Here is a 57,671-nt window from a genome sequence, read left to right on the forward strand (position 1 = left end):
CGTTCGTCCTGAGCCAGGATCAAACTCTCCGTTAAAGTTAGTTTGACTTGCTCATGTATTGCTGACGAGGTTGTTAACCTCTATTACACAAACGTTTCACTCGTTGTTCAGTTTTCAAAGAACAATCATCTTAAGTTTACATAATCAAGACTCAAAAGTCTTAATTCTGACTCGCTTTATTTCGCCGCCGCGTTCAGCAGCGACCTTTATAATATATCACAGCGTCATCTTCAGTGTCAAGCACTTTTTAAAACTTTTTTCATTGTCTTTCGACAACTTTTTGTTTCATTTTGTGTCTTTCGCTAGAAGCGACGTTTATTAATTTATCACATCTATAGGCATGCGTCAACCATTAAATTAATACCATTTTCAAGAAAATGATCGAGGCCAAGCCAGGGACCCCAAGAAACCCAACAGCAGCCAGTGTCAGCGGGTTAGTTGGCACATGAACTCCGGCAATCCACCCCGTCGAATTAGCGATATAGAGTAGAACAAAAGCAGCAGTTCCATGAAGCAAAAAGATGAAAATCCCCTTCCACGCAAACCTTTGCCGTAATAAGACAATAAGCAATGCCACCATCGAAATAACTAGCAATCCCATCATTAACAGCTTCATACGCTACAACACCTCTCCTAGGCGAAGCGCATGGATATTGGCTTTCTTCGCCTTTTTTAATAACATGCCAACCCGCTTCTCTGCTGCTTCTAACGAAAAGATGGCATAGTCCACCTCATCTTCACCAAGTGCGTGCTCAAAACGAAACCAAGCCCGCTCCAACTCCTTGTATGCATAACGAATATCCTCCATCATCTGTTCCTGCTCGGATTGTATATGTCTATACCGCTGCTTGTCCTGCCGGCCTGCCAACCACTGCTTTATTATTTTCAGCAAGGTGTCATCCCTCCCGTAGAGATTCCTCATTAATACTTATGGAGGAGCGGACAAGGGTAGAACAGGTAATAAGCAACCTAATAGATGTTGTTCAAAAACCCCCTTTTGGCCAATATGGCTTCTCGGTGCTGTAAAGCAACCTTTTTTTTTGACCACGCACTTATAGATGCTCTTTCCAAAACACAGATCAAAAAAGCCTCTGATTTCTCAGAGACTTTTCTCAACAGCCTAGCGGCATAACCCCTTAATGGCTATCGCGTTATGCTTTATATAATTATTGAATTTCACGTCGTCCTTCCAACGCCTTGGACAGCGTCACTTCATCCGCGTACTCCAAATCACCGCCAACAGGCAAGCCATGCGCAATTCTCGTCACCCGGATCCCAAAAGGCTTCACCAAACGCGAAATATACATCGCCGTTGCCTCACCTTCAATATTGGGATTCGTAGCGAGTATCATTTCCTTGACCCGCTCGTCGCTAAGACGCTTCAACAGTTCCGCGAGACGTATATCCTCAGGTCCTATGCCTTCCATTGGAGAAATCGCACCTTGCAGTACATGATAGTAGCCCATGAATTCCTTCGTCCGCTCCATAGCGACCAAATCCTTCGTCTCCTGAACCACACACATAATAGACGCGTCACGCGATTTGTCCTGACAGATACGGCAAGGATCGACATCAGTTATGTTGCAGCAGACGGAACAATAATGCAAATTCCGCTTTACGTTAACAAGCGCCTTGGCGAAGTCTATCACGTCGTCCTCAGGCATACGGGTCACATGGAACGCAAGACGAGCCGCTGTCTTTGGCCCGATACCCGGCAAATGGGTAAACGCATCGATCAGCTTCGCAATCGGTTCTGGATAATACAATGCGGGCTCCCCTTTACGATGACATTATGATGATGACATAACCGGAAAACGGCCGGCCCCCATAAGGGGCAGCGCCGTTTCCATAAAGATTAGAACGGCATATACCGCAGTGGTATATGCCTTTCATTTGCTAGATTTAGAACAAGCCAGGAATTTTCATTCCGCCTGTGAATTTAGCCATGTCGTCGTTCGCCAAATCTTCCGCTTTGGTAAGAGCATCGTTAACTGCAGTAATAACGAGATCCTGCAGCATTTCGATGTCTTCCACATCAACAACTTCAGGTTTGATGGCAATGCTCAGAACTTTTTTGTGGCCGTTAACCTCTACCGTTACTGCGCCGCCGCCGGAAGTACCAACCATCTTCTTTTCAGCCAATTCTTCCTGAGCTTTCAGCATTTGTTCTTGCATCTTCTTAACTTGTTTCATCATTTGATTCATATTGTTCATCGCCGTGAATTCTCCTTTTTTCTACTTAGAATAAATGAATTAATCTTTTATGACAACAAGGTCTTCTCCAAACATCTGGATAGCCTCGTCAATCCATGGTTCCCGGGACGGTTCTTGACCTTCGGGCTCCAACTGAAAATCAGGTTCCTGCCTGTCCTCTGTTCGAGCTTCCGCAGCCTCCCAGTCCTTCAACATCATCGTATCAAGTTGATACGGCTTGCCGAATGTGTCAGACAGAACACGTTCAATGACCTGTTTGTTATTCGGCTTCTCGGTCGTATCCCGATGAATCGTGTTTTTAAAAGCAACCAGAATTCGATCTTCAAGCGCCGATACTGGTTCTCCGTTCACAAGCCATGCGTGAATCGTCACCCCGGCTTCTTTTACACGCTGCAGCACCTGCCCCCAATTTCCACGAATACGGCCGAACTCAGAACTGTCTTTGTCAGCGATATATCGTTCGAACTGAGGCGGCTTATTCGCAAGTCGCGACACACGGCCGGAAGACCGGGTAGCTGCTTGCGTACGCTCAGCAGCAGGTTCTTGCTGGCTGCTGACCGCTGCGCCTGACTTCAGAAGTTGATCAAGCTTCGCTTCTAAAGACGCAACTTGACGCTGCAAATGTTGCACAGAGGAAGATTGTTCCGCCGTTCCCTGTGGCGCCGAGACTGTATCCTGCAATCCCGCAGCGCCCGTGTGACCGGATGAGAACGACTGGCCTTGCGCCGCTAGCTGAAGCAGTGCGACTTCAAACAAGGTCTGCGGCTGCACCGCAAACTTCATATCGGTCTGATATCGGTTCAACGTGTCAATGATCTGGAACAGCCGTTCGGCCGTAAACGTCTCGGCCAAGTCACGAAAGACTTCGACCCTCGTTAGGCGATCCGTCAATGCGTCCCCGCTCGGCACCATCTTCATCATAAGCAAGTCCCGGAAAAAGTAGAGCAAGCTTTCCATGCACTTGTCCGCACTCTTCCCTTCCTGCATCAGTCGCTCGATTACCATTAGAATCGTTCCCACGTCCCCGGCTTGAACCGCCTGGGCCAATTCGGCGAATTGCTCTTCTGGCATCCCGCCTGTTATATCCAGCACTTGCTGATAGGTAACTTGTCCGTCGGTAAACGAGGCGGCTTGATCCAGCAAGCTGATTGCGTCGCGCATTCCGCCGTCAGACAGCTTCGCGATATACGTCAAGCTCTCCTGATCGGCTTGAATGCTCTCGTCCGCACAGACTCGCTCCAAGCGAGCGACCTGCTCATCAAGCGATACCCTTCTGAAATCGAAACGCTGACAGCGGGATATAATCGTTGCTGGCAACCGATGTGGTTCCGTCGTCGCCAAGATGAACATGACGTGAGCCGGCGGTTCCTCCAACGTCTTCAAAAGCGCATTGAAAGCTTCCGTCGTCAACATATGAACTTCATCAATAATGTAGACCTTATGGCGCACTTCAGTTGGCGCATACTTTACTTTTTCGCGAAGATCGCGAATTTCCTCCACGCCCCGATTGGAAGCAGCGTCGATTTCCACCACATCCATCACGGAACCGGCGGTGATGCGCCGACACGCTTCACAAGCGTTGCAAGGCTCTGGGCCTGGCCCTTGCTCGCAGTTTACGGCTTTCGCCAGTATTTTCGCGGCACTGGTCTTCCCTGTTCCACGCGGTCCACTGAACAGGTACGCATGCGAAAAACGCCGCTCCCGCAGCGAATTTTGCAGCGTTTGAATAATATGCTGTTGTCCGACCATGTCATGAAATGACTGTGGCCTCCATGCGCGATACAATGCGATATGAGCCATGATGCAACCTCGAAAACGTTTTTCTTATTATACTATATCACAACCGCTAAAAAAACAGCCATTTCCTCTCTTTGGAAACTCGGGAAGACTGCCCATAGTTCATTCAGTTGTCCATTGCTACGGATAGACATCGGCATTTCAGCCAACAGGTTGAAATGGAACCGATAGTGTAAACGTCGTGCCAAAGCCTTTAGATGCGACGCGAATCGTGCCGCCCAAGTCGTGAATAATGCGCTGACAAACCGAGAGGCCCAGCCCAGTTCCATTCTGCTTGGTCGTAAAGAACGGATCAAAGATTTTGTCGATAAGAAAGGAAGGGATACCAGGACCTGTATCGTGTATGTCGATCAGGACGCGCTTGCCCGCATCATCCCGCTTGACCGTTATCGTAAGCGTTCCACCGTCAACCATAGCTTCAATACCATTCTTCGCGATGTTGATGAATACCTGTTTTAAAAGTTCCCGATCCGCTACGACGAACGGCATCGTCTCATCCGCGGCATAGCGAACGTGAACCCCGTGCAGAACGGCTTCACTGCGAATAATCGGCATGATATCATTCATGACCTGATATAAATCCACCCGCTCAATGGTTACGTGCTTCGGTTTGCTCAGCAGCAAAAATTCTCCTACAAGCTCATTAATTCGATTGATTTCCGTCAGCATAATCTCGGTATAGTGAACTTCCTTGCCCATCCCCTTCTCATGCAGCGTCTTCTTGAACATCTGCAGAAATCCCTTAATGGAAGTGAGCGGATTGCGGATCTCGTGCGCAGTCCCCGCCGCAATCTGTCCAATCATAGCCAAACGGTCGCTTCGTTGAACCTGCTCCTCCAACGAACGAAGATTGGATACATCCTTGAAGAGAACATAGGCGCCGACAATTTCACTTTGCGCATCACGCAATACATTGGAATCGAGGAGCAGTTCATACCGCTCATTGCCGTTGCGCCATGAGACCGCATGATTGCGTACCACAACCCCTTCCAGAAGGGCGCGTTGGACCAGATGATGCTCGGTAGGCATGTCCCCGAACAGCTCATTGACCCGACACTGCAGCGCCTGTTCGCGTTCCCATCCAAGGACATGGCAAGCCATCTCGCTGATGTCCACCAATCGAAACTGTGTATCCAGAAGCAGAATTCCTAAATTCACATCTCGCAAAAAGGCGCCGGCAAACTGTTGCAGCAGGTTTAATTCACCATGTCCTCCTTCATGCCTCTCTTCAATGGGAGAAGAAGGAGACAACGGCTTCAGCGAACCCGAATGTGGCGTTGGTTCAGTCATAGACTCACCTCAATGCTAATAAGCGCAAGTTTCACTCTCTCGCAATTATACTTGCCTGATTCTTGTTGCAGAAATTGGCAGCCGACCACCGAGATGGGGCTGGTAATGTCGTTTCCGCTTGTCCACGCTCTTTGCTATTATATATTTCTTTCGCCGAATAAGGTCTATATTCCTGCTTCAATCTATTATATATGAGCATACATTCATAATAATTGTAAAATAAAAAAACACCGAATCATTCGGTGTCTCTCTTGTAATATGAAAACCGTGCACCTGTTATTGATAATTGCGATCCGAGCGGCACTTCTGCGCATCAGCTCGGGTCAGGCTTCCCTCCGGCACATGAGCTCTCCTACTTATGGCTGCTTCCTTCCGGACCTGACCAGATTCATAGGCACCCATTGCGAAGGACCCGACCGTCAACACCAAACGCAAATACCGGACCCCACATCGACAAAACCTCTAACAGGAATTCAATCTCGCTACAGCGGATTGCGAGTTACAGGGCACCGCTACCTCCCCATCTAGCACGGCAAAACCTAGTATAGACTATTTGAGGCGAAAGTGCAACTAAAGTCAATTGTTAACAATCGTGTCGCTGCGAACAGGTTCGGCTTCCGCTTGAACATCATCATCTGTCCAACCACGCAGCAGTATGCATATGCCAGCGCTCATAACGCCAACCCCGACATTTATCCCGACATGCAGCCCCACATTTGGATAGATCCACTGCGCAGCGCACGCCGTTGCCAGCGTCCAGCCGGCGGCAAAACAGACCCAGAATGCGTCAAGACGCACCTTACGGGAGACGGCAACGAAATTCAACCAGCCGAGACCGATAACGACGCTGCACACGACGAAGACGCTGGCCAAGCCAGATGAAGGTTGCTGTCTGGCTGTTCAGGCCACCCCCACGAAGGAAACGTCCTCCGCGTCAGCTGTAACAGTCCGTATGCCCCTCCGTCCACGATGAACGTACCGATAATAGCGGACACGCTCTCGGTCACGAAGCCTGCGGACAATTCCGCTTGGACGCTATCGCCATTCATCTGCTTCCAAGCTGCGTAACAGTGTTTCCCACACACTTCGACTGCAGCAGCCAACAATCCGACAGCCGCAATCACGGTCGGAAGCCAACGCTCGTGTTCCGTCATTCCCACACTGCTGCACCTCCTTTTGCAATTCGATAAGGACTTACATTTCCATCATACAAGGTGGGGACTTCATTCGTTTTTACATTTTGTGCGAATCGGTGTTTGCACCGGAACGAATATATGCAAAAAAATAAACTCCCTTGACTGTTGCCAGTAAGGGAGTTCACATTAAACACATATGCATTAGATACCGTATTTCTTCTTAAATCTATCCACACGACCGCCAGCGTCCAAGAACTTCTGTTTGCCTGTGAAGAACGGATGGCAAGCGGAGCATACCTCTACTTTCAGGTTTTCCTTAACGGAACCTGTTTCAAACGTGTTACCGCATGCGCAAGATACTGACGTGATGTGATATTTCGGTTGAATTGCTTCTTTCACTTGAATTCACCTCTCTCCGCCCTGAGCCCTTTGCGTGCTCAGAGTTATATAGACACATGAGTGGATTATAGCATGTTTGATTTATACACGCAATGTTATTTTGACATTTCCAGTCAGTCGATTCCAGTTCCGATCCACCTATTACTTCGCGTATGACTTCACTCGCGCCAACTCCGCCGGAGGCACATGTGTATAAGAACCGATAACGACATCAGGCAGCTCGTCACGGAAAATATCTATCATCTGCTTCATGCCGAGAACATCGCCCTGCGCTTTCGGAATGAGCGCAAGATAGCTCTCGGGATCAATGTTCAAATTACGCATTTGAATGAGACGAAGCTTCGTCCGCCGTGCAAACTCCACCATTGCCTCAATCTCTTCTTCCCGGTCGGTTACGCCTGGGAAGACAAGATAATTGATCGACGTATATACGCCCTGTTCCGATGCATAGCGCAACGACTTCTCCACATTATGAAGCGTATACGCCCGTGGCCGGTAGTAAGCATTGTAATGGTCGTCAAGCGCACTGATGGTGCTCACACGCATCAAATCAAGACCTACATCGACTATAGCCCGTATATGGTCGGTCAAGCCAGCATTGGTATTGATGTTGATATACCCCATATCCGTCTGGCGGCGCACCTCGCGCATCGCTTCGACGATAATCTTTGCCTGCGTGGACGGCTCGCCTTCGCAACCTTGGCCGAAGCTGATAATTGATTCCGGTGTCTTCAAATGCTCCAGCATAATCTGCACCAATTCGTCGACAGTCGGCTTGAAGTTCATCCGCGTCTGCGGGGCTGGAAATCCGCTGTCATCTGGCTGCTCGGAAATACAGCCAAAACAACCGGCATTGCAGGAATATGACACCGGAACAGCACCTTCCCAGCGATTCAGGAACGTATTGGATGCCGTCAAGCATTCGTATTGCAAGGCGCAATGCGACAAGTGCTGATATAGCCGGTTATCCGGATATTTCGTAAGCAACTGGTCCACTTGAACGCGCAGCTCGCCTGAATCGCAATTCAAAGGATCCCATTTGTGCGGATCATCCGTCGAATGAGCTGCCGCATAGAACTTCCCGTCTTGCCAGACGACCGCCGTATAGCCGAAGAGCGGGAGCTTCTGCTCTTTATCCGTCTTCACGTAGCTCGGAATATGCAGACGCGTATAGCCCTGCGGCAGCAGCGCCCCGACCGCTTGCACGTCTCCCGGCAGAGCGACCATCTCTCCCGTATCCGGGTCCAATCCGATCGGACGCGTGCAAGGCAGTCCGACAAGTGTCGCTCCTTCCGGCAGCGGAATCAACTCGTTCTCAAATATTTCAACGATCATGTCACCACTGCGGGCGAGGCCGATGTATTCGGGGTGATCAAAGATGTTGCCTTCACTATCCGCATAAACTAAATACATGTAACCTTGTCCTCCTACATTCATGCTTCACGTTATTCCACAGCGTCACATTTGCCATCGTCTTCCTAGCTGACCGAGGTGCTCCGCGTCCGGCGCGTCGGAGAGCCGCCGCTTCCGTTGCCGTTCGTGTCCAAAGAAGCCATAAATTCTTCGTTCGTCTTCGTATCACGCAGCTTTTTCAGGAATTGATCCACAAATTCAGACGTTTCATTCATATTTTTGCGAATCGCCCACAGCTTATCAAGCTCTTCCTTCGTCAAGAGCATTTCCTCGCGGCGCGTGCCCGAGCGGCGAATGTCAATCGCAGGGAAGATGCGGCGTTCAGCCAATTTGCGATCCAGATGGAGCTCCATATTGCCTGTACTTTTAAACTCTTCATAAATGATGTCGTCCATACGCGATCCAGTCTCTACCAATGCTGTCGCAAGAATGGTCAGGCTGCCGCCTTCTTCAATATTGCGCGCCGATCCGAAAAAGCGCTTCGGACGATGGAAGGAAGCCGGATCAATACCGCCGGACAGCGTCCGTCCGGATGGCGGAACGACCAAGTTGTAAGCCCGCGCCAGGCGAGTGATGCTGTCGAACAAAATAACAACGTCTTTCTTATGCTCCACCAAGCGCAATGCGCGTTCAAGCACCAGCTCAGCTACTTTAATATGATTCTCAGGCACCTCATCGAATGTGGAAGCGACTACTTCACCTTTTACCGAGCGCTGCATGTCAGTCACTTCTTCCGGACGCTCGTCAATAAGCAATACGAACAACTCGATGTCAGGATGGTTCTCCGAAATACTGTTGGCAATTTCTTTGAGAAGCAAGGTTTTACCAGCTTTAGGCGGGGCGACGATAAGTCCGCGTTGACCAAGACCTACAGGGGCTAACAAATCCAAAATCCGTGTAGAAACTTTGTTCGGGGCCGTTTCAAGCACCAGCTTCTTCTGTGGATAAAGAGGAGTTAATGCAGGGAAGTGCAGACGCTGAGCCGCGTCTTCCGGCTTCTCTCCATTGACGGCATTAATTTGCAGCAAACCGAAATAACGCTCATTCTCTTTCGGTGGACGACATTTACCGGACACCAGGTCACCGGTTCGAAGATCAAATCTACGGATTTGAGATTGCGAGATATAAATGTCTTCCGAACTTGGCAAATAGTTGATAGGCCGCAGGAAACCAAAGCCTTCAGGCAATATATCCAGCACGCCCTCCATAAACATATATCCGCCTTGCTCCGCTTGTGCGCGCAAAATAGCAAAAATCAATTCTTTTTTCTTCATCTGACCGTAGCCGGCAATTTGAAATTGCTTTGCCAGCTTATACAGCTCGGTCAGCTTCTTCGTTTCCAAATCGGAAATTTGTAACTCCATGAATACAACTCCTATTCTGTTCATAAATGCATGTGATGTGAGATGGATAAGTCCTATGAAAATAAAAATGAGAAAAAGCGGTGTGCTTACCTTGTGCATACGAAGGTTGGTCATTTCACCGGGAAAGAAAAAGTGGACTGAAAGCAGATGAGTTCTTTTGACCAGGAACAAGCAGCGTAATATCGCATGACGGTTGAGTTTCGTAGAAAGGAGGTGCCAGTGTTCTAGGTAACTAATCTAATATTAATCTATTATTACCCTATTTTTACCCCGAAACAACTGATTTATTCCGTTTGCCTCCATACATCTGCACCTAAAATTCGCAAATTCGTCACTAAGTTATCATATCCGCGATCGATATACTCCACGCCCGTAATTTCTGTTACGTCATTTTCCACCGTTAAGCCTGCAATAACTAGCGCTGCACCAGCCCGCAAATCCGATGCTCTTACTTTTGCCGCATTCAGCTTCGTTCCTTCAATAACAGCAGAACGGCCTTCCACGCGAATCTTCGCGCCCATGCGCAGCAATTCGGGAACATGCTTGAAGCGATTGCTATATACGAGATCGGACAGCATGCTAACCCCTCTAGTCTGTGTAAGCAAGCTAGTCATCGGAGACTGCAGATCCGTGGCAAAGCCAGGGTACACCAAAGCTTTCACGTCAATGCTTTCGTAATCGACACCGCCGATGACACGGAGCGATTCATCGCCCTCTACAATCTGGACGCCCATTTCCTCCAACTTGGCCGTAAGAGCCTCCAAATGCTTCGGAATAATATTATCTATTAAAATATCTCCACGCGTAGCCGCAGCCGCGATCATGTACGTTCCGGCTTGAATGCGATCCGGAATAATCGAATGGCGGCAGCCATGAAGACCATCTACCCCTTCAATGCGAATCGTTTCCGTACCCGCACCTTTAATTCGTGCCCCCATTGCGTTGAGCAAAGTGGCAACATCTATAATTTCAGGCTCTTTTGCCGCATTTTCAATGATAGTAGTGCCTTTAGCCCGTGAGGCCGCCAACATTATATTAATCGTGGCACCAACGCTGACTACATCTAAATAAATCTTCGCGCCGCGCAGTTCGCGCGCAACAATATGAACGGAGCCATGATCATTCGTTACCGTCGCTCCTAACGCTTCAAATCCTTTAATATGCTGATCAATCGGACGCGGCTCGAAGTTACACCCGCCTGGCATGCCAATCGTCGCCTCTCCGAATCGTCCTAACAATGCGCCCATTAAGTAATAGGAGGCCCGTAATTTCTTGACGGGGCCGTTGTGCATCGGCATGGAGATCAAGTGGGAAGGATTAATGTGCAGGCTGGTTCCCTCCCGGCTGACTTGCCCGCCGAGTTCGGTAATAATTTCGCCATAGGTTGCGACATCGCTTAATTCAGGCATGTTATCGAGCACAACTTCGCTCTCTGCTAATATTGCTGCAGGTATAAGCGCTACCGCGCTGTTCTTTGCTCCGCTAATCTGAACGGTGCCACATAGCGGCCGCCCGCCGCAAATCATTAACTTTTCCATCACAAGCTGAGTTCCTCCCACACCGTGCTGATGATAGCCGGCTCATCCATATGCTTAATATTGAAATATGGTCATCCCAAAAAATAATTCACATTCAAAAAGTCACTTTTCGGTACCGAGAAGTACAAGTTTTCGCAAGAAAACTGCTTCGGAAACATATGCTCTTGGAGAGTGAACGTAAGATTCGATGTCGAATGACATCTTGGGATGCATCGTGATCAAAAGGGGACTTTTTTGAACAACCTCTATAATACTATAAGTTAGGTGGTGTAATCACAAAAAAGGGAAGAACACCGGAGAACCGGCGCTTTTCCCGCATTTGTAGACGCAAATATAAATATCCGATTACGCTTGGTTGTTGCTTCCGAACAAGCGGATTTTAGCGCGAACCACTTCAACCATCGCATTGCGAGCTGGCGTCAAGTATTTACGAGGATCGATTACATCTGCATTCTTGTTCAACGCTTCGCGAATCGCTTTCGTGCAAGCGACTTGGTTCTCTGTGTTCACGTTAATTTTGCCTGCGCCTGCGGCAATTGCCTTGCGAATGGCTTCGTCAGGCACACCGGAACCGCCGTGCAGTACGACAGGTACAGGAACTTTTGCAGCAACAGCTTCAATGATATCGTAATGAAGTTTAGGCTCGCCTTTGTACATGCCGTGTGCCGTACCTACAGCAATCGCAAGTGCGTCAACGCCTGTTTCTTCATAGAAACGAATCGCTTCTTCTGGGTTCGCCAATTGAGCGGATTCCTCATCCACTGTAAGGTCATCTTCTGTCCCGCCGATTGTACCCAATTCACCTTCAACGGATACGCCCATAGCATGAGCCGCTTTAACGACTTCTTTAGTCAAGCGGATGTTGTCCTCATACGCATGATGGGAGCCATCGAACATAACGGAAGAGAATCCTGCACGGATACAAGCCATAGCCACTTCAAACGTGCTGCCATGGTCAAGGTGCAATGCGATCGGCAAGCCGGATTTCTTCGCAGCCGCTTCCGCCATTGCTACTGTATATTCCATTCCCATGTAACGCAGTGCCCCTTCGGATACACCGAAGATAATTGGCGCTTTCTCTTCCATCGCAGCTTCTGTAATGGCTTGTGTGAATTCCAAGTTGTTAATGTTGAATTGGCCTACCGCAAATTTATTTGCTTTAGCTTTCGGCAGGAATTCGTTCATCGAAACTAATGGCATGGTCTCCATCCTCCTAGGAAGTTGTTCGTCGTCTGTCTCTCTTCTTGTTAGCCGACATCTTGTACGGTGTTATTATATCACAATTAGGCGCAAAAAAGTAAACAACCTCTTGACAAAACAGAACACATCCGTCTGTTGGAGGTTGTTCAAAAAGCCCCCTTCAGACGAAATCCAAAAAGCAAAGAGGCTGGGTCAGCAACCCAGCATCGCGCATCATTTCTATCATTCGTTAAGACGGCAAAGTCATATGACCATGCTGTTCGTTACTGTGGGCTAAAGTCATGTTGACGGCCACACGCATTTCATCAATATCAAATGGCTTTGTAAAGTGCATAATAGCTCCCAGATCGGTCGCTTCCTTAATCATATCCAATTCCCCATAAGCAGTCATCATGATGACGTTCATGTGTGGCTTCATCTTCTTGATTTGTTTTAAAATTTCCAAACCGTCCATCCCAGGTATCTTCATGTCAAGCAGAACGATATCCGGTGATTCATCCTGTACGATGTCCAGCGCCATCTTGCCGTTAGAAGCCTGATATGTCGTATATCCTTCGCTGCTGAACACTTCCATGAGAAGAACCCGAATACCATTCTGATCATCAACAATCAATACTTTCTTTTTATCCAACTGGTACCCCTCCCACCGTGTATCACGAGCGAGTATGTTTGCCTTGTCATAGCTGCCGTCTCGCATAACATGCTTATATTGCAAAGTTACAGTACATATTCGCTTCTTCCTATTAAATTCCTCCTTACTTTAGGAAAAACATCTGCTTCTGTACCGCGGGAAGCAAAAAAAGCGAAAATTCTCACATGGAGAATCTTCGCTTTGCAAATATATACATTATCCCAACTGTTTAATCGCAGCTTTGACGAACTCACGGAACAATGGCTGTGAACGGTTCGGACGGGATGTGAATTCCGGATGGAATTGCACCGCAAGGAACCACGGGTGGTTCGGAAGCTCCACGATTTCAACCAACCGTCCATCAGGGGACGTTCCGCTTACTTTCAAGCCGGCACGCTCCACAATTTCGCGGTATTCGTTGTTAAATTCATAACGATGACGATGACGCTCGTATACGAGCTCGTCGTTGTAGCACTCCATCGCAAGCGACCCTTCCTGCAATTTGCAAGGATACAGGCCAAGGCGCATCGTGCCGCCCAAATCTTCGATGTCCTTCTGCTCTGGCAGCAAATCGATAACAGGATACTCTGTCGACGGGTTGATTTCCGAACTGTTCGCTCCTGTCAAGCCGACAACCGCTCGCGCATATTCGATTACAGCAACCTGCATGCCTAGGCAAATACCAAAGAACGGAATTTGCTGTTCACGCGCAAAGCGAATCGCTGTTACTTTTCCTTCGATACCCCGATCGCCGAATCCGCCTGGAACTAAAATGCCATTAACTCCCGACAATTGCTCGCTTACGTTCTCTTCCGTAATCTCCTCCGCATTGACCCAACGGATGTTCACTTCGGCATTGGCATCAATACCAGCATGCTCCAACGCTTCAACAATGGACAGATAAGCATCGTGAAGGGCAACGTATTTCCCGACGATAGCAATCTCAACGCGGCCTTGCAGCTGCTTCACGCGATTGACCAGCTTCGTCCACTCGACCATATCCGGTTCTGGCGTCTGCAGCTTCAGATGGTTGACGACGATATTATCCATGCCTTGCTCGCGCAGCATGAGAGGAACCTCATACAAGGTGGAGGCGTCACGGCACTCCACAACCGCGTTGGCGTCAATGTCGCAGAAGAGTGCGATCTTGCGCTTCAAATCTTCCGAGAGCTCGTGCTCTGTCCGGCATACAAGCATGTTCGGCTGAATGCCGATGCTGCGCAGCTCTTTGACGCTATGCTGCGTCGGCTTCGTCTTCACTTCACCCGCTGCTTTGATGTACGGAATCAGAGTAACGTGAATGTACATCACATTATCGCGGCCGACATCGCTCTTGATTTGACGAATCGCTTCCAGAAACGGCAAGCTCTCGATATCGCCTACCGTACCGCCGATCTCCGTAATGACCACATCGGAGCCCGCTTCTTTGCCGGCGCGGAAAACACGCTCTTTAATTTCATTCGTGATGTGCGGAATAACCTGTACGGTACCGCCCAAGTATTCACCGCGGCGTTCTTTAGAGATAACCGAAGAATAGATCTTCCCTGTCGTCACATTGCTGTTCTTGGACAGATTGATATCAATGAAACGCTCATAGTGGCCAAGGTCCAGGTCGGTTTCCGCCCCGTCGTCGGTTACGAACACTTCACCGTGTTGATAGGGACTCATGGTACCCGGATCAACGTTGATGTACGGGTCAAACTTTTGAATCGTTACTTTCAGACCCCGATTTTTCAGCAGTCTGCCTAGGGATGCTGCCGTTATTCCTTTACCTAGAGATGAAACGACGCCGCCCGTCACAAAAATGTATTTTGCCACTGGTGAAACCCTCCTATGATCAAGTGCATTCATGACATATGTTCTCGGGAGGCTTTGACTCTTGAATCAGGTCCGATGGAGTTTTTGCAATTCATGCTGCATGATGTTATCGTAACCCATTTGCAGGAGAAAAATTGATGCAAGATGTCATAAAAAAAGCTCCTATCGAAGGACACCCGAAGCCGAGCGTCCGCGATCAACGGAAGCCTTTTATTCGACTCAAAATATACCATGTCCGAGCAGACCATGCCGTCGAGCAGATACATTCCGATATCGGAAAAAAATAAAAAAGTGACTCCCGTAGTGTCACGGGGCACTTTCTTCTTATGTTCAATCACTCTATTCAATTCAATACAAATCCAAAGCCCATATGCTAGTTTACTCTGTAGGTAGTCCCATGTCAAGGGAGCACGCTTGGATTTTTAAGGGGATGTGAAGAAGTGAAAATGCCGCTTACTTATCCTTCCCATCAAAGCTTCTGAGCAGCTTCTTCAACAGGACCAATAAGCAAACGGCATTTATGCCAGCCACGCAGTGGGGAACAGCCGATTAACGGTTATCCTCAGCTTTGTCGGCTTCTTCGAAGTCTTCTTCCAGTTCTTCTTCCCCTTCAGAACTGTCTTCATCGATTTCTTCTTCATCGATCATGACTTCTTCGTCAACTTCTGCCTCTTCCTCTTCATCGTCGAAGACTTCTTCCTCTTCGTTGTCTTCATCCACGAAATCGAAGTCCTCTCCATCAGCAGTGTAGTTGTCGTCTTCTTCCACATACTCGTCTTCCATATCGTCGTCTTCATCATTAATGATACGCGGACGTTTGGAGCCTCCCATCGACTCTTCCGAACGGTCAACCGGGTACCAACGTTTCAAGCCCCACAGGTTGTTGCCAACACATGCAAAGCGGCCGTCAATGTTGATTTCGGTATATAACTGCGCAATCACATCGGTAATTTGCTCTTTGGTTAATCCACGAAGCTTAGCTACTTCGTTCATTAGATCGCGGTAGTAGAAAGGCGTGTTGGCAGCTTTCAATATAAGGAAAGCTAAATCCACCATCGGCATTTCTTGCACTTTGTCGGGATCTAGTTTCAATTCCAACGGGGTGCTCATTCGGACACATCCTCTCTCAAAAGGTTCAAACTGATACTAACATATCCATGTTCACACATAAGTAAAACCGATCTGCCGCGAAAAAGCAAGTTTTCTTCAGCCAGACAAAAAAATGCCACATATCAGTCATTTCAAGACAAAAAAAAGAAACGCGAAGGGCTATCCTTCGCGTTCGACTGTATCCGCACCCGACGAAAGCAGTGGCCCTCGTCTTTGGTGTGCTAAGCCCTTCGCCGGCTCTTCTTCATATTATGTCCCGGGAAGACATTTGACACGGAAGAAGGCCTAACTTTCTCAAAAAAGGCGGCTACCCCAGTCCACCCTGCAGCAGAACGCATACGATACTCCACAAGGACCTGTCGGGAGGGACTCGACATTGGATGTTACGGGCTTACTCCAGTTGATGCTTCATGAGATTTCCTCCAACGGACAACGTGGGAAGAGACAGCTGATTCGCTTTTACAACCCTCAATTGTACGAACGATGCTGCAAAGCTCTGTACGATCTGCAAAAGCGCCACCCCGAGCTTGGGAACGTCCATACCGTTCCGTTAATCCTAGCTTGGATCTGTCCGGTTCCAGCTGGTCTGAATCGGCAATTGGCTCTGTACCAAAGCGAGTTCGTTGTTGAGGATGATATTCAAGTAACGATGCATGCCGCATCGCAGAAGCCCGTTGCTTGGGAACGCGGCATTCCTTGGGGCGTACGGCACATTAAAGCGCCCCAGGCATGGAGCACGACGACCGGCCATCACGTGTACATTGGCGTCATCGATACGGGAGCTGATTACCGCCATCCTGATTTGCGCAACTCTTTGATGCGCGGCGTCAATCTGGTTCACCGCGGATTGCCTCCGTATGACGATAACGGACACGGAACGCACATCGCCGGTACGATAGCAGCCGCCAATCAGATGTATGGAATCATTGGCGTGGCTCCTCGTGCGCTGATCCATCCTGTCAAAGCCTTTGACGAGAATGGATCTGCTTATGTATCTGATATTATTCAAGGCATTGATTGGTGTGTGCGTCATGGCATGAATATAATTAATATGAGCTTCGGGATGAAGACGCGCAGCAAATCACTGTTGAATGCAGTGATGAACGCCTATAACGCAGGGGTCACCATCGTCGCGTCTTCAGGAAACGATGCCAAACGCAAAACGATCGATTACCCCGCCCGGTACCAGCAGACCATTTCTGTGGGCGCGACCGATCGGGTCCGCAAAATTGCGAATTTTAGCAATCGAGGTCGATTCGTCGATATTTATGCTCCTGGAGAAAAAATTGTGTCTGCATGGCTCAAGGGAAAATATCACGAAATGAGCGGCACTTCCATGGCCACCTCTCATGTCAGCGGCGCGATTGCCCTGCTGCTCGCCATGAAGCCGGGATTGAAGCCAGGGGAGATCAAAACCCTTCTGCGCCATTCCGCCAACCCTACGCGCGGCCCCAGAGGCACGGGCGGCACGCCGCGCGGAGCAGGCGAAGTAGACGTGATGCGTCTGCTCAAGGAAGTGGAGCGGTAGGAGGCGGTTGCGATCTCGCCGCAGGTATACACTGCTGTTTCATTGCGCAAAATACAATGCAAAAAGAGACAAGAGGGCTATCCTTCAAGTCATTCAGACTTTGGGGTAGTCCCCTTTTTTATTGGCTCGTCATCGACAATTTATGCTCATTGCTGGCCCGCAAAGACGGGACATGCGTATTTTGTCGGCCATTGGCGCTTATGGTCTCGCAATCGGCCCTAGGCATGGCTGCGAACTTCATCAGAAGCTGCCCAGCATCGGCGCCATTTCACCCGCCGCTCATTCAAGATAACTAAGCTGCTGTAATTGGCGCAAGATGCGTCCGCGGCGCATTCCATAGCTCAATCCATTTCTTAATGGCCGAGATGAGGATGATGATCCCAAGCACCATCATAATGATGGACAGTGAAGCATTCAAAATACTGTAACCGGAGGCCGTTGGATTCAAGTATACGTTCGCAACCATCCACACTCCCGCGTAATTGACCGTTACGAACAAATATGCCAACGGAATCAAACACGTAAACATGTACCTGCGTTTGTCCGCTATCTTCAAAATGACCGTCGCTCCGATGATAAGACCAATCGACGCCATCATCTGATTAGATACTCCGAACAGTGCCCATACGGAGCCAATATCGCCTGAAAAGAGTAAATATCCCCACATCAGACAAGCTAATGCACTCGCGAAGATCGAGCCAGGCACCCAATCCACCCGTTTCAACGGTTTGTAGATGTCACCGAAGAAATCTTGGATAATATAGCGCGCGACACGCGTTCCGGCATCGATTGCCGTTAGGACGAAGACCGCCTCGAACATAATGACGAACTGGAAAAAGTATGATGCCAAGCCTTCGAACCATGGAATCTTCGTGAAGATATAGGTCATGCCAACTGCCAGCGTGACGGCGCCGCCTGTTCTTCCCTCCAGATTGAGGCCGATTTCACGCGCCAACTCAGGCAAATGAACCGTGCTCATACCGAGCGCCTCGAACGCTTCCGGCGTGGAATTAATTGCGAAGTAGTCCGCTGGCTGCAGAGCAGTGGCGGCGATTAGCGCCATGATTCCTACCACACATTCAACGAGCATCGCGCCGAACCCAACTACTTTAATATCACTCCAGCGATCCAGCATCTTCGGTGTCGTTCCGGAACCGACGAAGGCGTGGAAGCCAGATATTGCTCCGCAAGCAATCGTTATCGAGATGAACGGCCAGACCGGGCCAGCCAAAATTGGACCTCCCCCGTGAATGAATTCCGTTACCGCCGGGAATGGAATCGCCGGGTTAATAATAAAGACGCCGATGATAAGCGCGATGAAGACGCCAATTTTCATGAAGCTGCTCAAATAATCGCGCGGCGCGAGCAGCAGCCAGACCGGCAAAGCTGCCGCAAAAAAAGCGTATATCGGTAAAATGACAGCCAATGTTTTCATGTCAAAGGTCAGCCACTCTCCCAGCGCCGTGCCTTGAATATAAGGGCCCATGAACACGCCGACTAGAAGCAGAATAAAGCCGATGGTGGAAGTAACCTTCAGATTGCCTGTTTTCTTATACAGCAGCCCTACTCCCATTGCAATCGGAATCGTAATGCCGACCGAGAACGTTCCCCATGGATTATGCTCCAGCGCATGGAGCACGACCATCGACAGTCCAGCCATCGTAATCGTAATAATGAAGAGCATAGCGAGGCCGGTGCAGAAGCCGGCGACAGGTCCTAGCTCGTCCTTTGCTACTTCGGAGAGCGATTTGCCCTGCTTGCGCATAGAGGCGAACAGCACAACTGCATCATGCACCGCTCCGCCGATAACCGCACCGATAAGCAGCCACAGCAGTCCCGGCAAGTAACCGAACTGCGCGGCCAGGATCGGCCCAACGAGCGGGCCGGCTGCCGCAATCGCGGCAAAATGGTGCCCGAAGGATACCCATTTATTCGTCGGCACGTAATCTTTGCCGTCGTTGAATTCGTGAGCCGGAGTCGGCTTGGAGTCATCAAGCTTTAACACTTTTGCCGTCATAAACGTTCCATACAGTCGATAAGCAATCATCAAAATGCAAATAGATCCGATTACAATTGAAACCGCGTTCATTAGTGGCCACTCCCTTCGATTTCCTTGTGGCTATCTTATAATATGAAAACGAAAATTATTCGTTTTCACGATAGAATGTGAAGGGAAGAGAGTGAGCTGCAAATAGATAAGCTTGAAATGCAAGCGTTTTCAGCCATGGTGACGCAATCTAAAATCCGAGGATCTGCTTCAGATCCTTCATATAAGTGCGGCTGACCGGCACCTGGGAACCGTCCTGGAGCTTCAATTGACAGGTAGAGTGGAACCACGGCTCGATTTCTATAATCCGATCCACATTGACGAGATAAGCCCGATGCACCCGTATAATAGAAGGATGTAGAAGCTTGCGCTCAAGCATCGTTAACGGCTCGCTAACTTTGTAATGCCGTTCTTTCGTCACGATGACGGTCTTCCCCTCTTCAAATCCGATATAAATGATATGATCGACATGCAGCACAACGATCCGCTCATCCACTGTAATAGCTAAGCGATCCTTGCGTTCCGGAACTGAGGAACGGGACGCCGGGGAACGCAAGTTAGGCGGCACCCTCATCACAAGCTGCTTGTTAAGTTTCTCTACTGTCTGATGCACGCGAACCTCATCAAAGGGCTTCAATATATAATCAACTGCATTCAGCTCGAATGCCTTTAAAGCATATTCATCGTATGCGGTGGCGAACACGATTGCCGGCGGTGCATCCAGTTCCATTAACCGCTGTGCAATCTCCAAGCCGCTTTCCTCTGCAAGCTGTATGTCTAAAAAGACGACATGGGGACGAACTGCCCCAATGTGCACCAGTGCCTCATCCTTCGCCTCCGCCTCTCCTACAACCTCCACTCGCTTCGTGCGACGCAGCAAATAAATAAGCTCATCTCGTGCTAGCGGCTCATCCTCCACGATAAATGCCTTCAACAAGTTTATCACCTCTTTCGACGAAATGGACAGGCAGGGTGATGCGGACTGTCGTTCCTTGGGCGGTCTCACTTGCAATACGGAAGGAAGCCTGGTTCCCGTACAGTTCTTCAATGCGCGTCTTAATATTATAAAGGGCTGTACCGGTTCCTTCCGCCGATTGTACGGCTTGCTTACCGAGAGCGCCCACAATATCTGCCGATATGCCTTTACCGTTGTCCTTCGTTACCAAAATCATGTTCTCCCCCTCAGCAGTCGCACTTATCGTCACCCGACCTATCGGCTCGGTGAAGCCTTTGGAAAAGGCGTGGCGAATGGCATTCTCCACCAATGGCTGCAGCGTGAACGGCGGAACCAATACATCATTCAGAGAGGCGTCGATATGTGCTTCGATCGTAAACTTGCCGGGGAATCTCGCCTGCTCCAATGACAAATAGGCTTCTACATGCTCCAGTTCCTTGTGCAGAGGAATGAGCATCTTGCGGGCACCTTGAAGATTGCTGCGAAAATATACACTGAGCTGCTGCAGCAGCTTTCTGGCTTGCTCAGGATCCGTACGGCACAGCACAGAAATGGTGTTGAACGCATTGAACAAAAAATGGGGATGCACTTGGGCCTGCAGCGCTTTAATCTCAGCATCCTTCAAGAGCCTGCTCTGAAGCTCTGCTTCCGCCAGCTCCAACTGGGTGGAAAAAAGCTTGCTTAATCCCTCAGCCAACTCCCGTTCGACTTGATCCAGCCTCGTAGCACGCCTGAAATATAGCTTTAGCGTGCCAATCGTGCTGTCGTGCACCTTTAGCGGCAGCACCAGCGCGGCCTGCAGCGGGCAATCCAGGTTATAACACTGGATCTCCTCGCGCGAAGACGCCTTATGAACGATGCCTTCTTCAAGCACCTTCTTCGTTAGTCTCGTTGAAATGCTCTGCAACGCAATATGGTGATCTGCACCTGTCCCGACATGGGCCAAGATTTGATGCTGATTCGTAATCGAGATGGCGTCGGCGTTCGTCTCCTTTAAAATAATTTGGGCGGCTTCCCGGCACGAATGCGCGTTTAAGCCTTGGCGGAAGAAAGGCAGCGTATGATCTGCAATATATAGCGCCTTATGTGTCTGCAATGCTCTGGAACGCTCTTCTTCCTGAAATATAGACTGGATAATGAGCATAAACAGCAAGGTGCCGAAGCCGTTCACTACTACCATCGGGACACCGATAACCTTCACCAGCCCCCATGCGTCGGCCCACGGCTCGGCAACAAGCAGGATGATACCCATTTGTGCGCACTCCATCAGAATGCCGATTCCTGCGGTTAGCCATGCGGCCTGCTTTCCTTGTGCACGAAAGCGCTTACCAATTATTCCAGTAACAATGCCGGCCATAATGGTCGAGATGCCGCATGCAACCGCAGTATAACCGCCTAAGGAAAGGCGATGCACTCCTGCAATCAATCCGACGCCGGTTCCTACAAGCGGTCCCCCCAACAGTCCGCCGATGACAACACCCATAATGCGCGTGTTCGCGATCGCGCTCCCCGTATCTACATCCGTATGCCACGCTTGCGAATAGATGGAGCTATCGTGGATCTGAACTCCGGTATAGTTGCTAATGACCCCAAACGCGCCGAATACGACGATAAGCATCCATTTCTCGGTCAAGCCATGCTCGTGATGAACGATTTGGCGGAAAGACTTCATACGTGACAGCACAAATGCAATAATTAGCAAAATGCCGACACGTTCTATCATTAAAGGCAGCAGATGAATCAATGCCATCACCATCCTTCTTCCCGTCTGCTGTGGATCTGTGTATGACGCTGCATCTATTATACAAGAGATGCTCTCAGACTTCGCTTGGAAATAAAAAGCTGGCGTCTCCTCCTTCGAGACGCCAGCTTATAACTGTCAGCCATATTCGTATGATCTTACATCCGTTCTGGCGCAGATACCCCTACCAGCCGGAGCACATTTGCGATAACGGTGCGCACTGCGCCTAACAGCGCCAGGCGAGCCTGTGTCTGTTCCGGGTCCTCAGTAATGACACGCTCTGCCTTGTAGTAGCTGTGCAAGAGCGACGCTAATTCGTATACGTACCGGATTAAGCGATGCGGCGCATAATCACGGGACGCAACTGCGATCTCTTCTGGCAGCTCGCCCATTTTGCGCAGCAGATCGTATTCATGCTCGGTCGTCAGCGTGGTCAAGTCAATATCGCGCAGCGGCTTCAATGCCACTCCCTGCTCCTCTGCTTGACGATAGATGCTGCAAATGCGCGCGTGCGCATACTGCACGTAAAACACAGGGTTCTCGTTCGACGTCGAAATCGCCAAATCCATGTCGAAGTCGAGATGAGAATCCATGGAGCGCATCGTGAAGAAGTAGCGGATCGCGTCAACGCCCACTTCCTCCATCAAATCCTCCATCGTGACCGCTTTGCCGGTACGCTTCGACATCTTCACTTTCTCGCCATCCTGAAACAAGCTGACCATTTGAGCAATGAGCACAATCAACTTGTCCGGGTCATTGCCAACTGCTTCCATTGCCGCTTTCATCCGCGGAATGTAGCCATGGTGGTCAGCGCCCCAAATGTTAATCATGCGGTCGAAGCCGCGGCCGTACTTATCCATATGGTATGCAACGTCAGGTGTCAAATAGGTGTAGGAACCATCGTTTTTCACCAAGACGCGGTTCTTGTCGTCACCAAATGTTGTCGTGCGCAGCCACGTCGCGCCTTCTTCTTCATAGACGTGTCCAGTCGTACGCAGCGTGTCGAGCGCCTTCGTCACTTCCCCGTTCTCATACAATGACGTTTCACTGAACCATACGTCGAACGGCACGCCGAAGCGGCCGAGATCGCGTTTAATTTTGTCCAGTTCTTTCTCCAGTCCGAATTGGCGGAAATATTTAGCACGCTCTTCTTCGGCCAGCTGCAGAAGACGATCGCCTTCCTTATTCACCAGATCCTGCGCGAAACCTTTAATATCTTCACCGAAATAACCGTCTTCCGGCATATCCGCATCGAGACCAAGCGCCTGCTTATAGCGGCACTCAATCGACTTCGCCAAGTTCATCACTTGGTTGCCGGCATCATTAATATAGTACTCGCGCGTCATCTCATAACCTGCATAATCAAGCAGGTTGCACAGCGCATCGCCAACCGCTGCACCTCGGGCATGCCCAAGGTGCAGGCTTCCCGTCGGATTCGCCGAGACGAATTCCACTTGAACGCGCTGTCCGGCGCCAATGCCGATACGACCGTAGTCCGAACCTTTGTCGGTAACTTCCCGCACCACATCATACAGATAACTTTTGTTCATACGGAAATTAATAAATCCTGGGCCCGCGATTTCGGTACTTTCAATAGAAGCCGCCGCTTTATCCAGGTTCTCAATAATTACTTCAGCGATCTGACGCGGATTGCGCTTCGCAATGCGAGTCAACTGCATCGCCGCGTTCGTCGCCAAGTCACCGTGCGATTTGTCCTTTGGCACTTCGATGACAAAGGACGGCAGCTCTTCGCGCGATACCAATCCGGCCTTCACGATCGCCTCATCAATTGCAGTCTTTACTTGGTCATTCATTTTCTCCATTACACTCATGCTCATTGTCTCTATTCCTCCTGCGCCATTCTGTTATGCGTGTCTGCGGGTGTCATCTTCAGCTTGATTTCGAACTGTCCCGTACATTGCTCTTCAATATAAAGCTGGTATGCCCAAGTGAGCATTAATTGATCGAACTGAAGCGGTCCTTCAAATGGCCACGGGTTGTTCCATTCCATCAGAGTGGTATACGTAGTCATCGGAAAGCGCAGTGCTTGGGAGCGATAGTAGCCTCCCTGCTTCTCGAGATAAGAAAATGTCTGCTCTGACTCCACTTGTCCGCGCCGCATCAATTTGATTTGACGCTTGCTTATTTTTATCATCACCTGTGTAGGTGAGCTTGCACTCATATCGCTGTCGCCATCATTCTGACCGTCCGGATGATTTATCGGCTCGATGTATCGTACATAGAAATGCGAACCTTTGCGGTACAACTCTCCAGTTACCTCTTGGGTCACGCGCTCATCATCTTGACGGCTGTCAATGACGATGCGCACCATAAGCTTGTTCGCCGCTTCCGCTTGGCGTTCCGTCATCATTCTAACTCCAATTCTGCAAAGTCTGATTATTAAATTATCCGGTAATAGCACACCTTTTGCAACCAGTTTGGCCGGAAAAGTTCAACGTTTATTGTACAACTAAAAGAAAACCTTTCAAAATTGTAAGGTTGGTGATGGAAAAAACGATGGATTCAATCCCCATTGTTACACTATAATCCCTTTAGCCCTTAATAATTTGAGGCAGCCCGTTCAGTAATTTAAGGAGGTAGCTACGATGTTGTGGATAGAATTAATGTCTTGGATAAGCACACCCGCCGGGAAGCTCATGTTCTTCCTTCTAATCCTCCATGGGGCATGCACCATCTGGACCTCTATCGACAGTTATCGCATCGACCGTTCCATCTTATTCTCGGCAGGAATTACGCTTATCGTCAGCATTGCTCCGATATTTGGTTTTGTAATATATATCATGATTCGGCATACGAAGCTGACTTCCCACGTTCCGAAATCGTCGCGAATGCGTTCCGCGATCCCGCGTTGATGTTCAAGCCGCATTCATTAGTGTAGCCACAATTAAAAGGAACGTACACAAAGGGGCAGCCCCTAAGCAGATATTTTGCTTATGGAACTGCCCCTATATTATTGGACCGTGCTAGCATGTCTGCTTTACTACGTGCCTTTGCCCATTCTCCCTTTGAATCAGAAACGAGTCGCCTCTATCTTCGAAGTATAGATGGCCACTCCACATCTACCTCACGCTTCTGTGCGGCCGAACGGAGAAGCGCGTCGATTATCGTCTGTTGGACGAGTATTTCGCTCGCTGGCACCGGCGCAGGGGCGTCATCTCGGATCGCACGGACGAAGTCGGATATTTTCAAGAAGAACGGCTCGTCGAGCGGTTGTCCTGACAGCGGAATGACCGTCTCGGTCTGCCGGCCCATCATATCCCGATACATGCGGATATCCCCTAAGCAATCGAATGAGCCTCCCCAAGCGCCCGTACGGCCAGAGCCAAGCTTCAGTCCGCCTTCCGAGCCAAGGAAGAACGTCGAGCCCATAGAATCGAGATGCATCGCCCACGACGTCTTGAACGTCATGACCATGTCGTTCTCAAAACGAATGAAAGCCACCCCGAAATCCTCGACATCGAAGCGATCTGCCTCTGGACAGATGGCTGGGTTCGTACCGAGACGGTTGCCGGAAAAGGCGGATACGGTCAGCGGACGCGGATGATTAAGCGCATATAGCGCCATATCTAGCGAGTAGCACCCGATGTCCGCAATGGCACCAGAGCCTGCGATGTCGCGCCGGATGAACGTTCCACCCGGGATGCCGCGAGGTCTGCCTCCCCCGAGCTCGGCATAGTATACACCGCCGAGTTGCCCGGACTGCACAATTTCCCGCACCAGCTTAATATTATCGTCGTAGCGCGGCTGGAAGCCGACACTCAGCATTTTACCCATACGTTCCGCAGTCTCCACCATTTCAATGCCCTCGTCCAATGTAACGGATAACGGCTTCTCCACCAGTACGTGCTTGCCTGCCTCCAGTGACAATAACGTCTGATCATGGTGCGATACGTTCGGGGTGCAGATGCTCACGCCGTGCAGCTCTTGTTCCAGCAGCTTGCGTGTATTGTCAAATGCTGCTGTTCCGCCAGCCCCTCCTCATCAATGAGTGCCTGCGCTCTGCCGGGCACGATATCCGCTACTGCCGCCACCACGACGCCAGGAATCCTTTTATACGCCCGCGCATGCATTCTCGCGATCCCGCCACTGCCGATAATGCCGATTCGAATCACTTGTTCTGTCATAATGCCGTTCCTCCATTCCTATTAACTGTATATGTATCCTTTATCCTTAAATACGTACCGTGCCGCTTATGCGCGCGGATTCATTAGTTGCTTCCATTATACGGCTCAGATCAATCGCCAGCGCTGTATTGTCGCCTTCCGGCTTCGTGCCGAGCATGCGGTTCACCCACTCCTGGGGTAAGGACGAACACATTCCCCCGCTGAAGAGTCAGCTCCTCGCCGTTCAACCGGTGTTTGCCCGTACCGCTCACAATCATCGTACATTCATAAAATTCGTGACCATGCCAAGGAACCTCGTCCGCCAAATACATCTCATATGCAGCCATACTGCGATCGGGCAGAAAGTCTGCAATTTGCAGCCGATTCAGTTCCACCGTGATAGCCTCCTTCAACACCTGCTCCCTTCGTGAATGAATTCGGCAAGTATGCGCTCATTCAGATGGGCATGCTCCGTGTTCCCCTACAGTATAGAAGAGACGGTGCAGCAATGCCCTGCGTTATTTATGGAAAATACGACTTATTTTAAGATGGCGAGCGTAAGGTATCCGACCATATTGCTCTTCCAGTTATTATCAGCAGTCCCCACTTCCTCGTACCATGTGGCTTACCAAACCTTTTGCCCACTATCCCATTGATTCAGAGTCCAATACTCGAGTGGCACAGTCCAAACGCTCTTAATTGTATGATTGGCGCACCCTAGTTCCCCCTCTCTATCTTGTCATGCTCCCTGCGTCTGCTGAATCCGGTCCTCCACCGTGCATTTGTTGATGTACACACACTTTTTCCAAAGCCTTCGAGTCGTTAATTATGCCATCTGTATTTCTAACTACTGCTCCTGAAGCATTAGAGGGGCAGTCTGAAGCATTGGGAGAGTGAACAAAAGAGAACCGAGAGAAGGGGGCGAACACGTTAGAGGGAATTTCCAAGAAGGCTGAAGGCAAAAAAATCCCTCCTCCGTTTGTCGCGTTGCAAACACCGCGATGCGGTAACGAAGAAGGGAATTTCAAATTTATTTTACGAAACCAAGCAGCATTTCTCGGATAATCTTGCTTGCCGTAATTGGCGTCTGCTCCGTCGGGTCGTAAATCGGCGCCACTTCCACCAAGTCGCAGCCGACGACGTTCGCGTCCGAACGGGCGATAAGGTGCACCGCTTCCAGCAGCTCCTTCGACGTAATGCCACCCGCTTCCGCCGTACCCGTACCAGGCGCACAGCTTGGATCGAGCACGTCAATGTCGATCGTGACATATACCGGCCGGCCTGCCAACTCAGGCAGCGCCTTCTTCAGCGGCTCCGCCACGTCGAACGGATAGAAATTAATGTTTTCCCGCGCATACGTCCATTCTTCGCGAGAACCGGAACGAATCCCGAATTGATAAATATTTTTGCCGCCCATCAAGCCTGCCGCCTTGCGAATCGGCGTAGAGTGAGAGAGTGGCTCCCCTTCATAGTGCTCGCGCAAATCAGCATGAGCGTCAATATGGATAATCGCCAAGTCTGGATACTTCTTGTACACCTCTTGAATGACTGGCCAGGTGACAAGATGCTCCCCGCCCATACCGACCGGGAATTTGCCATCAGCTAGCAGCCCGCGAATGTAATCACCGATAATGTCCAAGCTCTTCGCCGCATTGCCGAATGGCAGCAGCAAGTCGCCGGCATCGAAATAGTTCAGTTCTTCAATGCTCCGATCGAGATAAGGGCTGTACTCCTCCAAACCGACAGACGCCTCGCGGATACGGCCAGGGCCGAATCGCGAACCGGGGCGGAACGAGACCGTATAGTCCATCGGCATGCCGTAAATGACCGCTGTTGCGGCTTCATAATCATCCGAGCTGCAGATGAACACATTGCCGGAATATTTTTGATCCAGTTTCATAGTTGGCCTCCTTCGTTCTTTCTTTTGCCCCGTTATTATTTGCAGAGATCTTCTACAAATTTAGGCAGGCAGAAGGCTGCGTTATGCAGACGCGGCGAGTAGTATTTCGTTTCCATTTCCGGAATGCTCGCTTCATCTATATTCATAGGATCGTATTGCTTGCTGCCTATGGTGAACGTCCACAACCCGCTTGGGTAAGTCGGAATGTTCGCACCGTACACGCGTACGATCGGGAAAATTTCCTTAACGTCACGGTTTACCTGCTGAATCAGATCTGCCTTGAACCAAGGGTTGTCCGTCTGCGCCACGAACAAGCCGTCTTCCTTCAACGCTTCGTAAATGCCTTGGTAGAAGCCGCGCTCGAACAACGGCGCCGCAGGGCCGACAGGCTCCGTGGAATCGACCATGATGACATCGTACTCGTTCTTGCTGTTCAAAATATGCATGTAGCCATCGTTTACGATAACTTCGACACGTGGGTTGTCGAGTTCACCCGCAATTTCCGGCAAATATTTTTTCGAATATTCAATGACCTTTCCGTCGATTTCTACGAGGACCGCTTTCTCAACGGAAGGATGCTTCATAATTTCACGAATAACGCCACCATCTCCACCGCCGACTACGAGCACTTTCTTCGGATTCGGATGTGTAACGAGGGCCGGGTGCGCCACCATCTCATGGTAGACAAACTCGTCTTTAATCGTCGTCATAACCATGCCGTCCAATACGAGCATTCGTCCGAATTCCTCGGTATCCAACATCGTCAGATGCTGAAACGGCGTCTGTTCATTCACGAACGTCTCGCGAATTTTTGCCGTAATGCCGAAGGTCGGCGTCTGCTTCTCTGTAAACCACAATTCCATAAAATCAACCTTCTTTCTTCCGATATGGTATCGTTGGTCCAGTCGAAATGCTCGTAATGGTTCCCATGTATACATTCGTAACACTTCATCTCCATTTTGCACCAAACAAGAGTATTATAGCGTTTCCCCCCCAAAAAGCAACTATCTCCCAAGTAATTATTTTCAAACCATTTCGTCCGGTATAGAGCGAATGAAGCAGCTGCGTATGGAAAAATAACAATTGTGCAGATGAATATCCTTTTTTATCCTACTCCATACTGATAGCAAGGACTTTAAGCTGACTTGCCGACGGGAAAGCAGCCGATTATGAGGAGGAGCCCGACATGAATGCGAAAAAAAACTACACAAAGGCAAAACGCCGGCTCCGCCTGTTCCTATGGGGCATCATTGGCACGCTTGTACTTAGCCTCGGCGTCTCGGCTTCCGTGCTCGGCTATTTATATATGACGGATCTGCCTGTATCCAGTATTCAGCAATCGTCTCAGCTGCTAGACTTCCATGGGAACGTGCTGACAGCACTGACGCCAGGGCAGACGCAGCAGTCAGCGGTGAAGCTAGCCGATGTCGCGTCTGAAGTCGTCCAAGCGACGATAGCAACTGAGGATCGCCAATTCTACCATCATATGGGCATCGATTTCAAAGGAGTGGCGCGGGCCTTTCTCGTCAATCTGGAGCATCTGTCGAAAAAGCAAGGAGCGAGCACTTTAACACAGCAGCTCGCCCGCAATCTGTATCTTAGCCACGAACGAACATGGACCCGTAAGGCGAAGGAAGCGCTCTACGCGCTGCAGCTTGAGATGAAGTATAGCAAAGACGAAATTCTCGAGATGTATCTAAATCAAGTATATTACGGTCACGGGGCCTACGGCATCGAAGCGGCAGCTCAACTTTATTTCAACAAGCCTGCACGGAAATTGTCGCTGGCAGAGAGCGCATTGCTCGCCGGAATTCCGCGCGGACCCAGTTATTACTCGCCTTATTTAAATATGAAGAATGCAAAGGACCGCCAAAAAATTGTGCTGCAGAACATGGTCGATATGGGCGATATTACGCAGGATACAGCCAAACGCGCGTATAACGAAATGCTCGTCTTCCGCCCTCAGGAGGAGCGCGCCGAGACACTTGTCGCTCCTTATTTCCGCGATTATATCCGGCGGGATCTGGCGGCGCTCGGCATCCCCGATGAAATCGTGGAGGCTGGGGGCCTGCACGTCTACACAACGCTTGATAAGCGGGCGCAGGAGGCGGCAGAGGAAGCCGTCGCGAAGCAAATCCCCGCCTCGGGCGATCTGCAGGCTGCTCTTGTATCGATTGATCCGCGCAACGGATATATTAAGGCGATGGTAGGCGGCAAAAATTACCGCGTCAATCAATATAACCGCGTGTTCGCGGATACGCGTCAGCCCGGATCTGCCTTCAAGCCGATCGTCTATCTGGCGGCGCTGGAGAAACGGGCTGTCACGGCAGCCACGCATTTCGTGAGCGCCCCGACCTCATTCAGCTATGACGAAGGGCGCCAAGTGTACAAGCCGCGCAATTACGGCGGGAAATATTATGGCGATATCGATCTTCGTCAAGCGATTGCGGCGTCCGACAATATCTATGCAGTCAGTACCATTATGCAAATAGGCCCGGAACAAGTGATTTCGCTGGCCAGGCGTCTCGGTATCGATAGCAGCATGAAGCCGCTGCCTTCCTTGGCGCTCGGAACGTTCCCCGTCAGCCCTTTCGAAATGGCGTCTGCTTACGCCGTGTTCAGCAACGAGGGCAAACGTGTTATTCCGCGCGCCATCTTGAAAGTGACGGCCCCGGATCGACGGGTGCTATATGAAGCGCCGCCAGTGGAGTCAGAGCAGGTTATCGATCCATCCGACACTTACGTGTTGACGAGCTTAATGGAAAGCGTGTTCGAATCCGGTGGCACAGGCAATCGGGTCGCAGCCAGCATCAAACGACCCGTCGCCGGCAAGACGGGAACGACGGACTCCGACGCGTGGATTGTCGGCTACACGCCGGAATTGTCGACCGCCGTATGGGTCGGCTATGATCGCGGCAAGATGATTTCGGTGTCGGAATCGCATAAAGCAGCACCCATCTTCGCTGACTATACGGAGAAGGCGCTGACGAGCGTACCGCCTAAAATCTTCACCGTGCCGGATAACGTGGTTAGCATTTATATCGACCCGGATACAGGAAAGCTCGCCGGTGAGAATTGCCCCGTCAAGCGTCTGGAAACGTTCGTGAAGGGAACTGAACCGACGGAATGGTGTGACCAACACGGGGCCAAGCAACCTGACTCGCCGCAAGCGAAGCCGATTCAGGAGACGCAAGAAGCCGGGAAACGGTCGTGGTGGCAGCACTTCAAACGGTGGTGGACCAACTGATCGTGACTTCGGCACGAGGACGAAAGCATCGATGCTAGCAAAAAAGCTGCCGGAGATTCGGACTGCTCATACAGAGCTTTGTCCGGATTTCGGCAGCTTGGCTTTACTCACGCTGAAGATCAACGTCAAAAAGACCTGTTCCCTCTATAGGACACAGGTCTTCTTCCATTATAACACTGCCTCTAATATTGGCGGACGATTATGCCAACTGCGCTTTCAAATCATCCGATGAACGTTCCCACCACTCGGCGTTGTGCGTCATAAGCAGCTCGCGCAGTGCCGCTTTCTCCTCCGCGTCGAGTCCATCCAATATAATGCGGCGCTTCATCGCATTATCCATCTTATTCACGTGATCGGCGAGAATTTTCCAACCTCGCTTCGCTTCTGTGTCGACTAGCATCTCGCACGCCGCTAGACCACCGTAGCATGCGCCTTCAGGAGTTCTGTCTACTGCCACCCATACAATCCAGCATTTGCGGCCGTTCGGCACGTCCTCCTTGTTAGGTATGAACTTGATGCCACGCTCCACCTTGCTTTTCGCATGCATAGCACCCAAGTCAATATAAGCTTTGCCCTCATCGATAATGACAGGCGATACGTTGTTCAAATCGATGCTGCCTGAACCGAATCCTTTATGCTTACTGCTGCTCATCACATTCAGCGCAAGCGGCTTCTTAACCTTCTTATCCGAAGCATCCATCGTTATGCGCTCCTTCCTTGCCCTAATACTCCAGTACACAAGAGCCCTGGGGGGCGATCAAAATCATTTTCATTTTAGCTAATATTCCGCAAAAAGCCAACATATACATGCTGTAGATGCTTGTCAACGGGAGGTTAGAAACGTATGACCCGACGCAATGTCTATCGCCCACTTCTATTTATTATCGCACTCTTGGCCGCCAGCTTCATCCTCCTCGTCTGGTTCCGGCCGTCCGGCACCGTACCTTCTCTCGGTCCGGAAGTGCAGAAAAAAGCCGCACAGGAGCCCTTTACGCCGCAAAGCGTAGAGAAGCCGAGCGCCGAGGTGCTTAGTGATCGTATCGCCGAGTACCATATTGATGTCAAATTGGACGAGTCCAATCATACTCTGTTCGGTGATCAAACGGTCACTTGGACCAATCCGGGAATGAAGACGGTGAACGAGATCTATTTCAACCTGTATCCGAATGCGTTCCAATCCCCGGACTCTACCTTCATGAAAGAGTCGGGCGGCATATTGCGAGAGGACAAGATGCCGAAGGACGGTTATGGAGGCATGACCTTAACAGCGCTGACAACCGTAGACGGCCAATCCCTAATGAACCGGATCGAATACGTTCAGCCGGATGACGGCAATGCCAAGGATCAGACTGTCATGAAGATTCGCCTGCCTCAGCCCGTCAAAGGCCAGGAAGACATCACCTTGAAGCTGAAGTTCGAAGTGAAGCTGCCGCGAATATTCGCCCGGATGGGGTATGCAGATGATTTCGTCATGGCCGGACAATGGTACCCGAAGATTGCCGCCTATGAGAAAGCTGGTGTGCGCGGCAGGGCGGCCGAAGGCTGGAACGTGCATCAATATCACGGCAGCTCCGAGTTTTACTCCAACTACGGCATCTTCAATGTGCGCATCCAAGTACCGGAGTCATATATCGTCGCTTCGACCGGATTTCCGACGAAAACACCTTACATCGCGGACGGTTACAAAAACTATCAATTCTATGCAGACGACGTTCATGACTTCGCTTGGTCAGCTTCACCGAACTTCATTTACTATGAAGAACCGTTCTCTGCCCCGAATGTGCCGGGCGTCCGGATTAAGCTATATCTGGATCCGAAGCACAAATTGCTGAAGGAACGCTACATGTACGCGGCGAAGACCGCACTCGCCAAATTCAGCGAGTGGTACGGAAAATACCCGTATTCCACACTCTCTATTGTCGTCCCGCCAAAATCGGGCAACGGCGCAGGCGGAATGGAATACCCTACGCTCGTTACTGCATTCGGCGCCGAGAGTGACAGTCCAGGCTATGATTTGGAACGGACGGTCATCCATGAGATCGGCCATCAATATTTTTATGGTCTCATCGCCTCTAACGAGTTCGAAGAAGCGTGGCTTGATGAAGGGTTCACCTCCTATGCAGAGGACAAATTGATGGAGTCCGAATTCGGGGTCACGCCAAATCTAGCCATCACATCTAGCTACATTACCGATCCGGCTCCGCTCAAGCTCGCCGCTTGGCGGTATAAAAACCAAGATCATTATGCGGACAACGTATATTACCGCGCCAAGCTCGTGCTGATCGCCATCGAGAAGCAGGTCGGGGAGAAGACAATGCAGCGCATAATGAAGACGTACACTCAGAAATACCGCTTCCGTCATCCAACGACCGCCGACTTCCAACGTATCGTCGAACAGGTCACCAATCGCAAATGGACCGATTTCTTCAATCAATATGTGTATGGCGGCCAAATGGCTGACTTTGCCGTGGAAAGCATTGATACTCGCACTACTGAAGTAGGCGGCGCAACAAGTTATGAAGCGATCGTCCACATTCGTAAACTGGGCGCTGACTACCCGAATATCCCAATTATATTCCGATTTGCGGACGGAAGTACGACACGCAAAGTGTGGGACGGGGATGGCGATCGGATGCAGTACCGGATCACCCATACAGCTCCATTGGATTGGGTCATGGTGGATCCGCTCTATACGATCGTAGTGGAGAATAAACACATTAACAACTATATGAAAGCACAGATCGAGGAGCCTGTGCGCACGCGAGTGAACTTAACCGTCATTAAATTCTTTGAAGCATTTACGAACATATTGGGGTGGTGAGATCGATGAAAGCTTACATACGAACCGGGTGGGATTGGTTGAAAGAGCACGTATACATATGGGTCATCCTCTTTTTATACCAACTGCTATGGGGCTTCTTCGTCTACCGCTTCATTGACGGGATCGTATTGCCCGTGCTGCTGCGGTATCCGAATCCGGCCCCGACCGAGATGAGCTCCCAGCTCTTTCTGATCGAAAGTCAGTTTCACCTGTCAAAGACGAACGACTATGCGCCTTATTTGTGGATAGTAGTCGGTTGTATGGCCATTCGCATGCTGCTGACTCCCTTCATCGAAGCCGGCTTGTTCTATGCGATAGCACATCCGCGGCAGTCGGGACTAACCTTCTTCCAGGGTATAAAAGTAGTCTGGAAGCCGATGCTTCTGCTATATACCATAAAGACGGTTCTGCTCCTGGCGCCCGCTTATTGGTTTGTACCGTATGCAGCGCACGTATTGACGACCAAATCCACCATTGCGTCATTACTTGCATCCGTCGCACCGTTTGTGCTCATCTGGGCCATATGCGGTTGGATATTTCATCATTTGTTTTTATTTATGCAATTTGGCGCCGCTTCGGAATTGTCATTACTTCAATCCGTAACGGCGGGTGTGCGTCGAATGCTCCCTATACTCGGGCTTTCCCTTATTTTCATGGGCCTTGTGCTAGTTATTAGCTTACTATTTACAACCGCAGCGATGTTCTGGACTGGCATGACCGCGCTGATTCTGCAGCAAGCATTTCCTGCTGTTCGGGCCGTGTGCAAGATGTGGGGGGTGTCCGCTCGGTACGCCATATGGCAGGAGGCTAATCAGCAATCAAAATGAGGAAAATGTAACAATTCAAAAACCCGTCACATTTCCATTTAAAAGCGTGATAAAAAAGCTTGTCTGTCGTCGGAAATGACGTTCAGACAAGCTTTTTGTATTTATTGGACAAAAAGTGTTTGTCAAAAGAAAAAAGGTCTGTTACAATAAGTCGTAGATTTATTACAACTTTGTCATGAAAGCGACATTAACATTTGCAAATTTGTAACTAACGAATACAGCAACTAAATCCGAACAGTGATGCCGAATTTCCGGACAACCGGAAAGCGGGGGAACCAGTTATTTGGGTGAATTGATCTCGTATCACAGGGATCATAGGGGACCTTCAACCGAACCCTCCAGCTAACCTCGCAGGCAAGGAAGGGGCTTTCCAATTTGAAGAAGAAGCTAGTAACGGCGGCGCTCGGCCTTAGCGTCCTATTCACATTCAGTGCAGGCAGCGCTTTCGCGGCGTCCAAGATGGATAACAAAATTGAAGATCTGTTAGGTATTACGTACAAGTATGGCGGAACCACAACGAATGGTTTCGATTGCTCCGGTTTCACCAAGTACGTATTTGACAATTTCGAAATCGATTTGCCACGCTCCTCGTCGTCTCAATTCGACGTAGGTGAAAAAGTAAGCAAAGATGAGTTGCGTCCTGGCGATTTAGTCTTCTTCGACACTAGCGGTGGAAACGGTGTGTCACATGTTGGAATCTTTGTCGGTGACGGCAAATTTGCTCATGCATCGACAGACAAAGGCACCCGCATAGACAAGCTTAGCATGGACTATTACGAGAAGCGTTATGTAGGCGCGCGTCGTGTGATGAGCGAGAACCAATACTCTTCATACGCAACAGAATAGCAATTAGCAGTCATAATGAAATTATACTTATATAGGCGTACATAGCCCGATGGGAAGCGATAACCGCTGTCTGTCGGGTTTTTCATATGTTCTGGCAGGAATCTTACACAAGATTACCCCGTCAAGCAGAAACGGAAACCATTTACCTGCGCATTATACTGAATTTAAAGGAGGCATGCCGGATAAACATGCCTCCTTATGTTATCCCAATACATCGACAGCTCGATATATTTATATGCCTTCACTATACCTTATGTTACTTCGATTCGCGCAGCTTCGCTTTCAGTTCATCAGGGCTTAACCCCTCTGTCGAAATACCCCGTTTCTCCGCTTCCTGCTTCAACCGTTCCATTCGTCTTTCGACGCGTTCTCCATCATCCCGATGTTTCTCGTGGAACATTTGTCCTTTTTCACCTAATTTCGCCTTCAGTTCCTGTCGAATTTGCTCACGGCTCTTCCCTTCAGTCTGAATGCCATGCTTCTTCGCCATGAGTTGAAGCTTTTTCTCTCGCAGCTCCTTCATTTCAGAACGAAGCTCTTTCATTTGTGTATGGATTTGCTCCAGCTCTTTATCTGTTTCCGACTCGACCTGCTTAGTGCTCTCTGCCGGCTTTGTCGATTCGGCTTGCTTCACGGCGGTTAGGGACGTATCCCCGATAAGCTTCCAATCGGTTCCGTTCAGTCCTTTCTCCCCTTGCGCCGCCGCTGGCGATGCTAAGAGAAGCATCATTAGACTGGTCCAAGCAATTACAGTTGAGGTACGTTTCAAATATATCCTCCTCCTTCTACAAGAGATGGTACTAGTATGTTCATCCAACCTGAAAGGAAACTGAAAATCAACTAAAACTTTTCTTAATTGCTCAATTGCTGCCAAGTGTAAAGTCACCCGAGCTGGTACGAACTTTCAGCTTCGCCTCGCCACTGCCGAACGCTCCTTTTAGGCTGCTTCCATTTTCGCTGTTCTCTTCATATGTCATGCCATTCCACTCAATGCGCCCGTTGCCGGACCCTCCACGAAAATCGACCGCCAGCGATTTCGGTTCATTGGCCAGATCGACCGTTACAGATCCGCTGTTTGCCTTTAAGTCAGCATCATGCAACAAATCGTCGAATTTCACCTCTATATTCCCTGAACTCGTGACGCCCTGCAATGCTGCTTCTCCATTCGCCAAATCCACAGTGCCGCTGTCAGTATTGAATGTAAGCGTCTCAGCTTTGAATTCGTCCGCTGTAACATTGCCGGAGTTCGCCTGCAATGTGATCGCGTCTGCTTCAACAGCCTGTACCTGGATGTTGCCGCTGCTTGATTTCACGTTTACTGTCTTTCCCGTAATTTGCGCCGCATCGGTGTTGCCGCTGCCTGTGTCGAATGTCAGTGCGTCGGCCTTGAAATGCTGCGCCTTGACATTGCCTGAGCTCGCCTGCAATGCTATCGTATCCGCCTCGATAACCGTTGCAAGAATATCGCCGCTGCCCGTTTTCACAAGCACTTTGTTCCCATACAGTTGGGACACATCCACATTGCCGCTGCCTACGTTGACATCTACGCCATCCCATTGCTTCTCAGGAAGCTCAACAATGAAATCGACATTTAAAATATTGATGCCGAGACTGATATCATTCGGCACTTCCACTCCCAACTCGAGTGTATCCCCTTGCGGAGCCACTTTTATATCTATTCTATCCGCATATTTAGGGCTTACCTGTCCTTTTAGACGTACTTTGATTTGATCCGAATTGCCGCGCAAAATTTGTACGTCCGGGCTTCCGCTCTCAATGAAAACGTTCCGGAAGTCGCCCGCATCAACCGTTTTTTCCTTGCTGATTTCCTTCGTGCCGAAGGATAGTAAATCGCGCGGAAATAGATTTCCCGGATTCAGAGCGAACAGCACGCCTGCAATCCCGGCCATTATCAACAACACACCTATCACTTTTCTCATCTTTGATTTCCCCTATATTTATATATTTAACTTCGCATCTGTTATAAGCCTTCCTCAGTATAGCATGAGTGTTTCTGCTCACGCTCTGGTCTGACGGAGTATTTCACACCCGCCTTAAGTCTAGTCTACTGTATGCTTCTGCTCCGCAGAACTGCCTCTGCAAGATTGAGGAACGATTGCAAGCTTAGTTCCCGAATCAGCATTGTATTGTGCGCCACAGACCATACAAATGCATTCACATTTCCGATTCTGTGCAAATGCACCGATAATTTGATAAATGATTTCCTGCGATAACTCCTCTGCCTCATGGACATGACTCGTTTTACAGCCAAAGACAAAAAATAATAAGAATTATTCTCACAACTTATGGACTTCAACGCATTCTACCGTAGTAATGAAGGGGAAAAATGATACAATAGGAGTAGACGAAGAACGTCCTTTACCTTTTATAAGGTGCGAGGGCGTTCTTTTTTTGTTAAGGAGGCGGATAAAGTATGGATTTTGAAACGGCACATGCACAATTTTTGAATTATCATCGTGCGCGTCGAAGCGGAGAAAGAAAGGGACGCTTACTCAGAGGACATCATTATGCCGAAAAGCTGCTGTTGAAAAATGTATGGTGGCCACTGTTCGGTAACCTTGACCATCTGCATCCAGAATATGAGGTGTTCGATTGGAATCGCAAATCGCAATTTCTAGATGTTGCTTTTCTCCCGCCATTCGGTAAATTCGGGTTGGAATGCGACGGTTTCCAAAGTCATGTAAAGGATATGGACCGGGAGAGATTCAGCTACGCCTTGAACCGGGATACCTTTCTGACCGGAATGGGGTGGAAAATGATCCATTTCTCCTTCGAAGATGTTCAGAATCGGCCTGAAATATGCCGCACCCTGCTGCAATTGGTCCTCAGTCCTTATCTCATCCGAAGTCTGCCTCCCCGTCCGGCTGTCTTCATCGAGAAGGAGATTCTTCGGTACGCTTGGACGCTAGGAAGAAGAGTTCGGCCCAAGGATGTGGCTGACTACTTTGATGTCGATTTCCGTACTGCCCGCAAATGGCTGCGATCATTGGTGGAGAAGGGCTGGCTGCAGCCTATAGCAAGAGGCAGGGATATCCGTTACTACGAATTGAAGGAAGTCGCTATGGAACACTTATTGTAGGCCGACAAGTCGTTCGTGTGTTAACTCCGTTCATGTTGTGTAGAGGAGGGCTAAAGGGGCCTCGATAGTATCTGCAAAGATATGTTTTGGTTCATGCACTGTCTGTGCGCTATCTGTGCGTTGGTATGAGTTGGTCTTGTTCGCTGGAAGTTGGCTATGAGTCCGCTGTGGAGTTTCCTTTTGTGATTCCATTGGAAAACGTACAGTGTTTCTTCACCTTCTAGCTGGCAAGAGGGCATTCTACTGGAATTCATCCAGCAGAATGAGACCGCAAGGCCCTGGTAGGAGGAAATGAGGCCATTTGATTGGATGTTTTCCAGTAGAAGTCCAAGCAAGCCATGGAAAAAAAGAAATCCATTGGACATAATCCAATGGATTGAACGGCGAACAGACTCCTGGGACAATTTCCTCCTCGAAACGTATTTTTTCCAGACAAACTCCTCTATATCTCCATACAGACTCCAGATTAGTCCTATACATTAGAGATACCAAGAAGGAGGTTAGAAATTATGAATTTTATCAAACGTGCATTTTTAAGCATACAAGCAAGAAAGGGAAAATCTCTTATCTTATTTGCTGTGTTCGTAGTTCTTACGAATTTAGTATTAGCAGGCTTCGCCATACAGAATGTTACAAAGACAGCGAATGATCTTGCCAGGAAAAAGCTAGGAGTTGACGTGACGCTAGGATTAGATGGAGAAAAGTTTCAAAAGTACGTGCAAAAACAGAGAAATGAGCATCCAAATGAAAGAATACACCGCCCGGAAATTTCTACAGAGGAAGCCGATAAGCTAGCTGAATCACCATATGTAAAAGATTTTAACTATCTAAAAGATAGTCAAGGCGCAGCGGATGGCTATACTCCCATTAATGGCGATAACGAGGGAGAAGCGATAGGGGGAGCCATAGGGGGAGGCCAAGGGAATATGAAAATGCCAAATACAACCATTAGCGGTGTGAGAAGTTCTGAATTATTGAAAGAATTTACGGAAGAAACGAATAAAATGATTGAGGGACGTCCCATAACATCAGAAGACAAAGATAAGAAAGTAGCCCTCATTGAAAAACAGTTAGCTGAGCATAACAATCTACAAGTTGGTGATCGGTTGAAGATTCAATCACCAGATGAAACATCGACCCTTGATTTAGAGATTATAGGAATTTATGAAACGTCCACGATAGACAGCAACCTGGAATCGGCACCGCCTATGTTTCATCCATCGAACAAAGTATATGTCTCGAACGGAGCGTTAAAAGAATTTTCGGAAAATAAGGAAATGAAGGGAACACCCATTGATCAAGCCATTTACTACTTGAATAATCCAGACCATATCGAGGATTTCAAAGCAGAGGGAAAGAAAGCAGGAATTGACTTCGACCTGTTCAAACTAGATGCTCATGATGCATTATATCGAAAAATGCAACGCACTTTCCGCCATTTCGTAAAATTGCATGGATATTGACCGCGACAATAAGCGCATCCGACTGTATTAACGGAGCCCTGTACAGAGACTCACTTGGCCGTCGCCATAACATTCGTTCGCTCCAAAATATCAAATAACGCCTCGTTGAATGCCTCCTTTCGTTCAAGCATGGCAATATGTCCTGCATCCGGTATGGAGTAAAACCGCTTGAGCGGAGCTTCTATGGTTGCAAAGAATTCCTGTGCCAGCGGATAGGGAGTTTGCCAGTCCCGATCGCCATGTACATAAAAGACAGGTATTTCAAACGCAGCGCCCATCGACGACAAATCAAATGATTCCATTAAATATTTCCAAATATGACGCTGTCCGACACTAAATGCCCCGGAGATAAAGAAATAACGCATATCCTTGAACGTATAAAATGGTGAACATAAAACATTGCCGATCAATTCCATTGTTGGACCGGCCGCTAACTTATATTTTCTTTGGAATTTTCGAACCTTCTTAAGTTTCCTGATCATGTCATCATCGAATGCGCGGGGAGGGTATGGTTCCAAACGAAGGAGAGCTTGATAATCGTTGTCGTTTCCCGCTTCTTTTGCTGATTCCAGTACTTTTTCGTACCCGACGCGTTCATTGTCAATCATATTGACAACCTGTCCGACGCCGATATAAGCCTGCACTAGCTCCGGATATTTTTTACTGAACAGGCTGCCTAGCACCGAGCCCCATGAATGTCCCAAAATGATAATCTTCTCTTTGTGATACTTTTTTTCTAAATATTTCACAATTTCATAAGTATCCTGAACGATACGGTCAACCGTGGTTGTTGGCGCAACTTGTTTCGGATCATTATTGAAATAGGTTTTGCCGCTGTTTCTTTGATCCCAATGTACGACCGTGACGCGCTTCTCCCACGGGATCTGAAACTCTTGGGCGAACGGCAGTATAGGCTCTCCCGGGCCGCCATGCAAAAACAGCATCACAGGATTGTCAATGTCCTCGCCCCGATGATGCAAATATTGCGAAATGCCGCCGATGGTTACGAATTCCCTGCAATCAATGCCATTACTCATGGGAGTAATCCGAATTTGATTTGCCTTCTTCTTTTTCTTGTACTGGACAAACAGAACCAAGCAAACCATTAATATAAGCAATCCGCTTAAAACTATCAATAAAACGCTCATAGGTACCTCCGATAACCGATATGACCGCGGTTCCGCTCAACGGAACAATTGTGGTCAATCCCATACAACAGTTTGTATTTCTTTAGAAATTCTCTCATTGCTTGGCTCCCCCCGCCATGTAGTCGGCAATGGAATGGACGAGTATATCCAAGGCCTTCTCTCTTCCCCGCTCACCAAAAGGCATATCTTGCGAACCAATAAAATGGAGCGCATTCATTAAACATGCAAGCACATCAATCTCGCATCCCGATTCGTCAATGCCGCAAAGCGATAAGGTCCTGCTAAAATAGTCGTTTGATTTTAATGCTTCCCAGTCTGCCGCCTCATCTGGAAGCTTACGAAGCAGATACTCTATATCCGATGGAGAAACGTAGAGAACAATACTGTCCGCTGCCAGATAGATTTCCTTCAATGCCTTTATAAGCTTTTCTTTCAATTTTATTTTTTTGGACAAAACGGATTCCACTCTCTCAAACATTCTATTCTCGTTCTTTTTGATAATCGTATAGAGGAGTTCTTCTTTGGAATTGTAGTACGAGTAAAAGGAACCTTTACCGATATTTGCCGCAATGGTGATATCCTCCACAGTAACCCGCTTTACGCCTTTTTTGCGAATCAGTTCAATCCCTTTTGTATACATCGCTTCTCTCACCATTTCTTTTTCATGTTCGGTAACAATCTTAGGCATAATCCCCCTCCTTTTAATGACTATAAATTAACTATACAGTCAATAAAAATATATTAACCTCTTTTTCTGCTTCTTACAAGATGTTTTTTCAACTTATTTCAAGGTTCTTTTAAAGTTGATTTAAGTTCGCTAATATAGAGTTAAGCTATTGCGGAAGCCCTACAGGTATGATGTAGCATCTTCCTCGGGTCTGGTTGGCATGCACATGCAAGGAGCAATGGCCATATTCGCTGTCAATCTCAAAAGAATATTGACAATTATGAAGTAAAAGAGGTAGAGAAGAACATAAATAAAGGCGACTTTCCATTCAGGATATGAAAAATCGCCTTTATCAAGTTAATTTCATTTTACAAAATTAATAGTATAAGTTTTTCAGTGGCCTCGCCAGACGCGGGCTCTTCAGCTTTACTCTTTCCCAGTGGCTGCCGGATTGTCCGGATAGCTAATCCAATCGCTCCAGCTGCCCTCGTATGTTAGGACGTCGGATTATCATGACGCCTATGTTACAATAAGGTGACAAAGGGGGAGTCATTATTGAGAAAACAAAAAATCGTGATTATTGGCGCAGGAATTGCCGGGGCGTCCGTAGCCTATCATCTGGCCGAACGAAATCAAGATGTAACCGTTATTGAACGACACCCCGCCGCGGCGCGTGAAGTCACGGAAAAATCGTTTGCCTGGATACATACGACGCATAGGGTGGCTCCCGAATACTGGCATTTATACGATGCGGCTTGTGAAGAATATCATGCGCTTCAGCGAGATTTGTCCGAACTGAAAATTCATTGGCACGGGGCGCTGACTTGGGACAATCCGCCCCTAAGGGAGCAACTCCGTTTTCAAAAATTAAACCGGGAGCAGCTTGAGGCATTGGAACCGAATCTGAAGGAATATCCGGATGAAGCGATGTTTGTCAGCGAAGAAGGTGCGGTGGACCCGATAGGGTTAACGGAGCTGTTGTTGAGCAAAGCGCGGGAGTACGGAGCAAAGGTTCAGTTCGGTACCACCGTTACACAGCTGCAGCAAGAAGATTCCTGCCTGGTCGGCGTCCACACGTCCAAGGGTTTTCTGGAGTCGGATGTCGTGGTATTGGCCGCAGGTACAGGCATACCCGAACTTTGCAACCCGTTAGGTTGTCCCGTGCCGGTAACGCCGTCGCCTTCCATTCTGATTCGGATGAAAACTGCGAATAAGCTGATACGCACATTAATCTCAAATGCGCAATTTGAAGCGCGTCAACTGACGGATCATACGCTGCTGGCTGCGGAAGATTATATCGACGAGTCGGAAGAAAACGGGCCAGAGGCGGTCGGCAAGCGAGCATTCGAGACGTTGCGTCGCAGTCTGAAGGGCGGGAATCAATTGGAACTGGAAAGCATCCAGGTCGGGATGAGACCAATGCCTGAAGACGGCTATCCGATCGTGGGCTTCCATGATCACATAAAGGGACTTTATCTGACAGTGATGCATTCTGCAATTACGCTGGCGCCGCTGATTGCGCGTCTGGCTGCAAGTGAAATAATCAATCGGGAATCAAGAAGCGAATTAGTCCCTTGTCGACTCTCCCGTTTTAAGGACCACACGAGGGATGACCCCGCTGTTTCTCGCGCGTGAGGTTGTGAATCAAGTGGAATTGCATGCACGTGCAAATTGACCTCGACACTCCTGGACACAAAGCAAAGGAGTACATCGTTACATGAGCGACGACGTACTCCGTGTTACAACCTGTATAACTGCTTACGCCTTCTCCTCTTCCCCCACCGCAATTGGATTCTCCTCATAGCTAATCCAATCGCTCCAGCTTCCCGCATACAGCTTGACGCGCGGATAACCCGATTGCCACAAGGATAGCACATTCGGGCAAGCAGTAACCCCTGAACCGCAGTACACGATAATCTCATCCGCCTCTTTCACGAGCCGATCCCACGCTTCACGCTGCGATCCGACGGCTTTCCATCGTCCCGACGTCTCGTCCACACCATAGCGCCAGAAATGATTCACCGCGCCGGGAATATGGCCTGCCTTCGGATCGATCGACTCCGATTCTCCTGCATATCGCGCAGGCTCGCGTGAATCGATCAGCACGACACCCGGACGGCCCAGCCGTTCTCTTACGTCTTTCATATGTATGACCAGATCTGGACGGACATGCGGCTCATATATGCGGGCAGCCGGGGATGGCTGTCCCGTGCTTATCGGGTAGCCGAGCTTCGCCCAATCGCTGTAGCCGCCGTCCATCACTTTAACGATGCCCTGATGTCCTACATATTGCAGCAGCCACCATAACCTGCTCGCCATCGCCCCGCCCTGGTCATCATAGACAATGACAGTCGTATCACGGTCAATCCCACGTTCCCCCAGCCTGTTGGAGAGCATCTCTGGCGAAGGCAGCGGATGCCGTCCGCCATGAGCGCCCACAGGCGATGACAAATCATGGTCCAAGTTAAAGTAGATCGCGCCAGGAAGATGTCCTTCCTCATAGGCGGCATGCCCGCGTTCCGGCTCTGCCAGCCAGAAGCGGCAGTCTGCAATGACAACTCTGGCTTGTCCCAACAGAGACTGCACTTCCTCGAATGAGATCATCCATGTCTGCTGCTTCATTTCGATTCCCCCTCTTAACGGGCGCCGCAGCACCCTATTCTTCTATTTGAACCGCCCGCATGTATATTGTCAATTGAATCCAAACCTGTCACAATATTATCATATACCTGAAGGGGGTCTAATCCATGTCATCATCCCATAGTTCAGACCAATATTCTGACAGCCAAGCTCCTCAGCCAGATGCGGCTGCACCCAATTCCTTATCCTCCCCATTCGGCGTACGCCCGATGACAGAAGAAGATGCGGAACAGATCTGCGCGTGGACATATGAGCCGCCCTATCACCTGTACGGCTTCCTGCCGTGGAATCAGACGAAAGCGCTCGGCATAGAAATGGGCGACCCTGACATCCGACGCGACCAATACGTCTCCGTTACCAATACTGCAGGCGAACTTGCAGGGTTCGCGCAGCTGTTCCCGCTCGTCGGCGTCACTCGCTTAGGCTTGGGCATGCGCCCCGATATGCTCGGTCAAGGTCAAGGCGCATCGTTCGTCCAAGTCATTGCAGATGAAGCCCTCCGCCGTCATCCAGAGGATGAGATTGATCTGGAAGTGCTGACTTGGAACGAGCGCGCCATTCGCGCATATAAGAAAGCCGGATTTCGGATTACCGATACGTATGAACGGCCAACTCCGACCGGACATGGACAATTCTACTGCATGGTGTTCGATCCGCTAGCTGAAGAGGCAGAGCGGTAACACCCTATTTAAGTCAGCTGTATCGTAGCCACCGTTTCGCTGTCCACCACGACTTCTATAATGTGGAACTTCGGATCATGCTGGACACTGCCGCTGCCGATAAAGAGCAGCTTCTCCTGTCCCAATCCGTAAAACACATCATCTGCGAGCGCTTCCAACACTTCCTGTCGTTCTGTGTCACCAAGTGCGGTCCACTCTTCTTCCGTCATGTCAAAAAAGGTGTATCCGTCAGGGATAAGCCCGACCGCCACCGTCAATTCTTCCAAGATGTCTTTGTATAGTCTTCCGAATGCAACGCCCATTTGCTTGCTAACTCCCCTCAAATCAACTTAACCGTATTGTAGCACATCTCCCCCGTCTCGCTCGAATGTTGGACGAAAAAAGGGCGCTCCGGAGCTGCCCCTGAATCGCCTTGCTTCGTTTTATCCTGCGTCTCCCATTGCGTGGGGTGATGTTTCGTTCGGCGATGGTGTGGAGGCAGAACTGCACGCGGCCATGCTTACGGACGCAATAAGCAACAGTGCGATCAGTCCCCTTTTTTATTCATTTCTCCCTGTCTTGCAATCAGACAAAGTGCTTCCAATCGTTGGTTGGGTGACACAGAATATAATGTCTGCGCTATCGCGGCCTCTTCATGGCGGCAATCAGCTCTTCAGCAGTCAAGACCGTCTCTGGCAAGCCCCACTGCTTACCCAGCTGTGTGACGTAAGGGGTATCCAAGCAAGCCTCTCTCAGTAAATCCTGATGAGAGAACACCTCTCTCGTCTTGTCATCCAGCACCACTTTTCCTCTGTTCATGACGATCGTCCGTTCAAAGTGCGCGGCAACAAAGTCCATATCGTGCAATATGGTCATGACCAGCTTGCCCTCTTGGCTCAGCTGCTCAATGATTTGTGCGATGCGGCGTTTCCCCGCAGCGTCCTGCGCAATCGTCGGCTCGTCCAAAATGATAATGTCGGTATTCATGGCAACGATCGAAGCGATGCTAATCAGCTTCTTCTCCGATAGCCCCAGATCATGTGGATTGACATCGGTCTGATCGGCCAGTCCGACCATATCGAGCGCTTGCAGAGCTTGCTGCTTCGCAGCCGCGGTCTCCACCTTCAGATTCAAGGGCCCGAACATGACTTCTTCCAACACCGTGCGCTTGAAAATTTGATCATTCGGATTTTGGAAAACCAATCCGATCTTGCCTGCCAATTGAGCCACGGTGACATCCTTCGAATTGACTCCAGCAACCCAAATATCCCCGCCGGTCGGCTTGAGCAGCCCCTTCAGCAGCTTGACCAACGTGGTCTTGCCAGCGCCATTCTGACCGATGATGGCTGTCGTACGCTGATCGAACTCAAGTGTCAAGCCTTGCAATACGTCCTGTCCCTCGTTATATCCAAAGCATACATCCTGTATTTTAATCATGACGTCCACCCTGCTCTTCGTGTGATGAAGCCGAGATTGCGCTGTGCTGCGCTTCATATGCCGCCTGCGCTTCTTCCAGCGTTACGGGATACGTATCCATATCCAGCATACGGAAGCCAATCGCTTGACACACTCGTGTATATATCGGCGGCTCTACACCGTACTCAACCAAATCGCTGCGCGAAAATATACGGGAGGGCGTATCATAATCGATCAGCATCCCTTCATGAAGCAGCGCGATCCGATCGGCATAAGCAGCAAGCTTCTCCATCTTATGCTCAGCCAAAATGACCGTTATGCCCTCGCGGCTCAAGCTTTGAATGGCGCGGAACACCTCCTCTGACCCTTGCGGGTCAAGCTGAGACGTCGGTTCATCGAGCACGATGACCTGCGGCCGCATCGCGATGACGCTTGCAATGGCCATGCGCTGCATCTGACCGCCCGACAAATCGAAGGGAGCGCGGTCTTTATACGCTTCAATATCGAGCAAATGCAGCGCATGATCAATGCGCTCCATCATGTCTTGTCTCGCAATGCCTAAATGTTCAAGACCGAAGGCAATCTCCTCGTATACGGTCAGCTTCGATCCGGTCACTTGGGTGAACGGATTTTGAAAGACGATGCCGACTTTGCGAATCGTCTCGTCCACGCCGCTCTCCTTGACATCCATGCCGCCGATGCGGACGCTGCCTCCGTATGCGCCTTTGTAGAAGTGCGGCACCAGACCGACCAACGCTTGGCAGAAGGTGGTCTTTCCAGCCGTATTTTCCCCGACAATACCGATCAATTCACCCGCTTCCGCCGTCAGTGAAATATCATTCAGCGCCAACTTCTCTGTCGCGGGGTAGCGGTATTTGAGATGTTCCACTTCAATGAGACTCATGCGATCACCCTCCAAATCACGGCACCGATCACAATCGCCAGCATACTCCAACGCATGGCAGAACCGTGCCGGTACATCTTCTCTTCGTTCAGGAACGTCTTGCTTCCCTTCACGTTGAAGCCGCGCACTTGCAGCGCCAGCGTCCTTTCTTTCGTATCCATGAGCGAGCTGAGCACGACAGGTCCGATAAGCGGGAGAAACGCCTTAATGCGCGTCATCAGCTTCCCTTCCGTCTCCATCCCTCTAGAACGCTGCGCATCCGTAATCGTATCCACGGTGGACATCATTTGCGGAATAATCTGGAACACCGAATTCAACACATACCCAATTCGGGGAGACAAGCCTTTGCGCACTAAGGATTCCACCAGGTCAGAAGGCTTAGTCGTTAATACGAGAATGAGGAAGGCCCCTACAATATTCAATGCGCGGAACGTAATGCCCATGGCAAATAGGAGCCCTTCCTCATAGAAGGGCCAGGAGCCTAATCGGAATAGCACCGTCTCGTTGCCAACATGAAAGAAGCCTTGAATGATGACGACCGTCAGCAAAATGAAGCCGACGAAGCCGATAATGGGGAGCGATCGTGTCAGCACCCTCCCCAAACCAAGGATGACGAAACTAATGAGCATGCAAATCCATGCCGTATGGATGGATGGCAAGATAATGGGCAGCGCGATGGCAGCAGCAATATAGACAAGCTTCGTAATGGGATCGATGTGATGCACCGTAGACTCCCGCTCAACATACAGGCTCATTGATTTCATGCTTTTCCCACCTTTTTGAATAAGCCGTTATAGAGATTCAATGTTGTCATTATTTTTGTACATGTGAATCAGACTCTTCGGCAGCATGCGGTATATGCCATAAGCGGCCAGCACCGTTAGCAATTTGTCTGGCAGGTCGACGACTAGCTCATCAACGAAAGAAGCCAGCCATACCGACTTCGTCGCATTAAGCACATAGCCGAATACGATGTCGCCCCATAAGTTCCCCGTCTGTCCGCCCCAGAACCAAATGTTGAGCGGCGTGGAGATGACGACCGCCGTACAGCCGACCACCAGACCGACGACAGCGGCTTTACCCCAGCTTGATATCCACCCTTTATGCGCCATAATCCCGGCTGCCAATCCAATGAACACGCTCGTAAGCGCATAGACGAATGAAATGGGATCCATAGTTAAGCCGTAAATGATGTTGTTGATTAGCCCTGACAACCCGCCGATAACTGGCCCCGCCAGCATACTGGACAGTACCGTCCCGATGGCGTCCAGCCATAGCGGCAGCTTCAGCACGCCTGCAAATAATTTTCCTATGTAATTAATGCCGACAGCTACGGGAATCAATACTAGCGCTGCCGTGGAGATGGACCACATACTTCGTTTGGACATAATCATACCTCCTAGAACATTTGGATAGATACTAATTATTAAGGTTGCTTCCGTATTGCCGTATCCTGATCTGATTAGCGCGCCAAGCGCTGTGCATCCGTTCGAATCACCTCTAAGGCAAGCCGGATTTCACGTTCTTCGCCAAGTGCGCATGCGTCTTCCTGAGCCACCAAGTTGTTAATGCCTTGCTTCAGGTCGCCTTCGTGCTCGACCACAACATTAAGTATGGATGCCGTACGCATTCCCCGCAAGCCTCCAATTACAAACAATGCGGATGTTTCCATATCGGCGGCCAAAATGCCCTTCCCTGACCAGTAGCGGTCGATTTCTTCCTCCCGGTCCGTATAGAAGCTGTCGTGACTGCGAATGCGGCCGCAATGCCATGGCAGCTTCAGCTCGTCAGCAGTATGCATCAGCGCGCACAGCAGCTCCGGATCCGGAATGGCCGGATACCCTTTATCAATATAAGCCGCAGACGCCCCGTCGTCGCGCACCGCTCCGGCTGCGATGACGATATCACCAAGCTGTATGCCAGACTGCAGCGCGCCACAGCTTCCAATGCGAATAAGCGTCGTTATTCCTAGGCGATTCAGCTCTTCGACAGCGATGCCAGTAGATGCTCCGCCCATTCCCGTGGACATGACGATCACCTCCACATCATCATCAATCCATCCCCGAATGGAGCGATATTCCCGGTTGAACGTCAGCTCTTCGACGCGATCCAGCCAATGGGCTACCGCTCCGACACGCTTCGGGTCACCCGGAAGAACGGCATAGCGCGCTTGGGTCATATGAGTTCCGATACGAATGTGAGGTTGTACGGATTGCATATTATCGTTCCTCCAATTGTTATAATTATTTCCATTTTCTTTCTTTCTTTCACTTCCTCTTCTAGCTTACCCATGTCAGGGACGCCCTCGAAGAATTCAACTTACTTCAGTCCAGTCGGAAGGCTTCATGGTCCCACCTCAAATATATCGTTTTCCCTTACCAAATGACAGAACAAGTATACCTGTCCGCATTTTTTTGATAGCGCTTTCTTTGGTTTCTGTATCATAACGAGCTGCTCCGTTCATGCAACAGCACCTTCAGACTGACGGTGTTTCGCCTCATCCATCTCTTTGCTTCATTCTCCCCTTCCATCAGTAGGCAGCACATCTAATGACGGCTCTGTGAACTGCCGTCATGATTGACCGTTTCATCGCATGATACCCCCGTACGACACGGCATGAACCTGTTCCCCTTCGTTATCCCTCCTGACTGTGTGGGAGAATGGAGCTAAGGGCTAACGTACGGCAGATCGGCAGCATGTTCTCATTTTAAAAGGAAGGGCTGCCTTCTGAACGAAGGGGAGAGTGCGGCAATGTATGGAACCAGCATAACTTAAACATTTCTAAATAAGAAAAAAGGGAGAATCTGCGGCGATTCCCCCTTATCAACACTATTTTTTTACCGTTGCCTTCCCATCATTCGCCCTTCACTCTCCGTTACTTTGCCGCTTAGCCTGCTCCCACACATGTACCGCACGCCGTGCCAACTGCTGCAGCGCGATATCCTCCATCGGCGGATTGTGCAGCCCGAAACGAACATCCCGGTACATGCGCTGCAGCGGATGATCCATGCTCAGACTGTGCGCGCCTACGATGCGCATCGCTTTGTCCACGACCGACAACGCCGTCTGCACCACGAACATTTTCACTGCAACAAGATCCGTAAGCCGCTGGGGTGGCTGCTCCGAGCCTTTCGTTTCCCATTCCTTTGCCACACCATAGAGCAGATGCCTTGCCGCGATCAAATCCACCTCCATCTCGCCCAACAGGCGCTCCACATGGGCCGTCTTGGCAATCGGATGCTGCAATGAAGGCGGCGTGTATGTCGTTGAGAACGACAGCGCCTCGTCACGCGCCGCCACTGCTATGCCTAAATAGCACGCTGGAATATGCAGCAGATATGGATTTGGCCTGCGAACATCCTCCAAGCTGTGCAGCATGACTCGCGCCTCCTCTGGAACTGACACATTATCCAACAGAAGATCATGGCTAGCCGTTCCGCGCATGCCTGTCATGTTCCACGTCCACTCGATGGACACTCCTTCAGCTTCACGAGGAATAATCAGATCGACGACATCGTTCGTACCTTCGACAGTCGCCGTCACAATAAACCACTGCAAGAGCGGAGCAAACGTAGTAAATGTTTTACGTCCGTTCACCACATACCCGCCCTGAGCCAGCGGCTGCGCCGTTGTGCGCGGCTTCCCCCCTCTTGAAGGACTGCCTCCGCCAACCTCCATCGCCGCGCGGTTGATGAGCCCGCCTTCTTCCACAATGCGGCGGCTTATATCGGCGAAGATCGGCTCAGGCCACGGCCGCTTCTCCGCTAAGTCATGCACGATGCCCATGTGCCAGCCGATACCGAGCGCCACGGACGGATTGCCCTGCGCGAGACGCTCTTGCGCCGCCAGCCACGCAGTGAGCGGCATGCCTTGACCGCCATACTCCTCCGGCACATTCCACGCCGGATACCCGATACGACGCAGCGAGTCTACATGCAGCACCGGGATGCCGTGCTGCTCGTCGAGCTCCTGCGCATCTGCACGCATCTCCTCCGCGATGCGGTCAATCTGCTTCAGTCCCCGCTTCACCTTGCATTCCTCACCAGACACCTTCCCTGCCGCCGCATCTTTTCGTCCCTCAATGATTCGTACTCCCGCATCCTCTGTCACCTTTGCCACTACGGCTCACCTCCGCTTATCTGCTGTGTATGCTCTGTTCCCCGTCTGCTCGCCTAATTGGATTGCTCCTCAAATATTCGCTCCAGCACCCGCTTCTCCAGTTTGCCGAAGGCGGTGTCCGTCACCTGACGCGGCCGAGCGATGTCATTGACGACATCCAAGGCAACGCGGCCACGGTCAATGAGCAGAATGCGATCGGCGAGCCGGACCGCCTCATTGACATCATGGGTTACGAGCAGCGTCGTAAAACGCTGAGTCCCCCACAGCGATGCAAGGAGCTGTTGCATCTCCAGCTTCGTTAAAGCATCAAGCGCGCTAAGCGGCTCATCCAAGAGCAGCAGCTTGGGCTTGCGCACGAGCGCACGAGCCAATGCGACACGCTGCTTCTGCCCTCCTGACAGTGTATTCGGCCAAGTGTGCTTACGATTGTCCAGCCCCACCTGCCGTAGTGCTGCTTCGGCCCGCGGCCGCCAGTCTCCCTTCAATCCGAGCCCCACGTTATCGATGACTGTCTTCCAGGGGATGAGCCGGCTGTCCTGGAACATGACCGTCGTGCTCTCACGCAGCCCGTTCACCACTTCTCCGTCTATCGTGATGCCGCCTGCGGTCGGCAGTTCCAATCCAGCCAACAAGCGCAGAAGCGTACTCTTGCCGCAGCCGCTGCGACCGACCACGGCTACGAACTGCCCCTCTTGTATCGTCAAGTTCAGCTCATGCAGAACAGGCTGCTCCCCAAATGATTTGCTGACACCGTTTATTCGTAGTTCCGCTCCCGCCACAGAACCTGATTTTGCTGCCGTAGTCTCCCCAGTTTTCGGCGACAAGGCAGACCACGGACGCGCTGCATTTATACCCATAAGTCCGTCCCTCCTTCATCTGTATGCTTACCGTCATGAACGTTATGATGTATGTGCCGCATTCCAACGAAGCGCCCGCCGTTCCAGCAGCTTCGCGATCACATCCGCCGCTTTGCCGAAAGCTGCATACAGCACGATGCTTAAAATAATGACGTCGGTCTGCATGAACTCACGCGCATTCATCGCGAGGTAACCGACGCCCGCATCCGTTGCGATCGTCTCGGCGACGATAAGGGTTAGCCACATCACGCCTAGCGCATAGCGGAGTCCGACGAAGATCGATGGCAGCGCCCCTGGCAAAATGACGTGCCGGAACAAGGAGGCGGAACGCAGACCATACACCTTTGCCATTTCCACGACGCCTTGATCTACCGAGCGAATGCCATGATACGTATTGACGTAAATCGGGAACATGACCCCGAGTGCAACCAGAAATATTTTCGCGCCTTCATCGATGCCCAGCCAAATAATAACGAGCGGAACCAACGCCAAATGCGGTATGTTACGAATCATTTGAATCGACGTATCGAACAGCCGATAGAACCAGTCGAAGCTGCCGCTCAAGACGCCGAACAGAAATCCAATACCGCCTCCGATGACGAATCCGACCAGTGCCCTCGTCAGGCTGACGCTCATGTGATGAGCCAGTTCTCCGCTTAGTGTCAGTGTCCAGAGCGTATGCAGCACTGTGGAAGGAGCCGGCAACAGCTGCGGCGAGAGCATATTTGCCGCGGAAGCCGCCTGCCAGGCGGCAAGCAGCAATATGGGCAGCAGCCATGGAATGAAGGCACTTCCGCCTTTACGCCACCAGCTTGCGCTGCGGCGTGTGTGCGGCGGATGAATATGATTCGCAAGCGTACTTTCTGGATGAGGCGATTTATCGAAATTTATATTAGTTTGAATAGATTGAACGGATTGAATATTAGGATTGGCAGGTGCTTTTGATGTGTTCATGAAGCATTCCCCCTTATACGGCCTATTTGTTCTGAATCGGGCCGTCTTTCGCCCACGGCGCGTCAACTGGCATTCGTTCAGCGACTTGTATCTGACTTGGAATCAATCCGATGCGATGATACGTATCGGCCAACTGCTGCTGAGGCGCGATAATTTCCGGACTTAGCAGCTCCACCCCGTATTGGCGGCGCCCTACGGCCCGCTCGATAGCATCTGCATCAATGCCTAATGTATCTGACAATAACTTTACAACTTCGGGTTTATGCTCATTCGCCCATTCATCCGCCTCCTGAATTTCTTCAAGAATGAGACGAATCAAGTCGGGATGATCTTTGGCAAATTGCTCATTGGCATAATAGAAGGTCCGATTTGGTGAGTATCCCTGCCCATCAGTCAACGTGAGTAGCTTCAAATCATTTTCCACCGCAGCGAAAAAAGGATCCCATGAGCCAAGCGCATCGACCTGTTTCGTTTCAAAGAGCGCACGCCCCTCCGATGCATCCTTCACGTACACAAACTGCACGTCATCCAGCTTCACCCCCGCCTTTTCGAGGGCAAGGACAGCCAAATAGTGGTGATTGCCCCCCTTGGCGACGGCAATCTTCTTGCCCTTCAGCTCGGCAATCGATTCGATGGCGGAATCGGAATGCACCACAATCCCTATCCCTTCCGGGTTAGGGAGGTCGTTCGCTACGTAGACGAACGGCTTGTTGCCCGCTTGCCCGAACACGCCGGATCCGTCCGCCGCATGACCGAAGTCTACGCTGCCGCTGCTCATCGCCTCCAGCAAGAAGTTGCCGCCGGCGAATACCTTCCACTCCACCTTATAGCCCTCTGACTTTAAGCGTTCATCCAGATTGCCCTTTACTTTCAAAATGTTCAGTGAATTGCCTTTCTGATAGCCAATGCGAATCACCTTTCCCGTTCCAGCTGCGCCATCCGCTTTTGCCGGAGTCGCAGGGGATGCATCTGCTCCGCTCGTCGAGCCGGCTGCACCCGAAGCGCAGCCGGCCGCAAAGGCCATCAAGAGCAGCCAAGTGCCGATCGTCCCTGCTTTCCACAATCGTCTCCGCTTTGAACGCGCCCGCACATTGCTATTTACATATTTATAGTTATCCGATAGATTAAATTGGTTTTTAATCATGAAAAACACTCCTCCCGCCGGATCCTTCTTAATCGGTTATTATCTTCTTGGTGATCCAACTATCGTCAACAGGTTGCTCTTGTTCACTTATGCTTTTGTGTTGTTCTACCTTGTACATGCTAGCGAAAACGCCTCAAGTTCCGGTTCCCGCTTCCCATGCAGCATCCAACGACTAACCGTTTCACCGATAGCGCTGGCAAATTTAAATCCGTGTCCGGAGCCGCCGCCCGCGAACCAAACCGCTGGCTCGTCGGGATGTCTGTCGATAATGAAGTGCTCGCTTGGCGTCATCTCGTACATGCAGGCAGCCCCGCGCATACATCGCCCCGCCTCCGGGAAGGACTGGGCCGTGAATTCGGAGAGCAACCGTTCTTCACCGCTGCAGCTGCCGAACGGAGCGACTTCTTCATCCGGGTTCCAAGGCTGTCCCTGCTGATGGTGCCCTATCTTGATACCGGAACCGCGTACCGAAGGAAGGCCGTAATACTCCGAATCTGTGCTCTGATGAACAATGAATGCGGGAAACCGTTCTGCAGAATAACTTCCGCTCGTGTCCTCGAACCACGCGACGGCGCGGCGTTCCGCTTGTACGGGCAAACCTAGAGACGGCAGCAGCCGCGGAAGCCATGCTCCCGTCGTCACTAGTACCTTGGAAGCGACAAAGCGCTCATTCCCGCTCCACACTACCACTGCATTCCCCACTGTCGCAATACGCTGCACAGGATGATTCGGCTTCCATTCGGCACCATATGCTTCGGCCAGCTTCAAATAGCTCTCAATAATCCGTTCACTGAATAATACGCCGCCCTCCGGTTCATACAGAACCTCATAATGGGCAGGAACGTAGAGCGCCGGCAGCCTTCGTTTCGTTTCCCGATCATCCCACCGTTCATAAGCAACCCCGTTCGCGACACAGCTCGCTTCCTTGTTGGCTAGCGCCTCGCTATGCGCATCCCCGACACTGATCACTCCAGTCGGCAGAAAGAGCTTGAACGGCTCCGGCTGTTCGTCCGAGCTGCCCGCTCTGTTCGCAGCATCCGGCATTAACCCAAGGTGACGGCGCGCTTCCTCTTCCAAATGAAGCCACCCCACCCGTGCGCGCTCCGCCAAGCACACATAGGCCGAGCCCATCGTATATGCGGTACGAAAAATACGGGTGTCTCCATGGTGGCTTCCGAGCCCATGCGGTGGGTGAAACATATCCAACAGAAGCACGTGTGCTCCTTCCCGTGCCAAATGCATACCTGCGCTTGCCCCGAACGATCCCGCTCCGATGACGATGCAATCATACAGCCTGCTCATGTATAACACCTCTTTCGCTCTCTTCCATATACATATATTCCGATCGATTTACTAAGTATTTAACTGCTATTGTATGGCTCTCGCTCAATAAATGTCAATCAAAAATTTCCTGAACGAGATATGGTTAAAGTGGCCTATCCCATGTCATTCCTCATGTCGCAGCGGATTTTTCATTAATGGATTGACCTCCGTGAAACTTATAAGTGGTTTTGTATTAAAATATTGAGCCTCTTTTGCCGATAAAAAGTGTATTGCATCATTTTTTTCGCGCATTCCGTTGAACGCTGTCGAATGCGGGACGCAGGAAGCACATTATACTCATGGATGAGGTGTGTAGGGAAACATGGAACTATCTACTATTGTTGGTCTTATTCTTGGTATCGTCTCCGTTACGGTCGGTATGTATTTCAAAGGGGCTCCTTTATCAAACCTGATGAATCCCGCCGCTATTATGATTATTTTTGTCGGTACAGCGGCTTCGCTCTTCATTGCTTTCCCGATGAAAGAGTTGAAGAGATTTCCGAAACTTATTGGCCTGACATTTAAAAAACAGCAGCTCGTCGACCGAGTTCAACTGATTCAAATGTTTATGGAATGGGCCAGCATTACCCGCCGCGAAGGCTTGCTGGCACTGGAGTCGCATATTGACGATATTCCCGATGAATTCCTTCGCAATGGAATGCGAATGATTATTGACGGTAACGATCAGGAGTTCGTTCGGGATGTGTTGATGGAAGATATCCACGAGACGGAAGAACGTCACCGTGCGGGTGCATTAATCTTCTCCCAAGCCGGAACGTATGCGCCGACGCTGGGGGTATTGGGCGCCGTTATCGGGCTGATCGCCGCTCTGGCGGATATGTCCGAGATGGAGCATCTGGCCAAGGCTATCGCCGCGGCTTTCGTCGCAACGCTGATGGGGATATTCACCGGTTATGTGCTGTGGCACCCGATTGCTAACAAGCTGAAGCGCCTGTCACACGGTGAAATCGAAATTCGTCTCATGATGGTAGAAGGATTGTTGTCGATTCAATCGGGAGTGTCGACCATTGCCATTAACCAGAAGCTGTCTGTCTTCTTGACTCCGAAGGAACGCGCTGAAATGGGGTTAAAGGAGGCGGCTCGCAATGAGTAAGAAGCGCAGCCGTCCTCACGAAGAGCATGTCGACGAATCTTGGCTTATACCCTATGCCGACATTTTAACACTGCTGCTTGCCCTATTTATCGTGTTATACGGTATGAGCGCGGTAGATGCGAAGAAATTCGAACAGATGAGCCAGGCATTCAATGTCGCCTTCAACACCGGCGGCGTAGGTATATTGGATGAAGCGGCGGTCATACGGTCGAACAGC

General features: G+C 50.2%; 58 protein-coding genes, 1 other RNA gene and 1 riboswitch (1 of these 60 running past the window's edge). Of the genes, 14 read left to right on the forward strand and 45 right to left on the reverse strand.

The window, feature by feature from the left end; all coding sequences use genetic code 11:
- Nucleotides 1-352: 352 nt before the first annotated feature.
- The 16 genes from M3650_RS27470 to M3650_RS27545 all read right to left on the reverse strand — a co-directional run bounded on the left by M3650_RS27470 (nt 353) and on the right by M3650_RS27545 (nt 14,800).
- Nucleotides 353-616, reverse strand: coding sequence for a pro-sigmaK processing inhibitor BofA family protein (locus tag M3650_RS27470; RefSeq protein WP_251579372.1), 264 nt, complete (start codon nt 614-616; stop codon nt 353-355).
- A gap of 3 nt (nt 617-619) precedes the next feature.
- Nucleotides 620-892 (reverse strand): DUF2508 domain-containing protein, encoded by a 273-nt coding sequence (locus M3650_RS27475; protein ID WP_251579373.1) that lies wholly within the window; start codon nt 890-892, stop codon nt 620-622.
- A 274-nt stretch (nt 893-1,166) separates the two neighbouring features.
- A complete protein-coding gene (gene recR / locus M3650_RS27480; RefSeq protein ID WP_019421217.1) occupies nt 1,167-1,766 on the reverse strand; it encodes a recombination mediator RecR in 600 nt (199 codons plus the stop codon).
- A gap of 136 nt (nt 1,767-1,902) precedes the next feature.
- A complete protein-coding gene (locus M3650_RS27485; RefSeq protein ID WP_019421216.1) occupies nt 1,903-2,214 on the reverse strand; it encodes a YbaB/EbfC family nucleoid-associated protein in 312 nt (103 codons plus the stop codon).
- A gap of 39 nt (nt 2,215-2,253) precedes the next feature.
- Nucleotides 2,254-4,014, reverse strand: coding sequence for a DNA polymerase III subunit gamma/tau (dnaX, locus tag M3650_RS27490; protein ID WP_251579375.1), 1,761 nt, complete (start codon nt 4,012-4,014; stop codon nt 2,254-2,256).
- 138 nt (nt 4,015-4,152) lie between these two features.
- Nucleotides 4,153-5,301: an ATP-binding protein gene (locus M3650_RS27495; RefSeq protein WP_251579377.1), complete on the reverse strand. Its 1,149-nt coding sequence runs from the start codon at nt 5,299-5,301 to the stop codon at nt 4,153-4,155.
- Between the two features lie 265 nt (nt 5,302-5,566).
- Nucleotides 5,567-5,834, reverse strand: an RNA gene (ffs, locus tag M3650_RS27500) — signal recognition particle sRNA large type.
- Nucleotides 5,835-5,877: 43 nt separating this feature from the next.
- Nucleotides 5,878-6,156, reverse strand: a complete 279-nt coding sequence (locus M3650_RS27505; RefSeq protein WP_251579378.1) for a hypothetical protein — start codon at nt 6,154-6,156, stop codon at nt 5,878-5,880.
- On the reverse strand, nt 6,123-6,461 hold the full coding sequence (locus M3650_RS27510; protein WP_251579380.1) for a hypothetical protein: 339 nt from the start codon (nt 6,459-6,461) through the stop codon (nt 6,123-6,125). The genes M3650_RS27505 and M3650_RS27510 overlap by 34 nt, the downstream gene beginning before the upstream one ends.
- Before the next feature lie 177 nt (nt 6,462-6,638).
- Complete coding sequence (rpmE, locus tag M3650_RS27515; protein WP_251579382.1) at nt 6,639-6,836, reverse strand: 50S ribosomal protein L31; 198 nt, start codon at nt 6,834-6,836, stop codon at nt 6,639-6,641.
- Between the two features lie 141 nt (nt 6,837-6,977).
- Nucleotides 6,978-8,249 carry a radical SAM family protein gene (locus M3650_RS27520; protein ID WP_251579384.1) on the reverse strand — a complete coding sequence of 424 codons (1,272 nt, stop codon included), beginning with the start codon at nt 8,247-8,249 and terminating at the stop codon, nt 6,978-6,980.
- 65 nt (nt 8,250-8,314) lie between these two features.
- Nucleotides 8,315-9,613 carry a transcription termination factor Rho gene (gene rho, locus M3650_RS27525; RefSeq protein WP_019421209.1) on the reverse strand — a complete coding sequence of 433 codons (1,299 nt, stop codon included), beginning with the start codon at nt 9,611-9,613 and terminating at the stop codon, nt 8,315-8,317.
- Between the two features lie 284 nt (nt 9,614-9,897).
- Nucleotides 9,898-11,151, reverse strand: coding sequence for a UDP-N-acetylglucosamine 1-carboxyvinyltransferase (locus M3650_RS27530; protein WP_019421208.1), 1,254 nt, complete (start codon nt 11,149-11,151; stop codon nt 9,898-9,900).
- Nucleotides 11,152-11,496: 345 nt separating this feature from the next.
- The gene (fba, locus tag M3650_RS27535; RefSeq protein ID WP_019421207.1) at nt 11,497-12,351 is read right to left on the reverse strand and encodes a class II fructose-1,6-bisphosphate aldolase; all 855 of its coding nucleotides are present in this window, start codon (nt 12,349-12,351) and stop codon (nt 11,497-11,499) included.
- A 229-nt stretch (nt 12,352-12,580) separates the two neighbouring features.
- The gene (locus M3650_RS27540) at nt 12,581-12,982 is read right to left on the reverse strand and encodes a response regulator (protein WP_019421206.1); all 402 of its coding nucleotides are present in this window, start codon (nt 12,980-12,982) and stop codon (nt 12,581-12,583) included.
- A 216-nt stretch (nt 12,983-13,198) separates the two neighbouring features.
- Nucleotides 13,199-14,800, reverse strand: coding sequence for a CTP synthase (locus M3650_RS27545; protein ID WP_251579385.1), 1,602 nt, complete (start codon nt 14,798-14,800; stop codon nt 13,199-13,201).
- A gap of 137 nt (nt 14,801-14,937) precedes the next feature.
- On the opposite strand from M3650_RS27545, the gene M3650_RS27550 reads away from it, so the two are divergent.
- On the forward strand, nt 14,938-15,087 hold the full coding sequence (locus M3650_RS27550; RefSeq protein WP_019421203.1) for a hypothetical protein: 150 nt from the start codon (nt 14,938-14,940) through the stop codon (nt 15,085-15,087).
- A 262-nt stretch (nt 15,088-15,349) separates the two neighbouring features.
- Here the strand turns inward: M3650_RS27550 and rpoE are convergent, their stop codons facing one another.
- Nucleotides 15,350-15,910: a DNA-directed RNA polymerase subunit delta gene (rpoE, locus tag M3650_RS27555; RefSeq protein ID WP_233698454.1), complete on the reverse strand. Its 561-nt coding sequence runs from the start codon at nt 15,908-15,910 to the stop codon at nt 15,350-15,352.
- 376 nt (nt 15,911-16,286) lie between these two features.
- Here rpoE and M3650_RS27560 point away from each other — a divergent pair, with 376 nt between their 5' ends.
- Together M3650_RS27560 and M3650_RS27565 are read left to right on the forward strand one after the other, a co-directional pair.
- On the forward strand, nt 16,287-17,438 hold the full coding sequence (locus tag M3650_RS27560; RefSeq protein ID WP_251579386.1) for a S8 family peptidase: 1,152 nt from the start codon (nt 16,287-16,289) through the stop codon (nt 17,436-17,438).
- Between the two features lie 121 nt (nt 17,439-17,559).
- Nucleotides 17,560-17,730 carry a hypothetical protein gene (locus tag M3650_RS27565; RefSeq protein ID WP_251579387.1) on the forward strand — a complete coding sequence of 57 codons (171 nt, stop codon included), beginning with the start codon at nt 17,560-17,562 and terminating at the stop codon, nt 17,728-17,730.
- Here M3650_RS27565 and cstA read toward each other — a convergent pair whose 3' ends face one another.
- From cstA to M3650_RS27590, 5 genes are all read right to left on the reverse strand, one after another.
- Nucleotides 17,731-19,527 carry a carbon starvation protein CstA gene (gene cstA, locus M3650_RS27570; RefSeq protein ID WP_251579388.1) on the reverse strand — a complete coding sequence of 599 codons (1,797 nt, stop codon included), beginning with the start codon at nt 19,525-19,527 and terminating at the stop codon, nt 17,731-17,733. It lies immediately after the preceding gene.
- A gap of 148 nt (nt 19,528-19,675) precedes the next feature.
- Nucleotides 19,676-20,422 (reverse strand): LytR/AlgR family response regulator transcription factor, encoded by a 747-nt coding sequence (locus M3650_RS27575; RefSeq protein ID WP_251579389.1) that lies wholly within the window; start codon nt 20,420-20,422, stop codon nt 19,676-19,678.
- Nucleotides 20,394-22,190, reverse strand: coding sequence for a LytS/YhcK type 5TM receptor domain-containing protein (locus M3650_RS27580; protein WP_285848701.1), 1,797 nt, complete (start codon nt 22,188-22,190; stop codon nt 20,394-20,396). The genes M3650_RS27575 and M3650_RS27580 overlap by 29 nt, the downstream gene beginning before the upstream one ends.
- A gap of 149 nt (nt 22,191-22,339) precedes the next feature.
- On the reverse strand, nt 22,340-24,019 hold the full coding sequence (gene argS / locus M3650_RS27585) for an arginine--tRNA ligase (protein WP_285848702.1): 1,680 nt from the start codon (nt 24,017-24,019) through the stop codon (nt 22,340-22,342).
- A 5-nt stretch (nt 24,020-24,024) separates the two neighbouring features.
- A complete protein-coding gene (locus tag M3650_RS27590) occupies nt 24,025-24,549 on the reverse strand; it encodes a YwiB family protein (RefSeq protein WP_251579390.1) in 525 nt (174 codons plus the stop codon).
- Nucleotides 24,550-24,787: 238 nt separating this feature from the next.
- On the opposite strand from M3650_RS27590, the gene M3650_RS27595 reads away from it, so the two are divergent.
- Nucleotides 24,788-25,054: a hypothetical protein gene (locus M3650_RS27595; RefSeq protein WP_019421195.1), complete on the forward strand. Its 267-nt coding sequence runs from the start codon at nt 24,788-24,790 to the stop codon at nt 25,052-25,054.
- 175 nt (nt 25,055-25,229) lie between these two features.
- On the opposite strand, the gene M3650_RS27600 is transcribed toward M3650_RS27595, so the two are convergent.
- The 5 genes from M3650_RS27600 to speE all read right to left on the reverse strand — a co-directional run bounded on the left by M3650_RS27600 (nt 25,230) and on the right by speE (nt 29,068).
- Nucleotides 25,230-26,114, reverse strand: a complete 885-nt coding sequence (locus M3650_RS27600; protein WP_311295149.1) for a Gfo/Idh/MocA family protein — start codon at nt 26,112-26,114, stop codon at nt 25,230-25,232.
- Entirely contained in the window at nt 26,111-26,326 is a 216-nt protein-coding gene (locus tag M3650_RS32380; protein WP_311295150.1) for a Gfo/Idh/MocA family oxidoreductase, read from the reverse strand. Before M3650_RS32380 ends, M3650_RS27600 begins: the two co-directional genes overlap by 4 nt.
- Nucleotides 26,327-26,436: 110 nt before the next feature.
- Nucleotides 26,437-26,700: a cupin domain-containing protein gene (locus M3650_RS27605; protein WP_251579391.1), complete on the reverse strand. Its 264-nt coding sequence runs from the start codon at nt 26,698-26,700 to the stop codon at nt 26,437-26,439.
- Nucleotides 26,701-27,335: 635 nt separating this feature from the next.
- Complete coding sequence (speB, locus tag M3650_RS27610; protein WP_233698447.1) at nt 27,336-28,205, reverse strand: agmatinase; 870 nt, start codon at nt 28,203-28,205, stop codon at nt 27,336-27,338.
- Nucleotides 28,206-28,240: 35 nt separating this feature from the next.
- A complete protein-coding gene (gene speE / locus M3650_RS27615) occupies nt 28,241-29,068 on the reverse strand; it encodes a polyamine aminopropyltransferase (RefSeq protein ID WP_251579393.1) in 828 nt (275 codons plus the stop codon).
- Between the two features lie 323 nt (nt 29,069-29,391).
- On the opposite strand from speE, the gene M3650_RS27620 reads away from it, so the two are divergent.
- Nucleotides 29,392-31,452 carry a transglycosylase domain-containing protein gene (locus tag M3650_RS27620; protein ID WP_251579395.1) on the forward strand — a complete coding sequence of 687 codons (2,061 nt, stop codon included), beginning with the start codon at nt 29,392-29,394 and terminating at the stop codon, nt 31,450-31,452.
- A 199-nt stretch (nt 31,453-31,651) separates the two neighbouring features.
- Here M3650_RS27620 and M3650_RS27625 read toward each other — a convergent pair whose 3' ends face one another.
- Nucleotides 31,652-32,152, reverse strand: a complete 501-nt coding sequence (locus tag M3650_RS27625; RefSeq protein ID WP_233698445.1) for a YwhD family protein — start codon at nt 32,150-32,152, stop codon at nt 31,652-31,654.
- Nucleotides 32,153-32,296: 144 nt separating this feature from the next.
- Between M3650_RS27625 and M3650_RS27630 the strand changes: the two genes are divergently transcribed.
- From M3650_RS27630 to M3650_RS27640, 3 genes are all read left to right on the forward strand, one after another.
- Nucleotides 32,297-34,273, forward strand: a complete 1,977-nt coding sequence (locus M3650_RS27630; protein ID WP_251579397.1) for a M1 family metallopeptidase — start codon at nt 32,297-32,299, stop codon at nt 34,271-34,273.
- Between the two features lie 5 nt (nt 34,274-34,278).
- On the forward strand, nt 34,279-35,100 hold the full coding sequence (locus M3650_RS27635) for a carbamoyl transferase (protein WP_251579399.1): 822 nt from the start codon (nt 34,279-34,281) through the stop codon (nt 35,098-35,100).
- 231 nt (nt 35,101-35,331) lie between these two features.
- A riboswitch (cyclic di-AMP (ydaO/yuaA leader) is annotated at nt 35,332-35,472 on the forward strand.
- A gap of 3 nt (nt 35,473-35,475) precedes the next feature.
- Nucleotides 35,476-35,946: a C40 family peptidase gene (locus M3650_RS27640; RefSeq protein WP_019421183.1), complete on the forward strand. Its 471-nt coding sequence runs from the start codon at nt 35,476-35,478 to the stop codon at nt 35,944-35,946.
- A gap of 256 nt (nt 35,947-36,202) precedes the next feature.
- Here M3650_RS27640 and M3650_RS27645 read toward each other — a convergent pair whose 3' ends face one another.
- Both M3650_RS27645 and M3650_RS27650 read right to left on the reverse strand, forming a co-directional pair.
- Nucleotides 36,203-36,715 carry a serine protease gene (locus M3650_RS27645; protein ID WP_251579402.1) on the reverse strand — a complete coding sequence of 171 codons (513 nt, stop codon included), beginning with the start codon at nt 36,713-36,715 and terminating at the stop codon, nt 36,203-36,205.
- Between the two features lie 91 nt (nt 36,716-36,806).
- On the reverse strand, nt 36,807-37,886 hold the full coding sequence (locus M3650_RS27650; protein WP_251579404.1) for a DUF4097 family beta strand repeat-containing protein: 1,080 nt from the start codon (nt 37,884-37,886) through the stop codon (nt 36,807-36,809).
- Between the two features lie 494 nt (nt 37,887-38,380).
- Between M3650_RS27650 and M3650_RS27655 the strand changes: the two genes are divergently transcribed.
- Nucleotides 38,381-39,046, forward strand: coding sequence for a hypothetical protein (locus M3650_RS27655; protein WP_251579406.1), 666 nt, complete (start codon nt 38,381-38,383; stop codon nt 39,044-39,046).
- 509 nt (nt 39,047-39,555) lie between these two features.
- Nucleotides 39,556-40,509, forward strand: a complete 954-nt coding sequence (locus M3650_RS27660; protein ID WP_251579407.1) for an ABC transporter permease — start codon at nt 39,556-39,558, stop codon at nt 40,507-40,509.
- A 50-nt stretch (nt 40,510-40,559) separates the two neighbouring features.
- Here M3650_RS27660 and M3650_RS27665 read toward each other — a convergent pair whose 3' ends face one another.
- Genes M3650_RS27665 through M3650_RS27675 form a run of 3 tightly spaced genes read right to left on the reverse strand, consistent with a single transcriptional unit; the run spans nt 40,560 to nt 42,345 of the window.
- The gene (locus M3650_RS27665; RefSeq protein ID WP_251579409.1) at nt 40,560-41,546 is read right to left on the reverse strand and encodes an alpha/beta fold hydrolase; all 987 of its coding nucleotides are present in this window, start codon (nt 41,544-41,546) and stop codon (nt 40,560-40,562) included.
- A complete protein-coding gene (locus M3650_RS27670; RefSeq protein ID WP_251579411.1) occupies nt 41,539-41,721 on the reverse strand; it encodes a hypothetical protein in 183 nt (60 codons plus the stop codon). The genes M3650_RS27665 and M3650_RS27670 overlap by 8 nt, the downstream gene beginning before the upstream one ends.
- A gap of 30 nt (nt 41,722-41,751) precedes the next feature.
- Complete coding sequence (locus M3650_RS27675) at nt 41,752-42,345, reverse strand: TetR/AcrR family transcriptional regulator (RefSeq protein ID WP_251579413.1); 594 nt, start codon at nt 42,343-42,345, stop codon at nt 41,752-41,754.
- 534 nt (nt 42,346-42,879) lie between these two features.
- On the opposite strand from M3650_RS27675, the gene M3650_RS27680 reads away from it, so the two are divergent.
- Nucleotides 42,880-43,959, forward strand: a complete 1,080-nt coding sequence (locus M3650_RS27680) for an NAD(P)/FAD-dependent oxidoreductase (protein ID WP_251579415.1) — start codon at nt 42,880-42,882, stop codon at nt 43,957-43,959.
- A gap of 123 nt (nt 43,960-44,082) precedes the next feature.
- On the opposite strand, the gene M3650_RS27685 is transcribed toward M3650_RS27680, so the two are convergent.
- A complete protein-coding gene (locus tag M3650_RS27685; RefSeq protein ID WP_019421166.1) occupies nt 44,083-44,946 on the reverse strand; it encodes a sulfurtransferase in 864 nt (287 codons plus the stop codon).
- 227 nt (nt 44,947-45,173) lie between these two features.
- On the opposite strand from M3650_RS27685, the gene M3650_RS27690 reads away from it, so the two are divergent.
- Nucleotides 45,174-45,644 (forward strand): GNAT family N-acetyltransferase, encoded by a 471-nt coding sequence (locus M3650_RS27690; protein ID WP_233698462.1) that lies wholly within the window; start codon nt 45,174-45,176, stop codon nt 45,642-45,644.
- Nucleotides 45,645-45,652: 8 nt separating this feature from the next.
- Here the strand turns inward: M3650_RS27690 and M3650_RS27695 are convergent, their stop codons facing one another.
- From M3650_RS27695 to solA, 11 genes are all read right to left on the reverse strand, one after another.
- Nucleotides 45,653-45,946, reverse strand: coding sequence for a hypothetical protein (locus M3650_RS27695; RefSeq protein ID WP_019421164.1), 294 nt, complete (start codon nt 45,944-45,946; stop codon nt 45,653-45,655).
- Between the two features lie 316 nt (nt 45,947-46,262).
- Nucleotides 46,263-47,060 (reverse strand): energy-coupling factor ABC transporter ATP-binding protein, encoded by a 798-nt coding sequence (locus tag M3650_RS27700; protein ID WP_251579417.1) that lies wholly within the window; start codon nt 47,058-47,060, stop codon nt 46,263-46,265.
- Nucleotides 47,053-47,943 (reverse strand): energy-coupling factor ABC transporter ATP-binding protein, encoded by an 891-nt coding sequence (locus M3650_RS27705; protein WP_251579419.1) that lies wholly within the window; start codon nt 47,941-47,943, stop codon nt 47,053-47,055. The genes M3650_RS27700 and M3650_RS27705 overlap by 8 nt, the downstream gene beginning before the upstream one ends.
- Nucleotides 47,940-48,707 carry an energy-coupling factor transporter transmembrane component T family protein gene (locus M3650_RS27710; protein ID WP_251579421.1) on the reverse strand — a complete coding sequence of 256 codons (768 nt, stop codon included), beginning with the start codon at nt 48,705-48,707 and terminating at the stop codon, nt 47,940-47,942. Before M3650_RS27710 ends, M3650_RS27705 begins: the two co-directional genes overlap by 4 nt.
- 27 nt (nt 48,708-48,734) lie before the next feature.
- Nucleotides 48,735-49,331: an ECF transporter S component gene (locus M3650_RS27715; protein ID WP_251579423.1), complete on the reverse strand. Its 597-nt coding sequence runs from the start codon at nt 49,329-49,331 to the stop codon at nt 48,735-48,737.
- Between the two features lie 74 nt (nt 49,332-49,405).
- Entirely contained in the window at nt 49,406-50,161 is a 756-nt protein-coding gene (locus M3650_RS27720) for a nucleoside phosphorylase (protein ID WP_251579425.1), read from the reverse strand.
- A gap of 647 nt (nt 50,162-50,808) precedes the next feature.
- Nucleotides 50,809-52,062, reverse strand: coding sequence for an acyl-CoA dehydrogenase family protein (locus tag M3650_RS27725; RefSeq protein WP_251579427.1), 1,254 nt, complete (start codon nt 52,060-52,062; stop codon nt 50,809-50,811).
- A gap of 53 nt (nt 52,063-52,115) precedes the next feature.
- On the reverse strand, nt 52,116-52,919 hold the full coding sequence (locus tag M3650_RS27730; RefSeq protein ID WP_251579429.1) for an ATP-binding cassette domain-containing protein: 804 nt from the start codon (nt 52,917-52,919) through the stop codon (nt 52,116-52,118).
- Between the two features lie 42 nt (nt 52,920-52,961).
- Nucleotides 52,962-53,873, reverse strand: a complete 912-nt coding sequence (gene ssuC, locus M3650_RS27735; protein ID WP_251579431.1) for an aliphatic sulfonate ABC transporter permease SsuC — start codon at nt 53,871-53,873, stop codon at nt 52,962-52,964.
- A 22-nt stretch (nt 53,874-53,895) separates the two neighbouring features.
- Nucleotides 53,896-55,017, reverse strand: coding sequence for a sulfonate ABC transporter substrate-binding protein (locus M3650_RS27740; protein WP_251579433.1), 1,122 nt, complete (start codon nt 55,015-55,017; stop codon nt 53,896-53,898).
- A 105-nt stretch (nt 55,018-55,122) separates the two neighbouring features.
- Nucleotides 55,123-56,319 carry an N-methyl-L-tryptophan oxidase gene (gene solA, locus M3650_RS27745; protein ID WP_251579435.1) on the reverse strand — a complete coding sequence of 399 codons (1,197 nt, stop codon included), beginning with the start codon at nt 56,317-56,319 and terminating at the stop codon, nt 55,123-55,125.
- Nucleotides 56,320-56,662: 343 nt separating this feature from the next.
- Here solA and motA point away from each other — a divergent pair, with 343 nt between their 5' ends.
- Both motA and motB read left to right on the forward strand, forming a co-directional pair.
- Nucleotides 56,663-57,454, forward strand: a complete 792-nt coding sequence (motA, locus tag M3650_RS27750; protein WP_251579437.1) for a flagellar motor stator protein MotA — start codon at nt 56,663-56,665, stop codon at nt 57,452-57,454.
- Nucleotides 57,447-57,671 carry the beginning of a flagellar motor protein MotB gene (gene motB / locus M3650_RS27755; RefSeq protein ID WP_251579439.1) on the forward strand. Its footprint extends 612 nt past the window's final position, so the window shows 225 of its 837 coding nt (coding positions 1-225); the start codon lies at nt 57,447-57,449; the stop codon falls past the right edge of the window. The genes motA and motB overlap by 8 nt, the downstream gene beginning before the upstream one ends.

It is taken from the genome of Paenibacillus sp. MER TA 81-3, assembly GCF_023713585.1.
Lineage (GTDB): Bacteria > Bacillota > Bacilli > Paenibacillales > Paenibacillaceae > Paenibacillus_B > Paenibacillus_B profundus.

Coding starts and splice junctions, on each gene's coding strand:
- M3650_RS27470 (WP_251579372.1), bottom strand. CDS start 616: ATGAAGCTGTTAATGATGGGATTGCTAGTTATTTCGATGGTGGCATTG.
- M3650_RS27590 (WP_251579390.1), bottom strand. CDS start 24,549: ATGACGGAACGCCAAGCGGAAGCGGCGAACAAGCTTATGGTGCGCATC.
- solA (WP_251579435.1), bottom strand. CDS start 56,319: ATGAGCAGGCTGTATGATTGCATCGTCATCGGAGCGGGATCGTTCGGG.
- M3650_RS27710 (WP_251579421.1), bottom strand. CDS start 48,707: ATGAAATCAATGAGCCTGTATGTTGAGCGGGAGTCTACGGTGCATCAC.
- rho (WP_019421209.1), bottom strand. CDS start 9,613: ATGGAGTTACAAATTTCCGATTTGGAAACGAAGAAGCTGACCGAGCTG.
- M3650_RS27705 (WP_251579419.1), bottom strand. CDS start 47,943: ATGAGTCTCATTGAAGTGGAACATCTCAAATACCGCTACCCCGCGACA.
- speE (WP_251579393.1), bottom strand. CDS start 29,068: ATGGAATTGTGGTTTACAGAGAAGCAGACGCCGACCTTCGGCATTACG.
- M3650_RS27670 (WP_251579411.1), bottom strand. CDS start 41,721: ATGGGATTGACCACAATTGTTCCGTTGAGCGGAACCGCGGTCATATCG.
- M3650_RS27595 (WP_019421195.1), top strand. CDS start 24,788: ATGTTGTGGATAGAATTAATGTCTTGGATAAGCACACCCGCCGGGAAG.
- M3650_RS32380 (WP_311295150.1), bottom strand. CDS start 26,326: ATGACAGAACAAGTGATTCGAATCGGCATTATCGGCAGTGGCGGGATC.
- M3650_RS27700 (WP_251579417.1), bottom strand. CDS start 47,060: ATGATTAAAATACAGGATGTATGCTTTGGATATAACGAGGGACAGGAC.
- M3650_RS27690 (WP_233698462.1), top strand. CDS start 45,174: ATGACAGAAGAAGATGCGGAACAGATCTGCGCGTGGACATATGAGCCG.
- M3650_RS27685 (WP_019421166.1), bottom strand. CDS start 44,946: ATGAAGCAGCAGACATGGATGATCTCATTCGAGGAAGTGCAGTCTCTG.
- M3650_RS27720 (WP_251579425.1), bottom strand. CDS start 50,161: ATGCAATCCGTACAACCTCACATTCGTATCGGAACTCATATGACCCAA.
- argS (WP_285848702.1), bottom strand. CDS start 24,019: ATGAGCATGAGTGTAATGGAGAAAATGAATGACCAAGTAAAGACTGCA.
- M3650_RS27665 (WP_251579409.1), bottom strand. CDS start 41,546: ATGAGTAATGGCATTGATTGCAGGGAATTCGTAACCATCGGCGGCATT.
- M3650_RS27675 (WP_251579413.1), bottom strand. CDS start 42,345: ATGCCTAAGATTGTTACCGAACATGAAAAAGAAATGGTGAGAGAAGCG.
- ssuC (WP_251579431.1), bottom strand. CDS start 53,873: ATGAACACATCAAAAGCACCTGCCAATCCTAATATTCAATCCGTTCAA.
- M3650_RS27520 (WP_251579384.1), bottom strand. CDS start 8,249: ATGTATTTAGTTTATGCGGATAGTGAAGGCAACATCTTTGATCACCCC.
- M3650_RS27715 (WP_251579423.1), bottom strand. CDS start 49,331: ATGTCCAAACGAAGTATGTGGTCCATCTCCACGGCAGCGCTAGTATTG.
- M3650_RS27550 (WP_019421203.1), top strand. CDS start 14,938: ATGCAAGATGTCATAAAAAAAGCTCCTATCGAAGGACACCCGAAGCCG.
- rpoE (WP_233698454.1), bottom strand. CDS start 15,910: ATGAGCACCCCGTTGGAATTGAAACTAGATCCCGACAAAGTGCAAGAA.
- M3650_RS27530 (WP_019421208.1), bottom strand. CDS start 11,151: ATGGAAAAGTTAATGATTTGCGGCGGGCGGCCGCTATGTGGCACCGTT.
- M3650_RS27660 (WP_251579407.1), top strand. CDS start 39,556: ATGAATTTTATCAAACGTGCATTTTTAAGCATACAAGCAAGAAAGGGA.
- motA (WP_251579437.1), top strand. CDS start 56,663: ATGGAACTATCTACTATTGTTGGTCTTATTCTTGGTATCGTCTCCGTT.
- speB (WP_233698447.1), bottom strand. CDS start 28,205: ATGAAACTGGATCAAAAATATTCCGGCAATGTGTTCATCTGCAGCTCG.
- fba (WP_019421207.1), bottom strand. CDS start 12,351: ATGCCATTAGTTTCGATGAACGAATTCCTGCCGAAAGCTAAAGCAAAT.
- M3650_RS27495 (WP_251579377.1), bottom strand. CDS start 5,301: ATGACTGAACCAACGCCACATTCGGGTTCGCTGAAGCCGTTGTCTCCT.
- M3650_RS27620 (WP_251579395.1), top strand. CDS start 29,392: ATGAATGCGAAAAAAAACTACACAAAGGCAAAACGCCGGCTCCGCCTG.
- M3650_RS27625 (WP_233698445.1), bottom strand. CDS start 32,152: ATGGATGCTTCGGATAAGAAGGTTAAGAAGCCGCTTGCGCTGAATGTG.
- M3650_RS27740 (WP_251579433.1), bottom strand. CDS start 55,017: ATGATTAAAAACCAATTTAATCTATCGGATAACTATAAATATGTAAAT.
- M3650_RS27695 (WP_019421164.1), bottom strand. CDS start 45,946: ATGGGCGTTGCATTCGGAAGACTATACAAAGACATCTTGGAAGAATTG.
- M3650_RS27655 (WP_251579406.1), top strand. CDS start 38,381: ATGGATTTTGAAACGGCACATGCACAATTTTTGAATTATCATCGTGCG.
- M3650_RS27635 (WP_251579399.1), top strand. CDS start 34,279: ATGAAAGCTTACATACGAACCGGGTGGGATTGGTTGAAAGAGCACGTA.
- M3650_RS27485 (WP_019421216.1), bottom strand. CDS start 2,214: ATGAACAATATGAATCAAATGATGAAACAAGTTAAGAAGATGCAAGAA.
- M3650_RS27650 (WP_251579404.1), bottom strand. CDS start 37,886: ATGAGAAAAGTGATAGGTGTGTTGTTGATAATGGCCGGGATTGCAGGC.
- dnaX (WP_251579375.1), bottom strand. CDS start 4,014: ATGGCTCATATCGCATTGTATCGCGCATGGAGGCCACAGTCATTTCAT.
- M3650_RS27630 (WP_251579397.1), top strand. CDS start 32,297: ATGACCCGACGCAATGTCTATCGCCCACTTCTATTTATTATCGCACTC.
- M3650_RS27580 (WP_285848701.1), bottom strand. CDS start 22,190: ATGGCATTGATTCATCTGCTGCCTTTAATGATAGAACGTGTCGGCATT.
- M3650_RS27730 (WP_251579429.1), bottom strand. CDS start 52,919: ATGGGTATAAATGCAGCGCGTCCGTGGTCTGCCTTGTCGCCGAAAACT.
- cstA (WP_251579388.1), bottom strand. CDS start 19,527: ATGAACGCGGTTTCAATTGTAATCGGATCTATTTGCATTTTGATGATT.